The 47,380-nt window shown below is 46.4% G+C and carries 49 protein-coding genes, 2 tRNA genes and 1 other RNA gene (1 of these 52 running past the window's edge); 17 read left to right on the forward strand and 35 right to left on the reverse strand.

Annotation, left to right across the window (positions count from 1 at the left end; genetic code table 11):
* The 12 genes from VJB08_02910 to VJB08_02965 form a co-directional block, all read left to right on the forward strand.
* Positions 1–1,955, forward strand: partial view of an N-6 DNA methylase gene (locus VJB08_02910; protein HLD42914.1) — the 3' portion only. The gene continues 748 nt to the left of window position 1, outside the view; only the last 1,955 of its 2,703 coding nucleotides appear in the window; its start codon lies beyond the left edge, outside the window; its stop codon occupies positions 1,953–1,955.
* Positions 1,952–2,812 carry a Bro-N domain-containing protein gene (locus tag VJB08_02915; protein HLD42915.1) on the forward strand — a complete coding sequence of 287 codons (861 nt, stop codon included), beginning with the start codon at positions 1,952–1,954 and terminating at the stop codon, positions 2,810–2,812. Before VJB08_02910 ends, VJB08_02915 begins: the two co-directional genes overlap by 4 nt.
* A 78-nt stretch (positions 2,813–2,890) precedes the next feature.
* On the forward strand, positions 2,891–3,136 hold the full coding sequence (locus VJB08_02920) for a hypothetical protein (GenBank protein HLD42916.1): 246 nt from the start codon (positions 2,891–2,893) through the stop codon (positions 3,134–3,136).
* Between the two features lie 2 nt (positions 3,137–3,138).
* Positions 3,139–3,990 carry a BRO family protein gene (locus VJB08_02925; GenBank protein HLD42917.1) on the forward strand — a complete coding sequence of 284 codons (852 nt, stop codon included), beginning with the start codon at positions 3,139–3,141 and terminating at the stop codon, positions 3,988–3,990.
* Between the two features lie 110 nt (positions 3,991–4,100).
* Positions 4,101–4,484, forward strand: coding sequence for a hypothetical protein (locus VJB08_02930; protein HLD42918.1), 384 nt, complete (start codon positions 4,101–4,103; stop codon positions 4,482–4,484).
* A 2-nt stretch (positions 4,485–4,486) separates the two neighbouring features.
* The gene (gene sufB, locus VJB08_02935; GenBank protein HLD42919.1) at positions 4,487–5,908 is read left to right on the forward strand and encodes a Fe-S cluster assembly protein SufB; all 1,422 of its coding nucleotides are present in this window, start codon (positions 4,487–4,489) and stop codon (positions 5,906–5,908) included.
* A gap of 18 nt (positions 5,909–5,926) precedes the next feature.
* Positions 5,927–7,075 carry a Fe-S cluster assembly protein SufD gene (gene sufD, locus VJB08_02940; protein HLD42920.1) on the forward strand — a complete coding sequence of 383 codons (1,149 nt, stop codon included), beginning with the start codon at positions 5,927–5,929 and terminating at the stop codon, positions 7,073–7,075.
* Between the two features lie 31 nt (positions 7,076–7,106).
* Entirely contained in the window at positions 7,107–8,330 is a 1,224-nt protein-coding gene (locus VJB08_02945) for a cysteine desulfurase (protein ID HLD42921.1), read from the forward strand.
* Positions 8,327–8,749, forward strand: a complete 423-nt coding sequence (locus tag VJB08_02950; protein ID HLD42922.1) for an SUF system NifU family Fe-S cluster assembly protein — start codon at positions 8,327–8,329, stop codon at positions 8,747–8,749. Before VJB08_02945 ends, VJB08_02950 begins: the two co-directional genes overlap by 4 nt.
* A gap of 71 nt (positions 8,750–8,820) precedes the next feature.
* Positions 8,821–9,543 (forward strand): Fe-S cluster assembly ATPase SufC, encoded by a 723-nt coding sequence (sufC, locus tag VJB08_02955; protein ID HLD42923.1) that lies wholly within the window; start codon positions 8,821–8,823, stop codon positions 9,541–9,543.
* Positions 9,543–9,965: a metal-sulfur cluster assembly factor gene (locus tag VJB08_02960; protein HLD42924.1), complete on the forward strand. Its 423-nt coding sequence runs from the start codon at positions 9,543–9,545 to the stop codon at positions 9,963–9,965. Before sufC ends, VJB08_02960 begins: the two co-directional genes overlap by 1 nt.
* Before the next feature lie 105 nt (positions 9,966–10,070).
* Positions 10,071–10,487 carry a vitamin K epoxide reductase family protein gene (locus VJB08_02965; protein HLD42925.1) on the forward strand — a complete coding sequence of 139 codons (417 nt, stop codon included), beginning with the start codon at positions 10,071–10,073 and terminating at the stop codon, positions 10,485–10,487.
* Here the strand turns inward: VJB08_02965 and VJB08_02970 are convergent.
* From VJB08_02970 to VJB08_03070, 21 genes are all read right to left on the reverse strand, one after another.
* Entirely contained in the window at positions 10,479–10,889 is a 411-nt protein-coding gene (locus VJB08_02970; GenBank protein HLD42926.1) for a hypothetical protein, read from the reverse strand. The two genes, VJB08_02965 and VJB08_02970, sit on opposite strands and share 9 nt — an antisense overlap.
* 91 nt (positions 10,890–10,980) lie before the next feature.
* Positions 10,981–11,053: transfer RNA gene (locus VJB08_02975), tRNA-His, on the reverse strand.
* A gap of 45 nt (positions 11,054–11,098) precedes the next feature.
* Positions 11,099–11,551, reverse strand: a complete 453-nt coding sequence (locus VJB08_02980; GenBank protein HLD42927.1) for a hypothetical protein — start codon at positions 11,549–11,551, stop codon at positions 11,099–11,101.
* Positions 11,552–11,561: 10 nt separating this feature from the next.
* Positions 11,562–11,888 carry a nascent polypeptide-associated complex protein gene (locus VJB08_02985; protein ID HLD42928.1) on the reverse strand — a complete coding sequence of 109 codons (327 nt, stop codon included), beginning with the start codon at positions 11,886–11,888 and terminating at the stop codon, positions 11,562–11,564.
* A 4-nt stretch (positions 11,889–11,892) separates the two neighbouring features.
* The gene (locus tag VJB08_02990) at positions 11,893–12,069 is read right to left on the reverse strand and encodes a preprotein translocase subunit Sec61beta (GenBank protein ID HLD42929.1); all 177 of its coding nucleotides are present in this window, start codon (positions 12,067–12,069) and stop codon (positions 11,893–11,895) included.
* A gap of 322 nt (positions 12,070–12,391) precedes the next feature.
* An RNA gene (gene rnpB, locus VJB08_02995) (RNase P RNA component) lies at positions 12,392–12,782 on the reverse strand.
* 24 nt (positions 12,783–12,806) lie between these two features.
* Positions 12,807–13,937: a THUMP domain-containing protein gene (locus VJB08_03000; protein HLD42930.1), complete on the reverse strand. Its 1,131-nt coding sequence runs from the start codon at positions 13,935–13,937 to the stop codon at positions 12,807–12,809.
* A complete protein-coding gene (gene gyrA / locus VJB08_03005; protein ID HLD42931.1) occupies positions 13,934–16,378 on the reverse strand; it encodes a DNA gyrase subunit A in 2,445 nt (814 codons plus the stop codon). The genes VJB08_03000 and gyrA overlap by 4 nt, the downstream gene beginning before the upstream one ends.
* Before the next feature lie 256 nt (positions 16,379–16,634).
* Complete coding sequence (locus tag VJB08_03010; protein ID HLD42932.1) at positions 16,635–16,790, reverse strand: hypothetical protein; 156 nt, start codon at positions 16,788–16,790, stop codon at positions 16,635–16,637.
* A complete protein-coding gene (locus VJB08_03015; GenBank protein HLD42933.1) occupies positions 16,787–17,704 on the reverse strand; it encodes an SMC-Scp complex subunit ScpB in 918 nt (305 codons plus the stop codon). The genes VJB08_03010 and VJB08_03015 overlap by 4 nt, the downstream gene beginning before the upstream one ends.
* Entirely contained in the window at positions 17,701–18,339 is a 639-nt protein-coding gene (locus tag VJB08_03020; protein HLD42934.1) for a hypothetical protein, read from the reverse strand. The genes VJB08_03015 and VJB08_03020 overlap by 4 nt, the downstream gene beginning before the upstream one ends.
* 475 nt (positions 18,340–18,814) lie before the next feature.
* The gene (locus VJB08_03025; protein HLD42935.1) at positions 18,815–19,132 is read right to left on the reverse strand and encodes a hypothetical protein; all 318 of its coding nucleotides are present in this window, start codon (positions 19,130–19,132) and stop codon (positions 18,815–18,817) included.
* 47 nt (positions 19,133–19,179) lie between these two features.
* On the reverse strand, positions 19,180–20,835 hold the full coding sequence (locus VJB08_03030) for an AarF/ABC1/UbiB kinase family protein (protein HLD42936.1): 1,656 nt from the start codon (positions 20,833–20,835) through the stop codon (positions 19,180–19,182).
* A gap of 226 nt (positions 20,836–21,061) precedes the next feature.
* On the reverse strand, positions 21,062–21,757 hold the full coding sequence (gene pyrH / locus VJB08_03035; GenBank protein HLD42937.1) for a UMP kinase: 696 nt from the start codon (positions 21,755–21,757) through the stop codon (positions 21,062–21,064).
* Position 21,758: 1 nt separating this feature from the next.
* Positions 21,759–22,109 (reverse strand): EamA family transporter, encoded by a 351-nt coding sequence (locus tag VJB08_03040; GenBank protein HLD42938.1) that lies wholly within the window; start codon positions 22,107–22,109, stop codon positions 21,759–21,761.
* Positions 22,106–22,459, reverse strand: a complete 354-nt coding sequence (locus VJB08_03045) for a hypothetical protein (protein HLD42939.1) — start codon at positions 22,457–22,459, stop codon at positions 22,106–22,108. The genes VJB08_03040 and VJB08_03045 overlap by 4 nt, the downstream gene beginning before the upstream one ends.
* 37 nt (positions 22,460–22,496) lie before the next feature.
* A complete protein-coding gene (locus tag VJB08_03050; GenBank protein ID HLD42940.1) occupies positions 22,497–24,221 on the reverse strand; it encodes a hypothetical protein in 1,725 nt (574 codons plus the stop codon).
* Entirely contained in the window at positions 24,221–25,126 is a 906-nt protein-coding gene (locus VJB08_03055) for a hypothetical protein (protein HLD42941.1), read from the reverse strand. Before VJB08_03055 ends, VJB08_03050 begins: the two co-directional genes overlap by 1 nt.
* 221 nt (positions 25,127–25,347) lie before the next feature.
* Positions 25,348–27,045, reverse strand: a complete 1,698-nt coding sequence (locus tag VJB08_03060) for a CTP synthase (GenBank protein HLD42942.1) — start codon at positions 27,043–27,045, stop codon at positions 25,348–25,350.
* The gene (locus tag VJB08_03065; GenBank protein HLD42943.1) at positions 27,042–27,182 is read right to left on the reverse strand and encodes a hypothetical protein; all 141 of its coding nucleotides are present in this window, start codon (positions 27,180–27,182) and stop codon (positions 27,042–27,044) included. The genes VJB08_03060 and VJB08_03065 overlap by 4 nt, the downstream gene beginning before the upstream one ends.
* Before the next feature lie 130 nt (positions 27,183–27,312).
* A complete protein-coding gene (locus tag VJB08_03070) occupies positions 27,313–28,578 on the reverse strand; it encodes a winged helix-turn-helix transcriptional regulator (protein HLD42944.1) in 1,266 nt (421 codons plus the stop codon).
* A gap of 227 nt (positions 28,579–28,805) precedes the next feature.
* Between VJB08_03070 and VJB08_03075 the strand changes: the two genes are divergently transcribed.
* From VJB08_03075 to VJB08_03085, 3 genes are all read left to right on the forward strand, one after another.
* Positions 28,806–30,014 carry a hypothetical protein gene (locus tag VJB08_03075; protein HLD42945.1) on the forward strand — a complete coding sequence of 403 codons (1,209 nt, stop codon included), beginning with the start codon at positions 28,806–28,808 and terminating at the stop codon, positions 30,012–30,014.
* A gap of 308 nt (positions 30,015–30,322) precedes the next feature.
* The gene (locus VJB08_03080) at positions 30,323–32,110 is read left to right on the forward strand and encodes a sigma-70 family RNA polymerase sigma factor (protein HLD42946.1); all 1,788 of its coding nucleotides are present in this window, start codon (positions 30,323–30,325) and stop codon (positions 32,108–32,110) included.
* A 95-nt stretch (positions 32,111–32,205) separates the two neighbouring features.
* Complete coding sequence (locus VJB08_03085) at positions 32,206–33,972, forward strand: alanine--tRNA ligase (GenBank protein HLD42947.1); 1,767 nt, start codon at positions 32,206–32,208, stop codon at positions 33,970–33,972.
* Here the strand turns inward: VJB08_03085 and VJB08_03090 are convergent.
* From VJB08_03090 to VJB08_03110, 5 genes are all read right to left on the reverse strand, one after another.
* Positions 33,953–34,594, reverse strand: a complete 642-nt coding sequence (locus VJB08_03090; GenBank protein ID HLD42948.1) for a hypothetical protein — start codon at positions 34,592–34,594, stop codon at positions 33,953–33,955. The genes VJB08_03085 and VJB08_03090 overlap by 20 nt on opposite strands.
* On the reverse strand, positions 34,573–34,881 hold the full coding sequence (locus VJB08_03095; protein HLD42949.1) for a hypothetical protein: 309 nt from the start codon (positions 34,879–34,881) through the stop codon (positions 34,573–34,575). Before VJB08_03095 ends, VJB08_03090 begins: the two co-directional genes overlap by 22 nt.
* Before the next feature lie 219 nt (positions 34,882–35,100).
* Positions 35,101–35,173 (reverse strand) — tRNA-Val (locus VJB08_03100).
* 132 nt (positions 35,174–35,305) lie between these two features.
* Complete coding sequence (locus VJB08_03105) at positions 35,306–35,722, reverse strand: hypothetical protein (protein ID HLD42950.1); 417 nt, start codon at positions 35,720–35,722, stop codon at positions 35,306–35,308.
* A gap of 108 nt (positions 35,723–35,830) precedes the next feature.
* Entirely contained in the window at positions 35,831–36,892 is a 1,062-nt protein-coding gene (locus VJB08_03110; protein ID HLD42951.1) for a hypothetical protein, read from the reverse strand.
* Between the two features lie 138 nt (positions 36,893–37,030).
* On the opposite strand from VJB08_03110, the gene VJB08_03115 reads away from it, so the two are divergent.
* Complete coding sequence (locus VJB08_03115; GenBank protein HLD42952.1) at positions 37,031–37,309, forward strand: hypothetical protein; 279 nt, start codon at positions 37,031–37,033, stop codon at positions 37,307–37,309.
* Here VJB08_03115 and VJB08_03120 read toward each other — a convergent pair.
* The 8 genes from VJB08_03120 to VJB08_03155 form a co-directional block, all read right to left on the reverse strand.
* Positions 37,280–38,701 (reverse strand): DHH family phosphoesterase, encoded by a 1,422-nt coding sequence (locus VJB08_03120; protein ID HLD42953.1) that lies wholly within the window; start codon positions 38,699–38,701, stop codon positions 37,280–37,282. The two genes, VJB08_03115 and VJB08_03120, sit on opposite strands and share 30 nt — an antisense overlap.
* A gap of 277 nt (positions 38,702–38,978) precedes the next feature.
* Positions 38,979–39,431 carry a 30S ribosomal protein S15 gene (locus VJB08_03125; protein HLD42954.1) on the reverse strand — a complete coding sequence of 151 codons (453 nt, stop codon included), beginning with the start codon at positions 39,429–39,431 and terminating at the stop codon, positions 38,979–38,981.
* 160 nt (positions 39,432–39,591) lie between these two features.
* Entirely contained in the window at positions 39,592–40,044 is a 453-nt protein-coding gene (locus tag VJB08_03130; protein ID HLD42955.1) for a DUF371 domain-containing protein, read from the reverse strand.
* A 4-nt stretch (positions 40,045–40,048) separates the two neighbouring features.
* Positions 40,049–41,743, reverse strand: coding sequence for a hypothetical protein (locus VJB08_03135; protein HLD42956.1), 1,695 nt, complete (start codon positions 41,741–41,743; stop codon positions 40,049–40,051).
* Between the two features lie 4 nt (positions 41,744–41,747).
* Entirely contained in the window at positions 41,748–43,106 is a 1,359-nt protein-coding gene (locus VJB08_03140; protein HLD42957.1) for a hypothetical protein, read from the reverse strand.
* On the reverse strand, positions 43,103–44,248 hold the full coding sequence (locus tag VJB08_03145; GenBank protein ID HLD42958.1) for a hypothetical protein: 1,146 nt from the start codon (positions 44,246–44,248) through the stop codon (positions 43,103–43,105). The genes VJB08_03140 and VJB08_03145 overlap by 4 nt, the downstream gene beginning before the upstream one ends.
* A 333-nt stretch (positions 44,249–44,581) precedes the next feature.
* A complete protein-coding gene (locus tag VJB08_03150) occupies positions 44,582–45,103 on the reverse strand; it encodes a PIN domain-containing protein (protein HLD42959.1) in 522 nt (173 codons plus the stop codon).
* A 495-nt stretch (positions 45,104–45,598) separates the two neighbouring features.
* A complete protein-coding gene (locus VJB08_03155; protein HLD42960.1) occupies positions 45,599–46,081 on the reverse strand; it encodes a hypothetical protein in 483 nt (160 codons plus the stop codon).
* Positions 46,082–46,371: 290 nt separating this feature from the next.
* Here VJB08_03155 and VJB08_03160 point away from each other — a divergent pair, with 290 nt between their 5' ends.
* The gene (locus VJB08_03160) at positions 46,372–46,503 is read left to right on the forward strand and encodes a hypothetical protein (protein HLD42961.1); all 132 of its coding nucleotides are present in this window, start codon (positions 46,372–46,374) and stop codon (positions 46,501–46,503) included.
* Here VJB08_03160 and VJB08_03165 read toward each other — a convergent pair.
* On the reverse strand, positions 46,477–46,950 hold the full coding sequence (locus VJB08_03165) for a hypothetical protein (GenBank protein HLD42962.1): 474 nt from the start codon (positions 46,948–46,950) through the stop codon (positions 46,477–46,479). The genes VJB08_03160 and VJB08_03165 overlap by 27 nt on opposite strands.
* Between the last annotated feature and the right edge of the window lie 430 nt (positions 46,951–47,380).

Below are 47,380 nucleotides of genomic sequence, written 5' to 3' on the forward strand. Positions count from 1 at the left end.
AGTCAGTCATCAGGGAGGATTTAAACAAAAGAATCTACAAAAAATTAAACCTCATTTTCAGAAAAATCGATGACATTTACAACAGCAAACTATTTACTCCTCACTTATGCGAAGATTTGGACGTAGATGATGAGGTTTTATCAAAGATAATTGGTGGATTGTTTGCTACAACCGATAATACTGTGCGTTATGACTTTTCTGCTATTGACGCTGATGTTTTAGGCAACATTTACGAGCAATATTTAGGGCATATTCTAAAGAAAACTGATAAAAGAGCCAAATTAGCAGAGGGGAAAGCACACAGAAAAGAACAGGGAATATATTATACTCCCACTTATGTAGTAGACTACATTGTTAAAAATACAGTTGGTGAATTAGCTAAAGACAAAAAATTTGATTTAAAGAATGTCAAGATTTTAGACCCTGCCTGCGGCTCTGGCTCATTCTTAATGAAAGCATTTGATTATCTTGTCACTCTTGACAAAAAGAAGAATGGGGAAGTCGACCAGACAAAGCTTGATTTAACTGGGGCTGGCGCTTCATACGGGAGGAAAGTGGAGATATTGAAAAATAATATTTTTGGCGTCGATTTAGACCCTAAGGCTGTAGAGATAGCTCAGTTGAACTTACTATTGAAAGCAGCAGAGAAAAAACACAGACTGCCAACACTACAAGAGAATATTAAGGTAGGAAATTCATTAATTGATGATTCTGCTATTGCAGGGAATAGGGCTTTCAAATGGGAAGAACAATTTAAGGATATTATAGCTGATGGTGGGTTTGATGTGGTGATTGGGAATCCGCCTTATGTCGAAGCAAGGCAAATAGGACAAAAGTATGTTGATTTTTATAGGGGAAATTTTAAAACCGCCGGTAATAGAATTAATACATTCTCTCTATTTATTGAAAAATCAATTAGTTTGTTAAGTGAACATGGCTTATTCGGGATGATAGTGCATAAAAATAGCATACGTTCAAATGATTACATAAAATTAAGACAATTTGTTTTGGATAATTGTAAAATATTAAAGATACTTCCAATAGGCGCAGGTGTTTTTGAAGGAGTAACTGGAGAAATGGTTATTCTAATATTTCAGAAAGATAGCAATATGAAAGAAAGATTGAAGAATATTGTTTTTCACGGTGGAAAAGATTCAATGTCAAACAAGACTTCTTACCAAAAATTATCTCAAAGAATCTTTTATGAAATTCCTGGTAATAGATTTAATGTTTATCTAAATGAAACGAAAATAAAAATATTAGAAAAAATAAAAAGCGAGAGTATTGAGCTTAAAGAAATTGCTTATACTAAACAAGGGATAATTGTTGGAGACGAAGAAAAATATGTCAAAAAAACGAAAGAATCTGAAAAATATAAACCTGTTTTGCGTGGTAGGAATATATCTAGATATAATATAACCTTTGGCAATGAATATTTATTTTACGTACCAGGTACAGCAGTACTAAAAAGAGGAAAAACACCAGACTTATTTGAGAAACCAGAGAAAATTTTGACACAACATGTTTCCGGGAGAATTATAGCCGCTCTGGATTGTGATGAGTATTATGCTTTGCAAACAATTAATCTTATTTTCTCAAAGGGTAAAATTTCAAATAAATATCTCTTGGCACTACTCAACAGCAAATTAATTAATTTTTATTACGATAGCTATTTTAATATGGGTTCTGAGTTTACTACGGCAGTTGCAACAGAAAATTTAGATTTATTACCTATAAAACAAATTCCGGAAAAACAACAGCCCATTATTAAACTAGCAGATAAAATGATTTCTCTTAACAAAAATCTTAATGGATTAAAAGACAAGCAAACCGACGAAAAAGCCCGTCTTGAGAAAGAAATCCAGAAACTAGATTCTGAAATTGACGAAGAAGTTTACAAATTGTACGGCATAACAGAAGAAGAAAAGAAGATAATTGAGGAGAGCTTGAAATGACTGAAAAAGATAAAGCTCTCGTTGTCTTCCAAGACAGGAAAATAAGGAGAGTATGGCATCAAAACCTGTGGTTTTTTTCAGTAATTGATATTGTAGCTATTTTGACGGAACAAGAAGACCCGTATACTGCAAGAAAATACTGGAATAAGCTGAGCCAACGGCTAAGAGAAGAGGGAAGCGAAGTGGTGACAAATTGTCACCGGTTGAAACTTCCGGCAGAAGATGGAAAGCTAAGAGAAACCGATTGCGCTAATACTGAAAGCATATTTAGGATTATCCAATCAATTCCATCAAGGAACGCAGAACCATTCAAAAGATGGCTTGCTAAAGTTGGGTATGAGCGTGTGCAGGAAATAGAAAACCCTGAACTAGCGCAGGAGCGCATGAAAGAGCTTTATGAGCAGAAAGGATATTCAAAATCATGGATTGACAAACGGCTGAGAGGAGTAGCAGTAAGACAAGATCTCACTGATGAATGGAAGAAGAGAGGAATTGAAAGCCAAGACGATTTTTCAATACTCACTGCGGAAATATCAAAAGCCACTTTCGGCATGACTCCAAGTGAATACAAAAAATTCAAAGGGCTTACAAAGGAAAACCTAAGAGACCATATGAGGGATTTAGAACTCATATTTACCATGCTAGGAGAAGCATCAACTGCGGAGATTGAACGCATAAAAGACCCTGTTAAGTTCGCTGAGCACAAAAAAGCATCTAAGGAAGGTGGGAATGTAGCGAAAAAAGCAAGACTCGAGCTAGAAAAAAAGACGAAAAGCCCGGTTGCGAGCAGAGAAAATTACCTTGAAGAGCCTGAAAAAGAAAAGCGAAAAAGGCTACCTGAACCTGAAAAGGATTGATGATAAGATAGGTGAGAAAGTCCACAAGCTCTACGGCATAACTGATGAAGAAAAGAAGCTTATTGAGGATTCATTAAAATGACTCAAAAAACACTTGACGGAAAAGACGTTGAAGAGCCAAGTATTTGGTCAGATGGCTCTTTTGCTGAAACTCTTGGTCCGTCAGATATGAAAGTAAAGATGCGTACTTTTCATATGAAACACGATGAGGAAATGGATTTCAACTGCTCAAATTGCAAGGTTAAAATTTCAGCTCATAACAAGGACTGGCACAATGGAATGTGTGATAAGTGTTTCAATAAGGAGTTTTTCCCAGAGGATTAAAAATGGACAAAGACAAGGCTCTCGTAGCATTTCAGGATAAGAAAATCAGGAGGATTTGGTACAATCAGGAATGGTTTTACTCGGTTATTGGCATCGTTGAAGTTCTTACAGACAGCCCAACTCCTAGGCAGTATTGGGGAAAAGTCAAAGACAGAGAATTCATAGCTCTTGAACTGTCCCCAATTTGGGTACAGTTGAAATTGGCAGCAGAAGATGGCAAATTGCGGTTTACGGACTGTGTTAACACCAAAAATGCCTTTAGGCTAATTCAATCCATTCCTTCAAAGAAAGCAGAGCCTTTCAAACAATGGCTTGCGCAATTGGCTCAAGAGCGCATTGAGGAGATAGAAAATCCTGAATTAGCCCAAGATAGGGTGAAAGAATACTATGAACTCAAAGGTTATCCGAAGGATTGGATAGACAAGCGTCTGAGAGGCATTGCCATACGGCAGGAATTGACTGATGAATGGAAAGATCGAGGCGTCACAGAAGAAACAAATTTTGCAATCCTCACAAACGAGATAAGCAAAGCAACTTTTGGAAAGACTGTTCAGGAATACAAGGAACTCAAAGGCCTTAAGAAAAAGAATCAAAACCTCAGAGACCACATGACAGATTGGGAACTCATATTCAATATGCTGGGAGAAAAGGCCACAACCGACATCACAAGGACAAGAGACGCACAAGGATTTGAGGAAAATAAGCAAGCTGCGAGAAGAGGAGGCCAAATAGCCCATAATGCGAGAAAAGAACTGGAACAAGAAACAGGCAAATCCGTGATCTCAAAAGATAATTTTCTAAGCCTTACTGAACAGAAAAAGCTCGAAAACAAGAAGAAAAACGACAAGAAATAGTATTTATAAAGAAAACCGCCGATTTTTTAACATCCGCTACTTCACATCTACAGGTTGAACAATAGATTTTTCCCACAATCTTTATAAATACTTAACAATTGTTAACCTTTATGAAACAACGCCTCCTGATGCCGGAAGATATTGAAGTGTTTTACATTATTCCAACCCTAAAAAAGCAGCTCGCAGTCTGCTGGAAATCGCAGGGAAAGAGCCAGGCAGAGATTGCAAGGCTCCTTGGGCTGAAAAGCGCAGCAGTCTCGCAGTACATCAACAACAAGAGAGGGAACCAGATCGTCTTTGAAGAAGGCCTGCTGGAGGAGATCCGTAAATCCTCAGCCCTGATCAAGGACAGAATCACCCTATTTCGGGAGATGCAGAGACTCCTCAATACAATCCGCACCTCAAAATATCTCTGCCAGATCCACAGGCAGTTCTCTGACATACCGGAGCACTGCAATCCAAAAGACGCAGGATGTGCACTTTACCTCAGGTAACCATGGAAGCAACTATCCCTCCGGAGCCGATGCAGACATTTGCCATAGATCGATCCCTGTATGACAATGCGAATGAAGGCACGACAGAGTTCCAGGCAGAGCCTGGGCTTTCGGAATCGGTTGTCCGGAAGATATCGAAGGAAAAAAATGAGCCGGAATGGATGCTCAAGCTGCGGTTGCAGGCTTTAAAGTCCTTCAATGCCACTCCTATCCCGGCCTGGGGGCCTGATCTCAGCAAACTTGACCTGAGCAAGATCATCTACTATGTTAAGCCTGGAGCCAAAAAGAATTCAAGGTCATGGGAAGAGGTTCCTGAGAAGATTAGGAGAACATTTGAGAAGATCGGAATTCCAGAGGCTGAGCGCAGGGCGCTTTCGGGAGCAGGAGCGCAATATGATTCAGAGATCATCTATCACAACCTCAAGAAGGAGTGGGAGGAGAAGGGCGTTATTTTCGAGAATATGGATGTTGCTGTGCATACACACCCTGACCTTGTGAGGAAGTACTTCATGAAATGCATCCCTCCGGATGACCATAAGTTCATTATGCTCCATGCAGCGGTATGGAGCGGAGGCACATTCATCTATGTTCCCCCTCATGTCAAGGTAGATGTTCCGCTCCAGGCGTATTTCCGGATGAATGCAGAGGCCGGCGGGCAGTTTGAGCATACGCTGATCATCGCTGATACCGGGGCTGAGGTCCATTATATCGAGGGCTGCAGTGCACCTCAATTTGATGCGAAAGCACTTCATGCAGGCTGCGTTGAGCTCTTTGTGATGGAAGGGGCCAGAATCAGGTATTCCAGCGTTGAGAATTGGAGCAAGAATACCTATAACCTCAATACCAAACGCGCGATTGTTGAGAGCAACGGCATTGTTGAATGGATCAATGGGAATTTAGGATCGGGGTGTACGATGCTCTATCCCTGTTCTATCCTGAAGGGCGATGGAGCGGCCTCAGACTCCCTTGGCATAGCGTTTGCAGGCCCGGGGCAGAACCAGGATACCGGGTCGAAGGTGATTCATCTCGGAAGGAACACCCATTCCACCATTAGGGCAAAATCAATCTCCAAAGGCGGCGGCATTTCAAGCTACAGGGGATATCTGAGGGTTGCAAAGACAGCCGAGAATTCAAAGTCCAGTGTTGTGTGTGATGCTCTGCTGATTGACAAGGAATCAACTTCAAATACCTACCCTTTCATGAAAATTGATACCAACAAGGTAGACATCGCCCATGAGGCAACTGTTGGGAAGATTGGAGAGGACGAGATCTTCTACCTCATGAGCAGAGGGTTGTCTGAAGAGCAGGCAATGCAGATGATAGTTTCCGGATTTATCGAGCCAATTGTCAAGCAGCTGCCTCTTGAATACGCAGTTGAGCTGAACAAGCTGATTGCATTGGAGATGGAAGGGTCTGTAGGGTAGATGGGGGTCTTGGCTGGCATGAAAGATATAGTGAGAAACATCGCAAAAAATGAACCTGAATGGCTTGTTGCAAAGAGGCTCCAGGCTCTTGAACTCTATCAAAAGCAGGAGATGCCTCGCTTCGTCTACGGCATCGGGATTTTTGCTTCTGCGATTGATTTCTCCTCAGCCCTCAGCAGTATCCACCCTGCTCCCGATGACGAGATCATGCATGATCCTTCCATCAAGGTCCTGTCTCTTGCTGAGGCTTCACGAACGTATCCTGAGGCCAAGGGCATGCTTGCAGATCCAACAACTGGCAAGTTCGCAAGCCTTCACCAGGCATTCTTCAATAACTCTTTGGTCATTATTGCTCCAAAACATGTATGCGGGACGGTCAAGATACACACCATCTTACGCCAGACCCGGGTTGATAATATCCTTGTCATTGCTGAAGAAGGGAGCACACTTGTTATCACGATGACAGAAACTGCGGACTCGATTCAAGGGAAGATGTTCCAGTCGCAGCAAGTCCAGATTTTGGCAAAAGAAAAATCAACAGTCACCTTTATCTCAAGCCAGGACCACAACGAGGAGACCTATCATTTCTCCAACCGATACGCATCTCTTGGCAAAGATGCAGCCCTGACCTGGGTTGACCTTACCCTTGGATCACGCTTTTCCCAAGTGAATACCACAACGACTCTCGATGCAGAGGGCGCTTCCTGCAAGAACTGGGGGGCTTGCTTTGGCTCCAATATGCAGCAATTTGATATTCATGCTTCGGCAATCCATAACGCTTCGCATTCTTCCTCAGACATGCTCCTCAAGGCGGTACTGGACAAGCAAGCAAAGACAATCTATCGGGGCCTGATCAGGATTCCTCTTGGCTCTTCTGGCTGCAACGGTTATCAGAAAGATGATACCTTGCTCCTCTCGGACAAGGCAGAAGCGGACACTCTACCCGACCTTGAGATCAGCAACAATGAAGTGAGATGCTCTCATGGAGCAACAATCAGCAATCTCAACCCTGAGCAGCTTTTCTACATGACCAGCAGAGGCATGGATGAGGCAGCAGCAAAACAGATGCTGATCGAGGGCTTTCTTGAGCCCATCATCTCCAAGCTTAAGGATGAGCGAATGGAGAATCAGCTGAGGCAGGCAATTATCCAGAAGATGGCAACATAACCCCAAAACATACTCAAAACATACATCAACTATGGAAGCATTCAATGCAGAAAAAATAAGGAAGGATTTCCCGCTTCTTCGCAAGGGAATTGTCTATTTAGACAATGCCGCAACCACACAAAAGCCCCTTCAGGTGATCAATGCGATCAGCGAGTACTATACCGAGTATAATGCGAACATCCACAGGGGCGTCTATGCAATCAGCGTGAGGAGCACTACAGCTTACGAAGAAGCACATCAAAAAGCTGCAAACTTCATCAATGCTTCTATCGAGGAGGTTATCTTCACACCGGGAACAACCGGATCCTTAAACATGCTTGCATATACTCTAGTTCCGACCCTGAAGCCTGGGGATGAGATCGTTTTGACAGAGATGGAGCACCACAGCAATCTTGTCCCTTGGCAGCAGCTTGCAAAAGAAAGAGGGCTTGCTGTCAGATTTATCCCTCTTGCAAAGGATATGACCCTTGACATGGCCAAGGCAGAGAAGCTCATCACCGATAAAACAAGGATTGTTTCTGTGACGCATATGTCCAATGCTCTTGGAACCATTACGCCTATTCAGGAAATTGCAGAGCTCTGCCGCCGGCATGGCGCATTGCTTGTTGTAGACGGAGCCCAGAGCATCCCTCACATGAAGATTGATGTGAAAGCACTCAACTGCGATTTTTTTGCTTTTTCAGCCCATAAGCTCTTTGGGCCAACAGGCCTTGGCGTGCTCTATGGAAAGAAAGAGCATCTCAAGAACATGAAGCCGTTCCTGTATGGAGGGGATATGATCCGGGAAGTGAGATTTGAGGATTCCACATGGAATGATCTGCCCTGGAAGTTTGAGGCCGGAACTCCGGATATTTCCGGAGCAATCGGGTTTGCTGCTAGCCTGGACTACATCTCCAGAATAGGGATGGAGCACATTCATTCCTATGAAAGCGAACTGCTGGACTACTGCCTTACTGAGCTTCGGAAGATTGAGGGAATCACCCTCTATGGCCCAGGATCTTATGGCCCAGGATCTGGAAAGCAGGGCCCCATTATCTCCTTCAACCTTGACGGCATTCATGCCCATGATGTTGCGACAATCCTTGATCGGGAACATATTGCAATCCGGGGCGGCCACCACTGCGCGATGCCACTGATGAAAAAGCTTGGAATTTCCGGAACTTCCAGGATAAGCCTTGCGTTCTACAACACCAAGGAAGACATCGATAGGGCAGTTCGTGCATTGCGAAGAGCGAGAGAGGTCTTTTCCCGATGAACCGCCAGCTTGAAGATACTCGAGAAGACGAAATTAAGCAAGAAGACGAGATCTACCGGGAGAACATCCTTGATCACTACCGGAATCCCCATAACAGCAGGATCTTGAAGGATCCGGACATCAGCCGCATTGAATTCAATCCCTTATGCGGAGACCAGATCCACTTATTCCTGAAGATCCAAAACGGCTCTATCCGTGATGCAGCGTTCCAGGGTATTGGCTGTGCGATAAGCCAGGCATCAGCGTCGATGCTTACTGACAGAGTCAAGGGCATGCCTTTGGACCAGGCAAAACGCATGGGAAGGGAGGATATTGTGAGTATGCTGGCGATACCCATCAGCGCTGTCAGGATGAAGTGCGCATCGCTCTCGTTAAAGGCGCTTCACAACGGGATTGAGGAATGGGAGAACAAGAAATAGAAGATTAAGAAATTGGATAATAAACAACGGGAGAATAACCATGGAGCTTGAAATTAAACAACGGGAGAATCATCATGGAACTTGAAATCAAAGACCTTTATGTAAGCATCGGCGGGAAGGATATTGTGAAGGGGCTCAGCCTCACCCTCGCTCAAGGAGAGGTCATTGCACTCATGGGTCCGAATGGGTCTGGAAAGTCAACTCTTGCTTCAGCGATTATGGGAGACCCCCACTGCGATGTGCAGTCAGGAAAGATACTCGTGAACGGAGAAGATATCACTGGCCTCTCTCCAGATAAACGCGCACAGAAAGGGATTTTCCTCAGCTTCCAGTACCCAAAAGAGATCACTGGGGTGACGCTTGCCAACTTCCTCAGGACAAGCTACAACTCGCTGCGAGAGAACCCTCTCGGAGTGATGGACTTTCAGAAACTGCTCAAGGAAAAGATGCACGATCTCCAGATGGACTCACAGTTTACGAAGAGGTATCTCAATGAAGGATTCTCAGGAGGAGAGAAGAAGAGGACTGAGATCCTGCAGATGATGGTGCTTGAGCCTACGTTCGCTATTCTGGACGAGACTGACTCTGGATTAGATGTTGACGCACTGCGAATTGTCGCCCATGGGATTAATGCCATGAAGGGGCCTAAGCGAGGCATCCTGATCATCACTCATTACCACAGAATCCTTGATTACATCTCTCCAGACAAGGTCTTCATTATGAAGGACGGGAAGATTGTGAAGTCCGGGGGGCATGACCTGGCCATTGAGGTCGAAAAGAAGGGGTATCAATGATGGGATTTATAGGAGTTTTTGGCAAGAGCAAAAGCGACAAGGAACCCGCTCTTTCAGAGCCCGCTCTTTCAGCAAAGGGGCATGAGAAGGAGCAGCCATACGCAGGCCTGGCGGTTAAAGATCAGGAAACGTTGCAGAAGGACGCCAGGAATCTGGAGATCATTGAACAGATAAAACAGGTTGTTGATCCAGAAATCAATATGGACATCTGGACCCTGGGTCTGATTTATGATATCCAGCAGACTGGGGATATCGTGAAGATAATTCTCACCCTGACAAGCCCGATGTGCCCGTTTGGCCCCCAGATCATGGAAGAGCTGAAATCAAGGATAGAAAAGCTTGGGAAAAAACCTGAACTGGAGCTTGTCTTCTCACCTGCATGGAAACCTTCTGAAGATCTGCGGGAACTGCTGGGGGTGTAAAGTGCTCTGAGTTGGTTGCCCCAAAAACAGCCGCAATCTTTCAACTGCCGTGCTCACCAAACTCCAACAACAAACCTTATAAACTTAAACTTCTTCAAGGATGTCATGCCGTTGTATGCTATAACGCAGGTCTTGGCTCTGATAGGGTTTGCTATAAGCCTTTATTTCATTATGGTTTATAGGGGCATACTCAGCCAGAACACACGAATGCTTCCAAAAGACATCTGTTCTCCGCACACCTGCGGGAATATCATTGCTACGCAATACTCCTATTTGTTTGGCGTCCCAAATTTTGTGTGGGGGCTGCTTTTCTATACATCGATCTTTCTGGCAGGATTTTTTCAGTTTGAGCATCCCTATCTTTTGCTCATTATGCTGGCGACATGGGTGTCAGTTGCCTATGCGGCATACCTGCTCCATGCAATGGTGTATAGAATCCATATCATCTGCAAACTCTGCGTAGCAACCCATATCATAAACCTGCTCATTGCAATCCTCTACACGAGCCTTGCTTTAACTTAGGACTTTCCTCATCATCTTTACCCTGGACTGCACTTTCTTGAGAAGCTGGGTCTTTGAGTAGGCTTTCTTAATATCCCGGGCAAGGGTCTTATCTTCAATGACCTCCTGGATCCATTTTGCGAAGTCGTTCTTCTTTCTATTGACGTGGTAGATGAACGTGTGGTTGCTCATGATCTTTAGCTCTCTGACCAGCTCGCTCAAATTCTTGATGATTGGTCCTTCCATGATCCAGAAGCTTTTTTCAGGACTTACGTTCCGAAGGTATTTCCGCGCAGTATCCCTTGTTACCTTTGGCTTCTTTCGCCTCGTAGCCTTTGCTGCGCTCTTTCCTTGCTCTTTTTTGACCTTATGGCCTGTTTTAGAATGAGACCTGAGATTTCCTCTTTTACCTCTTTTTGGCATTTCCACCCCTCCAATCAGCATTCCAGAGAACACTTCCTTTTAAATCTTTTGGTACAAACTTACTACTACTCTAGAAAAGTGAGATAGGCAGAGTGGCCATCGGGATTTGAACCCGAGCCGAGAGATCCACAGTCTCTAATGCTGCCAGACTACACCATGGCCACCACTTTACGAAGAAACTGCTTCAGAGTTTATAAGTTTTTGTAGCCTTACTTGGAGACAAAGCCCCGAACATAAGCGAGGTATTCCTTCGCTTTCTCATAATACTGGGTGACCACGTCAATGTTAATCTCAACTGGCTTCCCATCAACCTTGGCCAGCATCGCAACATGCCGTCGGTATTCCCGCGTCTTTGTGTATTCAACCAACATGAGCTTCCTCAGGTCGCTGTAAAGGGAGATAAACTCTATCAGCTTGCTGTCCTTGCTATACAGCTTGCGTATCAGCTCTGCCCGGGTCCCTGGATTTGAAGGGATCTCATCGATCTTCTTCCTGCTTTTTGCGTATTTGAGGAGGGATTCTATCAGAAAGTCAAAGCAGGCGATACATCTCTCTATTCCGTGGCGGATCATGTCAACTGTCCGCGTATACTTGAGGCTCACAAAAATCAGGTGATCCACACGCTTTAGCTCTTCTGCTGCTTCGTCTAACGCTTCCTGCATTCTAGAATACTCAACTCCTTAAGCTCAGGATCGCCTCTGCGAGATCTCCGGATGATTCTTTCAAAGCTCTCTCGGCCTCTGCTTTCGTTACTTTTGCCTGTTCCATAACTGTCTCTATATCCTCTTCTGAAACCTCAGAATCCCGTTCCACCGCATGGCCAACCACTTGGTAGGTCTCCTGGCCGCCAATATCTATCTTTGAAACACTCGGGTTCTGAATAACGATCTCTTTCTCGGGAGTCCGGATGATTACTTCCCGGGCCTCTATCTCAGTCTGCTGGAGGCCCATCCTCTTCATCATCATCTTTACCTGCCTGCTGTTGATTCCGGGGATCATCAGCTCACCCAATTCCAAGAAGCGCGTTTCCCTGAATGTGCAGGGAGATTATTATAAGGATGATAATCACTGCAATAATGATAATGTGGCCGGGCTTAAGCGTGATCTTTGATTTATACTCATCGAAATACCTTGTCAAGCCACCCATGCCTGAGGGAAGATGGATCCTGTCCTGCGCCATACCCCTTATAAGTCTGTGTTTGTTTAAATAGTTTTGCTATCGTTTTGACCTGGCCCGATTGGAGGTTGCCGCCTCTTTCGCGAGGCACAATAACTCCTATCAGCACAAGCGGAGGGGGTCGTCCCATACGGGGCGGTGCCGCTCTTCGCTGGAAACAGCAAGAGCCGAGCTGGCGGCAACCCGAACCATGCAAGATTTGGGGTAGTGCCCTATCGTTTTGACCTGGCTGGTTCTGAAGAAGTCCTTATAATCTCATCCGGAAATCCGTACTCGAACGGAAATCCGTACTCGAAGTATACCTTACTAGAAGTATAGAATTATGGGCAGAAATAAGCCGCCTTTTGTGGGGCCCTCCCCTTTTGGAAAGGTTCATCGAAGGCCCTGCCAGCATTTGACTTAGCGTTCTGTGAACTTGCACAAGCCGGGGCTCGCCTTTCATCCATTCACAGGAAAATCCATTGGATTTTCCTGTCCCGGAAAATCTCTGATTTTCTCGGGCCTCAAAATCGTCTGCAGGTTATCTCAGTTTTGTCGCCAAAACCTTCTCATGCGTCTTCCTCTTTGAGGGGGGTCTTGTTTCTGCGCGGTTGCCATCCCTTTCGAGATGTGCCTCTCGGCACCGGCTGCTCCATCCTAAATAAGGGAATTTAACCCTTATCTTCGGACTTCAGTGGGCGGACTTTCCTCAGTTTCCCGAAAGCCAGCTTTCTGCCCGCTTTCTGAAAAGCTCCGCTCATTTATAAACCTTTATCCTCCATTTTCTGCTCTTTTCTGAACAGCAGGATCCTAAACTCTTTTTTCCCCTGCCAGATAGATCTCCTCTCTTTGATGATGAACTGGCGCTTTTTTGCGGCCTCTTCAACCTTCTCCGGCTTGGGGGTCAGCAGTGCGATAACTCCCTCTTTTCTTAAGATGTATTCTGCAGCGTAAAAGAATTCATTGAGCAGCTTTTCTCCTCCCTTGTCATCCAAACCTTCCGGCAGCCTTGTGATAATCTTGTCTACGCTTTCTTTCTCAAAGCGCGTATCCAGCCATTCTGTCTCAATCTTTGAGAAGCGAATTGCTGAGCAGCCTGCAATCTTTGCGTTCTTCTCAGCAGCACGAACATTCCTCATCTCGGGGTCGGCGGCGGTGATGCCGAGTTGCGGCTTCTTGTACTCTCTATCGATATTCTCAAACCATTTTAGGATTCTTGGCTGGCTTGTTAGCTTTTGCTTCTCGAAAAAACGAACAGGCCGCTCTCTTGCGAGGCATGCCTCAATGGCGATTTCTCCGCTTCTGCAAAATGGATCAAGGATGGTTTCGTCCTTTTTTATCTCTGCTATCCTGCAGAGGGCAAATGCTGTTGTGCCGGTAATGCCTTGAGGGTGTGTGAAAATCCTGTAGGTGCGTTTTCCCAGATCCAGCTTTGTTATGTCCCTGCTTATGCTGATACCCTTGTTGGTGGCTGAAACGAGGATGGTCTGCTCTGGGTTCTCAAGATCCACTTCCAGGATATTCCTGCTTTTGGCCTTGATGCATTCCCCACAACCAGCCTCTATCTCTTTAGCAGTATGCTCAGGATCCTCTCTGGTTAGCGATTCCACCTTAAAGCTTCCCTTGAGCCAGCCCCACCTGCATTTGTTGATCATGCCTCTGGCTTGGTCCAGGATATCGTCGCTCTTTTCTTCCCTAATCAGAAGTTCTCCAATCCGGTGAATACTCTGGGCGCAGTACGCGACCTTCCACACGGCATCTTCGGAGGCGTCAAACACCACCTCTTTCTCATTGATTGTTGCGTGCGCAGAGATTAATTCGCTGATCTCTTTCTCTGCAGCCTCTTCAGCTCCCCTTTGGGTATAGGCAACCGCCTTCAGAACCTTCCTCATTCTGCCTTGACAAGAGCAGCGGAAACCACTTTGTCGCCCTCCTCCAGCTTCATGATCCTGACGCCCTGGGTGTTCCTCCCGATTACTCCTACTCCTGAAATCGGTATGCGGATGATCGATCCTTGCTGCGAGACCACCATCACTTCTTCTTTATCGGATACGCATTTGATGGCTACAACTGCGCCGTTCCTCTCATTTGAAACGATGTCTATAACCCCCGAACCCCCCCGGGAAATGAGCCGATACTCAGAGACAGGCGTCCTCTTTCCGTATCCCTTCTCTGTTATCGTGAGCAGAAACTTGTCGGGGTCTGCCTTGACCATACCAATAACACGATCTTTTGCCTTCAACCTTATGCCTCTGACCCCTTTTCCTGACCTTCCGACAGTCCTAATATCCTCCTCATGAAACCGCACTGCTTTGCCTGCTGCAGTTGCCAGGATCAGCTCAGATTCCTGATCCGTAAGCTGAACGTTCTCGAGCTCATCCTCACTTTCAAGTGTGATTCCGATGATGCCTCCCTGGCGCGGCCTGCTGTACTCTTCAAGCCTCGTCTTTTTTATGATGCCCTTCATTGTTGCCATGACCAGGCAATGCCTGTCGTCGAATTCCTTCACAGGGATGCATGCCGAGAGCCGTTCTCCTTCCTGCAGCTTCAAGAGGTTCGTTATGGCTTTTCCCCGCGCTTGCCTCCCCTCTTCAGGTATTTCCCATACTTTCAGCCAATGCACCCTCCCTTTATTTGTAAAGAACAGGAGATAGCTCCTGCTTGAGCCTACAAAGAGATCTTCAATGAAGTCCTCTTCTCGTGCTGTCGCAGCTATGACTCCCTTACCCCCCCGCTTTTGCTGCCTGTACGCCTCCAACCCCAACCTTTTGATATAGCCTGCGTGAGTAATCGTGATCACATTCTCTTTATCCTCGATGAGGTCCTCTTCGTCAACATCCTTCGCTTCCTCGATAATCTGCGTCCGTCTTGCGTCGCCATACTTTTCCTGGATGTCCCTCAGCTCTTCCTTTATGATTTCGAGGATTCTCTGCTCGCTTGCCAAGATATCTTTCAGATTCTTAATCAGGGTCGTCACCTCTTCCTGCTCCTGCACGACCTTGCCGCTCTCTAGGCTTGTGAGGCGAGACAGGCGCATGTCAAGAATTGCCTGGGCCTGCTTTTCAGAAAGCACAAATCTTTCCATAAGGGTTGCTCTTGCATGATCGGCGTCTTCAGACTTCCTTATTGCCTCAACTACATCATCGATGTTCTGCAGGGCAATGATCAGGCCTGCGAGGATATGGCTTCGCTCTTCGGCTTGCCTGAGATCATACTCTGTGCGCTTCCGCACAATCTCTCTCCGGTGCGCCGCATACTGCTGCATCATCTCTTTGAGGTTCAGGATTTTCGGCTGGTTGCCGACAAGCGCGAGCATAATCACCCCAAATGCAACCTGCAGCCTGCTCCTTGCATAAAGCTGATTCAGCAGGATTTCCGGATCTACCCCCGCCTTCAGCTGAAGAACAATGCGGATACCCTCCCGATCGGATTCGTCGCGTATATCCGAGATTCCCTGGACTCGTTTGTCTTTTACGAGCTCAGCAATCTCCTCAACGAGCTGGGATTTGTTTACCATGTACGGTATCTCCTTTATGACTATTGCGTCCCTGTTCTTGGCTTGCCCGATCTCGGCCTTTGCACGGATGACAATCTTGCCTTTTCCGGTCTGGAACGTCTGATGGATGCCTCGCCTGCCACGAATCAATCCCGCTGTTGGAAAGTCCGGCCCTTTTACGAATTGCATCAGCCCTTCAATGCTAATCTCCGGGTTGTCAATGAGCGCAATCACGCCCTGGCAGATCTCCCTGAGATTGTGGGGGGGAATGTTTGTTGCCATCCCAACAGCAATTCCGCTGCTTCCGTTGATGAGCAGGTTTGGGAGCTTTGCAGGAAGCACTGCAGGCTCAGTCATGGAATCGTCAAAATTTGGGACAAACTCAACCGTCTCCTTTTCGATGTCTGCCAGCATCTCTTCTGCAATGCGGTTCAGCCTGGCTTCTGTATAGCGCATCGCAGCAGGGCGGTCTCCATCAACTGATCCAAAATTTCCCTGGCCATCAATGAGCGGATAGCGCAATGAAAAGGTCTGGACCATCCGGACCATGGCATCATACACCGCAGTATCGCCATGCGGATGGTATTTACCCAATGTTTCCCCGACAATCCTCGCAGACTTCTTATAGGGCCTGTTATGGAGCATCCCCATACTGTGCATTGCAACGAGAATCCTGCGGTGCACGGGCTTTAATCCGTCACGGGCATCTGGCAGCGCCCTTCCCACAATCACTGACATAGAATATGCGAGGTAGGACTTTTTCATCTCCTCTTCAATCAATGTGCTTACGATTCGCTGCTTGGTTGATGCGGATTTTTCTTCAGATTTTTCTTCCATTGTCCTGAGAATTCTCCCTGAATTTCAGTATCAAAGAATGGACAGCCGTATATAAGCCTTTTGGTGGAAAATTGCCTTTATAGGCCGTATATCAAAGAAATTTACGTATTGAGTTGCGTATTGAGGGCTCAGTAGAAAGTCAATTGGCATCAGACTCGCTTGCGCTCGTATTCGTGTATGCTGCCCCCCGAAGTTGGCAACTCTGTCAGCAGTGGTTATGACTGCAAAGAAGCTCGCAAAAATGATGCCGGACTTTCTACTGAGCCGTATTGAGGCTGCTATGCGGCGGGTCCCGGATCAAGGCGCTGCGGCAATCAAAGATCTTCCCGCAATACACACATGCCTTCTTTTTTGGCGCAACTCTTGGCTCGTAGAGCATGGAATTGCTGCATTTCGGGCATCTTACCTTCATTTGCCTTCTCCCCGTGCTGCTTCAAGAATATCTTCTGGCTCCTCGTCTGTCTGCTTTTTGACCTCTTTCCCCTTTCCAACAAGATTCGCCGCACCATCCTCTTCATCCTCGGCTTCAGCATCCTCTTTGCCTGGCTGCTCACCACCTCCAAGCATGTCCTCCACTTTCTTATCGACCTCGTTGCTATCCTCTGCCAGACCTGGCGTTGCGGCCTCAGAATCTTCGTATACTTCCAATCCGCCCAAAGCCTTCTCTGAAAAAATCTCAACTTTCTGGTCCGCTTTCTGATCCGGAGGCGTTGCATCCACAACCTCAACCTTAGGCTGTTCGGGCTGTTCCTGTTTCAGCCTCTGGCTGTGCTCTTTCTTGATATCTTCAATCTCTTTTTCCTTGATCTCAATAAGCCTTGCAAGAGACTCCTGGCTCTTGAATGCCTCCTGCATGTTCTTTTCAGGAATATCAAAGTATTCGTAAAACTTCTCTGAAAGCCTAATCAGTTTTGTCCTGCCGAGCTTCTGCCTGCCGATATATCCGAGCTTCTCCAGTTCATCAAGATGGTTATAGGCCTTGTTCGTCCGCAGACCGATTACCTCTGATTGCTTTACCGGAGCGCGCCAGGCAATCACTGCTAATGTCTCAATTACCGATTTTGGAAGCTCAGTCTCAACACCGAGCTTTCTGGCAATATCGAGAAACTTGTCTTTTACGGTAAGCTTCCAGAATCTCCCCTCCTGGAAAAAGGCGAGCGAGGATTCTTTTTTCCTATACTCTTCCTGAAGCTCCTTCAGCAACGCTTCTGCTTCTTCCGGGCTGAGTTTGCAGATCTTTGCTATCTGTTCAAGCCCCATCCTTTTGCCTGCAGTGAAGAGCGCAGCTTCCAACTCTTTCTTCAGGTCCTCTTTCCTGTCGCTCATACCCCTGCCTCTTTCCTGATTTGCTCTACTTGCATATGATCCTTCTTTATTCTGATTTTGTCTCCTGTACTCTCGAAAAAGCCGGTCTTGACGAGCTTGGCTACGAAGGGGCTGAGCTGATTTTCCGGAATTCCCACTATCTTTGATATCTCCGCCAGTGAGCGCTCTTTTCCCCCAACTGCTATGATAAGGAGGTTCCTCAGCATCGCAAGCCCATTCTCCCTCACCAGGCGGTTTTCAGCGCTGAGGTTTTTCAGCACCATATCCATCTGGTGGATCCTCTCAAGGAGGCTTGCCATAATCTCATTGTAATCCCGTATCTTAAATGAAAGATTTTCCGGCCTGAGCACATCCAATGATGCAGGCATATAATCAAAGCAGAAATGCGTAAGCGCTGCCTTGTCAGAGAAAAGAATTTCGAGCTCGGCAAACGTGCTCCATAGCTGCTCCTGCTGCACTGGCTTGAACAGATCTCCCTTGAATACCTTCATTTTCGGGTCGTCCTTGATCTGCTTGATAACCTGCTTCATGGTATCTATGATATGTTCCTTCGGCTTTCCGACAATCTGGAGGGTAGCCCTGGCAAGGATGCAGCCTTTTTCGAGCTGCTCGTTGAGAATCTGTTTGTTCTCCATGACCTTTTGGTATACCCTTGCTTATAAAAATCTTTCCAGCCAATGGTGGCATTGAAAAGTCATGCAATGCCCTTTGTGAGCCTTCTATTCAAAGTACAGAACAGCGACAAAGGGGTTGCTCCATACGGAAAATGTCGATTCCCATGAGAGTATGCGCAAGGCGAAGTCGGCATTGCCGAACGAAGTGAGCAACTTTTCAATGCGACCCAGCCAACGGCTCTACTGAAACCCCCGGCAGTGCCCATTTGCGAGGCTTCTCCATGACTAACGGCGCATCGACAAGAAGGCTGTCTCATCCGGAGAATGTCGATTTAAATCCAAGGCATTCCGAGCCGAGCCTGGCACTGCCTGCGAAGCGTTTCAGCAGAGCCCAGCCCAGAGCGCTATTGAAAAGCCATGCAACGCCAACTTGCGAGGCTTAAGAGCAACCGCTTCCCTCGAGCAACGAATTACTCAACCCAGCATCACACAGAAATTATCTCTTTTTCTTTCTTCGTATCTTTCTTTGCCTGCGTTTTGGCTTTCTCCGAGCCTCAGCCAATGCGCGTTTCCAAACAGCTTTCGCAGCCGGAACAGCACGCGATGCCATCTGTCTTGCTTTTTTCCGAAGAACACGCTTTGCAAGCTTGCCTTCTTTCCTTGCGACACTCTTTACAATGCTTATTGCTCTCCTTTCCTTTTTGCCGATTCCTGTGAAGCGCAATGTTTGCCCTATCCCTTTAGCCACCTTGTGCTTTGCTGCTGCGGCAAGCCGCCTGCCAAATCTGATTCCCCTTCGAATATGCTTGAGCACGGCATTCACCTCTTTTTTACTCTTTTTTGGAATTATCTTTTATAAACCTATCGATTTTCCCTCAAGATTGATGTGATCAGCATGAAGCCGAGTATTCCCGCGGCTGAAAAGCTCACGAAGGAAATTGCAGAAATTCCTGCAATCTGCACCTGATCAAAGCTGAAGGTCAGCGCCCCTGTAATCAGGAACCCCGTTATCAGCAGTCCATAGCTCACCCGGTTGCTCGAGCGATCAATCTCCACAGTCAGTGTTCTGAGGTCCTTGTCAATTGTCTGGAGCCTTACATCAGCTTCTCTGAAGTTTCTTACGAATTCACTTGCCCGCTCTGGAATATTCACAATGAATTCCCTGAAGTTGTAGGCCTGCCGGCGGATGTTCTTTATGATTGCCTGCGGGCTTGTTCTCCTCTCAATTGCCTTTTTGACATAGGGCCTTGCCTCTTTCACAAGGTTGAACTTTTTGTCCAGGGTGAGGGCGACTCCTTCGAGCGTAATAATGGCTTTGCCCAGGAGCACAAAATCCTTTGGCAGCCGGACATTGTCCTTTCTTGTAAGATCGACCAGCTTGTGGAATACTTCCCCTAATCTTATCTTGGACAATTCTGTGTTATAGTATTCGCCCAATGAATCAAAAAGATCCTGTTTCACAACCTCTTTGTCAATGGACCCTTCCATCATATTCAGGTCCATAATCGCATCAGCGATTCCATCCAGGTCTCCCTCAATCACGTTAATGAACAGCCAGGACATTTTTTCACGCATTTTTGGATGCATGACTCCAACGATCCCAAAATCCAGAAACGCAATCCTGCAGCTGTCGATGACAAATATATTGCCAGGATGCGGGTCTCCATGGAAGAATCCATACTCAAATATCTGCCTGAAAACGGCATTGACCAGGTTCCGCAGAACCTTCTTGCGGATATCCGGGTCAGCCCTCTTTATGAGTGCGCTGAGGCGCGTGCCTTCGATGCGCTCCATCATGATGACGTCTGCCGTCGTTCCGCTCCAATAGACCCGGGGGATTTTTACATTCGGATCGTGCAGGAAATTGGTGTAGAACCTCTGGATGTTGTGCGCCTCTCTGGCATAGTCCAGCTCTTCTTCAGTGTACCGCTCAAATTCTTTGACTATCCCGGCCATCTCTATAGTCCCAACCGGATAATGCTTGTCGATAAGCTCGGCAAAGTGGAACATGATATCGATATCGGTACGGAACGTCTTTTCGATTCCGGGTCTCTTTACCTTTACCACCACCTTCTCGCCTGTCTTCAATGTAGCCTCGTGCACCTGGCCGATGGATGCTGCTGCAACAGGCTCCTGCGAAATGCTCCTGAAGACCTGCGAAAGCGGCTTTTTGTACTCTCTCTCAATAATCTCCTGCACCTTTTTGAACGGGAACGGCCGGACATTGTCCTGAAGATTCCTGAACTCGTCGCAGAACTCCTTTGGGATCAAATCCTGGCGAATGCTGAGCAGCTGGCCAAGCTTGATGAATGCCCCCCCGAGGTCTTCGAACACCATTCGAATCCGCTCTGGTTGCGTGTCTTTTTCTATGAATCTCTCAGCCTGGAACCTCCGGGATGCAGGAAGGTACTCCTTTAACCGCAGCCTTTCAAGAAGGTAGCCGAATTCATGCTTAAAGAGGACATTAAGAATCTCTTCAAACCGAGCCAAATCCCTGATATCCTGCGTTACACCCATGATGTTTTTGCAGGGGAAGATTGTTTATAAAGATTGTTATTACCCTTTCGGTTCCCTCACTGACACTTTTCTGCGAGCTGTTGGGACAAAAGAAACCCCCTAATCCAAAAATTCTTATTGAAAATTCGCCGGGTGGAAAACCCAGCCCTTCAGGGCGAATTTTCAATCCCGAAAACCGCACGATCAAAAACCCCGACCTTTAGGCCGGGGATTAGTGCGGTTTTCGTTATTCTATCACGGTTCCTTTGAACGGCGCGCCTTTGAGGTAATCCTTCAGGTTTTCAAGATCCGTTCCATTCATGATCACTACCCGGATATTTGCTGCCTGGGCCTCCTTGCATGCTTCGGGATCAAAGGGCAGGTTCATGCCAGCAACCCATTTATCCCCAACAATCTTCCTCATCTGATCCCAGCTCAGGCGTTCAAGCTTTTTTGCATCGTGGTATCTCTTGGGGTCTTTGTCATATACATACTCTATGTCAGAGAGATTCACTACTGCGCCAGCCCCAAGATTCTTTGCAAGCAGCACTGCATCCTTATCTGTGCTTGATCCTGGAAGCCAACCTCCTGCTATGATGATCTTTCTGTCGGTGTCGATAGGCTTTGTTGGATTGTAGATGACCCTTTCATACGCCTTATCCCCGAAGATTGCCCTGAGCATCTCTGCATTCAGCCAGGTCGAGACAATCCCCACCCAGTCGAGATCAACCTGTTTAGCTTTTGCAACCCTTTTTGTTGCATTGATGTAGTCCCTGCAGGTTTTGCCGCCGCCGCAGACGATTGCAACTTTGGATTCCTGGCTAAGCTCCAGAACAAGATTTCCGAAACCTCTCAGGAAGGCAACATTCACTCTCTCGGGAACAATGATAGACCCTCCAAGCGAAAACACCATCACTCTTTTCTCATTCCCATTCTCTGCCATGTTACTTCCCCATACCAATCAGTGCAACTCCAACCACAATCAAGCCCACTCCAATCCATTTTCTCCGGTTCATCGATTCATTTAAATATTTAATGGAGAAGAGCTCAACCCACACATAGGTTGTCGCAACAAGCGGATACAACACTGAAAGCTCGCCGTATTTCAGGCTCGCAATAAATACGACGGTCGTGAGGACGTAGATCGTTCCCCCCATAAGCAAGGGGATATTCGCCACCTGGTCAGCGATCCTGAAATTAAACTTTGCTGATCCTTTCTTGATCAGCAGCGCAGCCAGGGCTCCGAAGACTGATGCAACCAGCACCGCAATGACTGACCCGATTGACGTTGTCATGCTCTCCCAAGGCTTATAAGCGTAATCCCGGCGATGATGGAAGCCACTCCTCCTATCTTGAAGATGCCCAGGGTCTCGTTAAAAAAAACGACCGAGAACAGGCTCACCCAAACAAATCCTGTTGCAATAATAGGGTATATCACGCTGAGCTCCCCCCTCTGAAGGCTGAGCAGCAGCAGCAGGGATGCAAGGAGATACACTGCAAGCCCGGATATAAGAGTTCCATTGCCAATGGTCCCTGCGACGGAAAATCCGAATTTCTCAGACGCCATCTTGAATAATATCTGGCCCGTAGAGGTGAGGGCTGTAGCCAGCACAATCAACACGATAGCAATTGGTTCTGTCTTCATCCTTTGTGCTCTTTTTTAACTCCTTAATCCGTTCCTCTCACTCCCTGAGAAGAATCTCCAACACCTTAGCATACGCTGGCCGGGAGATAAAGACACCGATGCTTACCCCGATAATCGTGGTGATCGCAAATCCCCTCAGGAGGCCGGCGCCAGCGAACATCAATGGGACCATGGCAACGACCACTGTAAAGTACGCTCCCATAATGATGAAGAACGCGTTCTTGAGGCGGCGCTTCCAGTCGTAGATCTCCTGGGATTCCCCAAGCAATATCTCATCTGCTATCATGATAAGCTGATCGACTCCGGTTCCCACAGAGACGATAATCCCGGCTATTGAAGCCAAATCGATATTCCAGCCAATCAAGGCAGCGACTCCCAGCATAATCACGACCTCAACAATGATATTCACCGCCATCGGAATCAGGAGCGACATCCTCCGGTATCTTGCATAGATGACTGCGCTCACTGCCAGCAGGGCGGCAATTCCCATCCAGAGGGTGCTCTTCAGGAACTCTTCACCAAGCAAGGGGCTGATAGTATCGGCTTTTACAACATTCAGCTTTACAGGAAGGCTTCCTGTGATGAGGAGCGTCTGGAGCTTCTTCATGCCCTGCAGAGCATTCGTCGTTGCTTCCTGCTTGGATGCTCCGCCAGCAGAGCCGCTGATCTGGATGTCTGTCACTTCCCTTCCCTTAAGGTCTGCAGCGATGCTCAATGAGTCAACCTGGCTGTTGTCAAGGAAGAGAAGCAATTCTTCGCTCAGGTATCTCTGGCTTCCTTCAGTCACAATGCTGAGTTTTTCTGTAGCCTGGGCCTGCTTCTTTGCAGCATCAGGGCTCAGGGTTATCGAGAACCGATAGCTGCACGCCCACAGGCCGCTTTCTGTAATCCCGCAGCCCCTGGCTGGGTCTATGCCTGCGCATTCTGCGCTCCTGCATACATACGTAATGTCCTCTCCTCCTTTGAAGACGGTCTCATTGCTGATCTTTGCCTCAAATTTCCCCTGCTTTCCAATAAGATCCCTTACCTCCTCTTCGTTTGCTCCGGGGATTTCCACTATTGCAAGCAGATTTCCATCAAGATCGCTTGCTGAGCGGAGCACCACGTCACTCAGCCCGAAAACATTGAGGCGCTGCTCCATTGTTGCGATGACATCAAGCATATACGCTTCGCTCACGGCCTCTTCAGGCTGGAGTATGACGCGAACGCCTCCCTGAAGATCAAGGCCTTTCCTAATGTTCGTGACCGGCGCATCAAATATCCTCAATCCAATATCTTCTGCGCCAAGGACCTCCCGTTTTATCTTTGGAACTCTGATCACTCTTTTGATGGTCCTATTAATCTCCTGCACTGTTCCGTCTATTGTCTCATTTACTGCGATGCTCTCTTCAATCACCCGATCCTCGCTTTCGTTCAGCTCTGTGGTGTTCACCTTTTCCTTGACCCTGAGCTTGTACAGCTTTTTGCCTGTCTTGATGTTAAGGGTCTGGTTTGGCTCTAATCCACTGATGAGGCTATAGTACTCAGCTTCCGATCTTATGGGATTATTGTCTATTGACACAATCCGCTCCCTTCCCATCGGCCAGATACTGCTGGGTGGGTTTTCGATACCAGCAATTGCGGCTGAGCTGTTCGGGGTTACGCTTCGTATGGCAACGCCCTGGCTGAAGGGATTCGGAGATATAGCTACGATCGCGAGGATCAAAACAATCCCCATGATAATAACGCGTATATTCTGGAAGATCTGCTTTATCTTTCCCATTAGGCCCTCTTTTTCATATACATGCTGATGATTGCCGCATTTTGCAGCCAGGTGGCAATAAAATCGACAACAAGACCAATGATGATAATCACCATGATCTGGCGAATGACCTCAGATTGCGAGAAGGCAAGGCCTGCAATGGCGGCAGCCAGTGTTGTGAGGCTGAGCGTCGAGCCGGTCTTCATAGCTCCCAGTATCCTGTCCATGACGCTTCCCTGCTGCCTCCGCATGACGCGCGTTGTAAGGAGAATATCTGTGTCTACGCTGTATCCTATGAGCATGAGAAATGCCGCAATTCCGGCTGTTCCGATCTTCATGCCGAGGATGTTGGTTATTGACATGGTGATGACAATGTCGGAAAACGCCGCGAGAATAACAGCAAGGCTGGGAACAAATGTTCTGAAATAGATGGCAACCACAATGGACATGAGGACAAAGGCGATGAGCATCGCCTTGAGGGCCTGCTTAAAGAATGCAGAACCTAACGAACTTCCGATGATTTCAACAGAGAATGCATCCCTGTTCATATTCAGATTCCGTTCTATCGCGGCGAGCAGGAGTTCCAGATTCCCCTCCTTTTCCGGGTCCACAGAGCTCTCGATGATATATCCAAGCTGCGCTCCTGCAGCAGAGAGCCTCCGCACTGAAACCTCATAGGCAATGGCTCTGCTGATTGAATCTTGAATCTCGTCAATGCTAAATTCCTGATTTGTGGGAACAGTGACTGTAAACCCACCGCGCAAGGAAACCCCCCTGTGCAGAATCTCTCCGGTCTGGCTGAACTGGAGCCCTATCTGGATCAATGCAATAAGAAGAAGGATGTTCGGGATGAGCCACAGGATATGGAGCTTTTCCTCGTATACTCTCCTCAGCTTCTGCAGCATCCCTTTCTGCCCTTCTGCCATGCAAGAGTCAAGAAAAAAGGTGTGTTTAAAAAGTTATTGGGCTGGTGCCATTGAAAAGTTGCTAGCTTCGCTCGGCAGCGCCAAGTTCGCCATGCGCAGATGCTAAGGAAAAACGACATTCTCCGAAGGCGCCAACCCTCTTGTCGTTGCACAGTCTTTTGTTCCAATGGCTCACAGGAGGGCGCTGCATAACTTTTCAATGGCGCTTGGGCTTGGAAATGCTATCCTGGCTTATACTTTGCTGCAGCCTCTACAAAGCCCACAAATAATGGATGGGGGCTCAGAGGCTTTGATGACAGCTCAGGATGGAACTGGACTCCTATGTGGAAGGTATTTTTTGGGAGTTCGAGAATCTGCATAATAGGGTATTTGGGGGATTTTCCTGAGAATACCATCCCATGCTTTTCCAGAGTCTTGATGTATTCGGGATTGCATTCATAGCGATGGCGAAAGCGCTCCCTTGCAGTATCCTTTTTGTAAATCCTGTATGCCTGAGTCCCTTTTTTGATGCTGACATCCTGGCCACCCAAGCGCATGTTGCCTCCTAAGCCTTCGATCTTCTTTTGTTCAGGCAGGACATCAATGACTGGATCTTTGCATTTTGGGTCAATCTCTGTGGAATTGGCATCCAGCTTGCATACATTCCTGGCGAACTCGACCACTGCCATCTGGAAGCCGTAGCAGAGCCCGAGATAGGGAAGATTGTGCTCTCTGGCGTATTGTATGCATGCGATCTTCCCTTCTGTGCCCCTTTTCCCAAACCCTCCCGGCACAATGATGCCGGAAACCCCTTTGAGGGAGCCTGGAATGTCTTTAATGCCGGATGATTCGACCCATTTCACAATCGGCTTGATCCTGAGCTTTGACCCGCAATGCTCCAATGCCTTGAGGATGCTTAGGTAAGAGTCCTGCACAGTTGTATATTTGCCGATAATCCCAATGGTGACCTCTTTCTTTGCACCGGCAAGACCCTCTGCTATCTCTCTCCAGTTTTCAGATGTCAGCTCCTTGTCCCCATTTGTTCGCGGTTTGAGGCCAAGTATTTTGAATATCTCTTTGTGCAGACCTTTTGTCTCAAGATCAATAGGAACTTGGTAGATATTGCTTACGTTTGGGACGCTGAAAACATGGGACACAGGAACGTTGGCGTAGATCGATATCTTTTCCCTGATCTTCTCTGTCACCTCATTCCTTGCCCTGCAGAGGATGATATGGGGCTGGATTCCAAGGGAAAGCAAAATCCTCAAGCCAAGCTGGGCAGGCTTTGATTTCTGTTCCTGAAGGGAGCTCGGATCTATGATATAGGTCACGTTTACGAAGCAGACATTCTCCCTGCCTTCCTCATAGGAAAGCTCCCGCATTGCCTCCAGAAAGTAGGAGTTCTCCAAATCTCCTGCGGTTCCTCCGACTTCTACAAGGACCACATCAGCGCTTGTTCTCACTGCCAATGTCCTTACAAAGTTCTTAATCTCTCCGGTAACATGGGGGATAAACTGGACGTCCCTGCCAAGGTAATCCCCTTTTCGCTCCTTGTCAATGATCGTCTTGAAAATCTTGCCGGCAGTGAGGTAATTATCCTTGCTCAGGTTCTGGTTGAGGAAGCGCTCATAGGTTCCTAAGTCCAGGTCGCATTCTGTTCCGTCATCCAGGACAAAGACCTCTCCATGGCGAAAGGGATTGAGCGTGCCTGCATCGTAATTGAGGTAGCCGTCAAATTTAATCGGAGCAACTGCAAGGCCATGGCATTTCAGGAGATTGCCAATCGAAGAGCTCAGGGTTCCTTTTCCTACGCCAGACATGACTGAGCCTGTTATGATGACATACTTTGCCTTTCCTGCCTTGTAGCCTTTTGGAAAAGGAGTGTAAAACTCATGCTCATCTGATCTTTCTGCAAGGCTGTCAAGGATATCGCTGCTCATGTGAACTCCCTGCTTACTGGTTTGTTAAATACTTTGCTGTTCTGCAATAGCTTTATTGGAGTATCCTTAGACTTCTTAGACTTCGATTGAGATGGGTATGAAAGGATTTCAGAACCTGGATGTCTTGGCGAGTGCATTTCTAAAGGGGTTTTATATAGTTTATAAAGGTAACGAAAAACGTCTTTGAGTCCCGAAAGTGTGGCATTACCACGAAAACGGGGGCTGCTGCATTGGTGGGACGCACGTAAGGGTGCCGCATGAGGCACTTTAGGTTGGTAAGGTCTGTTGAGAATCTTCTTTAAGCAATAACCACTTTATCTTAGGGTCAGCTTTCCAAAATTTATCTTTTCCATTCTTTCTTCTTAAAAATACGCAACCTGAATTTTCCAAGTCCTTAATATAATTCGAAATATTAGAGCGAGGAATCTTTAGTTTATCAGATAATGCTTTATTGGTTATCTCTTTGTGCTTTATAATTTCACCTAAAACTTCTCGTTCTCTTGGAGTTAATCTATTAAGGTATCTTTTTTCTAAGACTTCATTCAAAACTCTTGCTAACTTATTTTTATCCAGCTTAACCGGACTTTCCGTCGTAGCATGAAATACAGCTGTTGATAAACTATTTAATATATCCCTAATATTCCCATCCATTAATTCATAAAGAATTTTCAAACAATGTTCATTATAGGGGTAAATCAAATTGAGTTTTTCTGAAATGCGTAAACCTTCAAATCTTTTTCTTATTACCTCAATAACCTCATTATAAATCAATGTTTCAATATGAAACGGGGTATCTGACAGTATTGACGAGAATCTTGGGACACTCTGAAGTATGGAAAAAGCAGTGAGATTTCCGATAAAAATAAAATGAACCCCTTTTGTTTGGAAATAATCCCTTAATGTGCCAAATAAACTTCTGATTTTCTTTTCAGACATTAATTCCAAATTATTGTAGTGGATGATAACCTCTTTTTTTGTATTATTGTTTATCTCCTCTATTAACTCAGCAAAAAAACTTTGCAGACTGACAGAGGGCAATACATCGGGTGATTTTTTCTGCGATGCATAATTCCCGCCAAAACCAGCGACCGAAATTCCTGCACTAATACTTGTCTTGCCAATTTCGAATAGACTTTCTAATCTATCATATGTATCCTTACTCACAGGTTTTTCTTTAAGAAGTTTTAAAGTCGAATAAATGGCGGATAATGTATTTAAAACAAATTCATCGGGCGTCCATTTATCTTGCGTTGTTATCTCTTTAAAATGCGTGAAAAATCCCTTTTGAACAGCAGAACTCCTTACCACATTCACAAATGATGTCTTTCCAATTCCGATATCTCCATAAACAAAGACCCTTGACCCACCTTTTGAACCAATTATCCGACTTAACCTTTTTATGAATTCTCCTCTCCCAACAAAGGAATCAATAGGTATTGCGCCACCCATAACCATAATGGGAGAAATGGAGAAAGGATTTTCTTTAACCCCATATAACTCCCAAATGTCTTGTATATCATTATTCTCCTGCATACGAGTTAGTTATAACTTTATATTTATAAATCTTTCTATAATTATGATAATTCATATATCAACCGAAAGATGTATATAGTTATAGATATTTCAATAACTATCGCATTATAACTATGCGGAGATGTTCAAACGAACCCGACGGAGGGAGCAAAAAGGGGGGAGTTCCGTAGATTAGACCGTCCCCGTTTCAATAACCTTTTTAACTCTTGGAAGGCTCTGTTTTTACTATGCTGCCAAAGCCTTCAAAACATCCTCTGTTCAACTGCGGGAAGCTGGACTGCCCTGTGTGCATGAAGGCGTATTCTGTCATACAACTGAAGAAGCGGTTCAGCAAAGAGCATTATTCCACGCAAGGGGTTGCGCCTTTCATCGGAAGGTTTGGGTATCCGGCTGTGCAGGCAGGCGTGTTTGCGCCTCCTGAGAGTTTTGATGAAAGCTGGAAGCTGGATGCTCCGAGGCAGTGGGCTGCTGACAGCCTGGCTTTAGGGAAGATTGTTGAGTATCGAAGCTCTCTTATGAATTCCAGGAGCGCTGTCCACGTCAGGGAGACGGGCGCCCGAGCAAGGTCTATCATGGATCTGCAGGAGATCTCTATGGCCAGCAAGCCTGTTGATGTGGAGATCGAGCTGAAGAAGAGGCCTTTCTTTCGAATCAATACTGATTCGTATATCGCCCCTTCAGGTCCAGTGGCGCAGCTGAAGGAGATGGATATAACTTCCAACCCTAAGATTCCGGTTCATATTGAGAAGGTATACAACGATATTGACCTGAAGGCTGCTGATGCTTTAGGGTATCTGCAAAAGCACGGCTATGATGAGACTTACCTTATGAGGGTGTTTTCTACTGGAGTTATGGGCATGAAGAAGGATAGGAAGATGGTGCCTACCCGATGGTCTATTACAGCAACAGACAGCACTCTTGGCAATCATATTGTCAAGCAGATCAAGGATTGTCCTGTTGGGGGCTACCAGGCGTATTTTGGGGGGTATCTGGGGAATTATTTCTTGGTGTTGGTGTTTCCTGATGTGTGGCAGTATGAGCTGTTTGAGATGCTTGCGGGGTCTTCTCACTATACTACTGACTTTGAGCCTTATGATGGAAGGAAGAGCTATGTTGAGGAAACTGCTGGCGGATTCTATGCTTCGCGTTTGGCTGTGCTGGAGAAGCTGAAGGATATGAAGAGGCAGGGAAGCTGCCTTGTTTTAAGATTTATCACAGGAGACTACCTTGTCCCTTTAGGGGTATGGGTTGTGAGGGAGGCGGTCCGGAAGACGATGATGGGGGGGCCGCTCACGTTTTCAAGCAAGGAGCTTTTGATGAGCTATGCCAAGGCTGTTGCGAAGAGGAAATTTAATTATGATATTGAGCCGATATTGGGGAGGAGCAGGCTATTGGCAGATGTGAGCAACCAAGCAAAGCTTGGAAGGTATCTTTGAAATGTTTATTGAAAATTCGGGGTTTAAGACGCGGGCTTTAGCCCGAATTTTCAATCCACAAAAATCCGAGGATTTTTGGGACGGAAAATTGCTTTTCAATTTTCCTGTCCCGAAAACCGCGCGATCAAAAACCCCGACCTTTAGGTCGGGGATTAGTGCGGTTTTCGTTATCTGGAAATTCATAATTCGCTATTTTGTGGAGCAGGACTATCATTTCGGTGTTGCAGGCAACTCCTAACTCTATGAAAAAAACTCATAAATAGCTTATGGAAATAGTTTTAAATAATGCGTTACCTCTGCCTTCATCTATGGAAAAAGTAAGCCTAAATAAGGCAACTCTGGGCAATCTTGCAATCCTGCGTGCGAATTCAGACAAGCCTGTGAACGATCTTGCAGAGATGATTGACGCGGATCCTGATGTTGTTGTTGTGATGTTGAATTTATTAGGCGTCTCACCCGTCTATGGCCCAGAAGGCAGTATTGTTCCTAAAAAAAGGGTGAGGGGGACTAGTATCACAATCCCCGAGGCAATGAAACAGTTTGGGCTTTCTTATAATCAAGTCTATGATGCAATTCTTGCAGGAGAACTGCCTGTTCAAAGGCCTGAAACGATGACAGATTCTTATCATCTATCTCCTGAAGATGCTAAGGGTGTGCTTGCAAGCATTAAAAATGGAGGCATAAAGCCAAGAAGGGAGCTAAGGTCGGAGAGGATACGGAGAGAGCGAGAGCTTTCTTTCCCTGAACGCGGCTCAAGCCCTGAGAGGCGCTTTCTTAACTACTTCTGCCAGGTGCCCCTGCTTACGGCAAAGGAAGAGCATGAGCTGCTTATGCCGGTTAGGGCAGGGGATGAGGCGGCTGTGGATGATTTGGGTGAAGCCAATATCAGGCTGGTTTATTCAAAAGTGAAGGCCAATAGGAAGAACTGCATTCTCCTTGACCCAATGGACCTTTTACAAGAAGGGTATATTGGATTACACCGCGCCATCTTAAAATTTGATCCTGATAGAATCAACCCACGAACGGGAATGCCTAATCGGCTTTCCACGTATGCTTCCTATTGGGTCGATTACTCAATAGACCTAGCGATTAGTACTCAGGACAGGCCAATCAGAATTCCTAGAAAGATCTACGGGCGCAGGTCCAAGCTTGCGGGTTGGATAATCCACTACATTGATCAGCATGGTAAAGAGCCAAGTTTTCAGAAAGTCATTGAAGCATTCCCTAAATACCCTTCTGGAGCTCTTAAAGGGGATTTGCAGTTTCTTACATTTACGCCTGCAGGCCCCGCATTCAATTTTGAATCCCTTCTCAATCTTGATGTCGTTGTCAACGAAGAAGGAACACTCAAGCTTGAAGACGTTCTTGCGGATATGAAAACGCCATGGCCTTCTGAGGAAGCCATGAATGCTGAGGAACTAGCCAAGGCACGTAGGCTTGTGAGCAGGCTTAATGTTCCTGAGCAATCAAAAAATATATTCCGTATGCTTACCGGCTTGGAGGATGGGTGTGATTATACCCTGAAAGAAGTGGGGGAAATGTTTGGAGTACCGGAAGCTCGCGTTATCAAACTCCATCGGCAACTACTGGATATGATTGATGATTTGCAAAAGCCAGGCGATTCCCTTATAAGCACATACCGCGCCCAGATGTTGCATCAAATCTCTGAAATATTTTATCAAGCTAAAAATCTTGGTCCTAAGTACAACAGAATTTACCTCATTAAATGCGGGTATCTTGACGGCGATACTTATTCCAACCGAACCTTAGCAAATTCTCACTCCGTTACTATAAACTGCATTAAGAGTCAAATGACCAGGCGGTCTATCTTTCTTAGGAAAAATGGCATCTACTATGATGGAAGAATCCATTTTTCAACGCCACAACTCGAACATGCACTCGATAAGGTGGCAATACCTGATATCCATAAACAATGGTACAGGCAGCATTGTGGACTTAATGGGCGGGGCATCTGCTATTCAGCTGACGCTCTCGCACGGGAAGACAACGCCTCAAAAGGTATTGTCCACCATGCACTCTGCGAAGCCAGGCAGGCGGTTCGCCAGCAGATGATAAATGATTTGGTCAAAGGATGAGCAATTGAGAATACTGGTCTCGCCTCTGGTTATGTATCTAGGCTCTCTGTTCTCCCCATTAAACATTTAAATACCAGCAGCAACTCTTTCCTTCCATGAATGCTGACGAACTGAGGAAGAAATACTTTACTTTTTTCAGGGGAAAGAATCACGCATTGATCCCTTCTTCGTCGCTTGTGCCTGAGCACGATCCAACCGTATTGTTCACAACAGCAGGGATGCAGCCTCTGGTTCCTTATCTGACGGGGCAGAAGCACCCTTTGGGAAGGCGGCTTGTTAATGTGCAGAAATGCATACGGACAGGAGATATTGACGAGGTTGGAGACAATTTCCACCTGACTTTTTTTGAGATGCTCGGGAACTGGTCATTGGGAGATTATTTCAAGCAAGAGGCGATCAGCTGGAGCTGGGAGTTTCTGAGAGGCAAGGAGTGGCTTGGCCTGCCAAAAGAGAAGATTGCGGTCTCTGTGTTTAAAGGAGACAAGGATGCTCCGTTTGACAAGGAATCTTATGAAATCTGGAGATCACTTGGTGTTCCTGAAGAGAGGATAGCAAAGCTTGGAAAGGAAGACAACTGGTGGGGGCCTGTGGGAGAGGCAGGGCCCTGCGGGCCTGATACTGAGATGTTCTTCTGGACAGGAAGCGGAAAGGCTCCTTTGAAATTTGATCCCAGAGACAAGAGATGGGCTGAGATATGGAATGATGTCTTCATGGAGTATGAGAAGAAGAAGGATGGAAGCGTTGTTCCTCTTGCCCAGAGGAATGTTGACACAGGAATGGGTGTTGAGAGGGTTGTTACGAGCCTGAACGGAAAGCAATCCGTTTTTGAAACCGAGCTTTTTATCCCCCTGATTGACAACCTCAAGCTGCTCTCAGGGATTGCAGATCCTGATGAATTCCAGGAAAGATCCTTCCGCATTATTGCTGATCATCTCAGGGCAGCAGTGTTTATCTTGGGAGATGAACGGGGGGTTGTTCCAAGCAATGTGGATCAGGGCTACATCCTCAGACGCTTTATCAGAAGGGCTGTCAGGCATGGAAATCTCCTTGGAATATCCCGGGGATTCACCAAAGAGGCAGGGGCGCTGGTTGTTGATATGTTTTCGAATACTTATCCTGAATTAAAAAAGAAAAAACAATCCATCCTGAATGAGCTGATGAAGGAAGAGAGACAGTTCAGGCAGACTCTTGAGAAAGGGCTCCGTCAGTTTGGGAGGTTTGTCAAGGACAAGAAGGAACTTATTTCAGGGCGTGAAGCATTCCTGCTTTTTCAAAGCTATGGATTTCCGATTGAGATGACTGTTGAGCTTGCAAAAGAAAAAGGGCTGAAGGTGGACGAGAATGGCTTTTCTGAGGACTTTGAGAAGCATAAGGACCTCTCCAGGCGGGGAGCTGAGCAGAAGTTCAAGGGAGGGCTGGCTGACACTTCAGCGAATACTGTCAAATTGCATACTGCGACCCATCTCCTGAATGAGGCGTTACGGATGGTTGTTGATGAGGGTATTGTGCAGAAAGGGTCGAACATCACTCCTGAACGGTTGCGTTTTGACTTCAACCTTGGGCGGAAGCTCACCAAGGATGAGATTAAGAAAGTTGAAGAGCTTGTGAACAGGAAAATACAAGAGGCAATCCCTGTTGAACGCAAGGAGATGCCTTTTGAGAAGGCAAAAAAATTAGGCTGCCAGATGCAATTTGGGGAGAGTTATGGGGATCGGGTCTCGGTCTATTTTATTGGTGACTTCTCTAAGGAGTTTTGCGGCGGGCCTCATGTGACCAATACGTCAGAGCTCGGAAGCTTCAAGATTGTCAGCGAAGAAGGGATTGGAAAGGGTGTGCGCAGGATTAAGGCAACTGTTCGCTGATGGTGAAAATCTTCTGGATCGTGTCTGCCTGAGCATCGTACACCACGAGGTGCTGGGGATACTTCACCAGCAGTTGGCCTGGCGTTACATCATTGAAGTATGAGGGGTATTGCGCCTTCAAACCGATCAGAGACTCGTTGCTTATCACACCGATGGCAGGAGTGATCTGCCTTAAGTCCCCAAGCTCAGCGTGGCTGTTGAGCCTTTGAAGGATCGCATTCGCTGCAGCTTCCTGCGTGCTTATAATTCTTGCAACTGATCCTGTCCGGGCATCATAGATAAAGATGGCATTCGGATACTCGATGATAATCTCTCCAAGATGGGCATTTGTGACTCCAGCAATCTGCTGCTGGAGTTCTGCGATGTTTTGCTCATTGATTTGGATAATCGCCAGGGGATTCACATTCCTGTACTGCTCCAATCCTTGGATAGAAGTGACCTGATTGAGGAATTCCTGCACTTCCTGCGCTTGCTGGCTGGTTGCTGCGCCAGTGATGCTGTTCTGCGGAGCGGCTTTGATACTCACAAGGTTATAGACAGAAATCCCCAGGCTTGCAATGACGAGTATGCCGAGGATTAAGGCTGTATTTTGCGACACTATTATCTGCCTTTCTTTTGCCATTTGCCTTTCCTGCGCTGTTCAAAGGACTCGGAGCAGTGGTCTGAGCAGAACTTCATATCTTCATCGTCAATCTCCTTCTCCACCACAGAATCTGCATCTATAAGTATCTTCCCGCAGTTTCTGCATTTTGCGCCAGAGCCGGCGTTTGCCGCGCCTTCCATAAACCCTTCTTCCAAATCAGATATTTCTGAATCTTCAACAAGCTTTTCCCTGCCTTCTTTAGTGTAGACGTCCTCTTCTCTCTGATTGTCTTCCATCTCGAATTCCTTCCTGTCGGATGATTTCATGTTTCCCCCTCCTGTTCAGCAAAGAACTCTCCTTTTTATACTTTTGTATGGGCCGGCTCATTGAAATGTGATGCAATGCCCTTTGTGAGCCATTTGAACAGAGAGCAGAGCAACGACAAGGGGGTCGTCCCATACGGGGAATGCCGTTCAACAGCCGAAACAGTACATGGTGAACTTGGCATTGCCGAACGAAGTGAGAAACTTTTCAATGAGCCAGTATGGGTCCACCCGGATTCGAACCGGGGACCTTCACCTTGTGAAGGTGATGTCATAACCGCTAGACCATGGACCCTTGCATGCCTGTGTTTTATGATATGTTTTTAATGTTTTTGTAAAGATCAGACACGAGAAATGAACATCAGAAATCAGAAGGAGGGCCCGGCAATGTTGGGGGGTTGGGTAAGAATCAGGCGCCAGGCCCTTCTTATGAGAGTTTCTTTTTCATGAGTTGAGGAGGTTTTCGCAGCTCTTGGAGCCACATTAATCCTATACGGATCATCTCTTTATTGAACCTATCCGAAATCTTGTATGTCTTTTTGTAAAGGTCATAGTCAATGATGCCCATGCTTTTCATGGGAGTCAGGATGCGATCATAAAACTGCCTTTTGTTGTAGGAAATCCTGACTTTCTTTCCCCAGTATTCGGGCTCGTCTATTGTTGTTATCAGAGTGCCGTCGTGAAGCCTGGTAGCAAAGAGAGACATCTCTGTCTTTGTCATCTCCCCTTTATTCTCTTTTATGTTTTCTATCAGTAACTTTCCCACAATCTTCTGCTGCTTTGTGGCGAAAATCACTTCATAGATATTGTCGGGGAGGTTGAACCTGTCAAACAACAATACCATGTACCTTAGGGTTAGGTTGAACTAATATATAAATGTTTCTATAATAGATACTAGTATAGAGAAATGTATATTATTGATTCGTATGATTCGTATATATCCTTGGTACCCTTATTGGGATTCCTTCTGCCTGAAAAGATACGCAGAGCATCTCATCCTGTCTTTCCAGGTGTCAATGTCAAGGCTGCAGTGAGGCGGGACCAGAACCATCCTCCCGTGAATCCCTTTCTCCTCCCTGAACATCTGCTCTGCTTCAAGAACAGACCATTTTCCTGTTCCCAGATCCAGCAATCCCCTGAAACCCTTGCTTTGATACGCCTCTCCCATAATCCTTCTTTTTGAGTACAGCATCGGTATCATGCTGCTTTTCTCGTCCACTGCATTTACTTGGGCTAGGAACATGTTTCCAGACATGTACATGTCGATATCCCTGCCTGTCAGGATAGTTTCTTTGTCATTCAATGGAATTCCAAACTTCCTTAGGTTGCCAGGGAGTAAACTTAATGGAAGGAGCAGGGGATGGTCGTTGAACCTCGGAATGCCATACGCTGCAAGGTCTTTCTTGGTAATAAATGCCGCAAGATCTTTTCTTGACACAACTGCAGCATACATCTCAACACCTTCTATGCCCCTCTTCTGGGAATTCTCGACAAATATATCAATGTCATCTCCTGTAACCAAAGGGACATCCCCACTGATAATCAGAAGGTACTCCTGGCTATAGAAAGCCCCATTATGCAGAGCGCTCATTCCCAATTCGATATTCTCCTGAAGATCAGAGCCTTGCTGCTGGATGTGGATTCCCTTATCTTTCACTGTTCTCTGGATGCGCAGCTTTGGGCCTATGGGATAAATCTCCTCCTTGTTGATATACCTGCTCTGTTGGCATGCCTCAATAACCCTTTCAAGGCTTGTCCCAAGATTCTCCTGAGCTGCCTGCTTTCTCTCTTCCCTGTCCTTCCAAACTGAATGAAGCATGCTTACTATGCCAAAATGCCTGCTTTCCGGAGGCTTGTCTATTGTCAGCAGTGATTTGTTCCTTCCAATGATGAACTGCTCCCTATAGATCCTGCCAACCCATTCTTTTTCCTCCTGCTCCTGAGCTTTGGCCGTTCTTCCCTGATTATGGCCTGCGAGGATCAGCGCAGCTAATGACCCCGGTTGGATACCCATCTCTCCCTCTGGAATCTTTCTCCCCTTTTAACTTTTTTCCCTCCTTAAAAACCCCCACCACAAACTTTATATAACAACTGTGCTTTGCAGCCTATAGGTCATTACCTGTATATTCGAGGACACACATGAGGGGGATGTATGAAGAATACCAAGATATTCAACGTTTTCTTTCGAGAGAAGCCGGCGATGATGCTGATTAATCTCAGGAACTCAAAAAGCAACGTCTACGCATCTTCCCTCGCAAAGTCGATCGATTGCACGTATTCCCATGTGGTGAAGATTCTTCAGCAGATGGAGAGAAATGATCTTATCAGCTTCAACAAAAAGGGCAGATTAAAGCTTCTTACGCTGACAAAGAGGGGAAGCGACATCGCAGATTCAATCGATTCAGTCAGGAACTCTCTTTTGACCCGCTAGCTTGCCCAGCACGTCTCTGGCAGCTTCAAGAAATTCTTTCTCTTTGCCCTGCGGGATGACAGACCCTGCTGCGTAGATATGGCCGCCAGTGCTGCTGCCATCAACTCTTGATGTGATCTCTTCCATGATGCTCCTGAGGTCGATGGAGCCGTCGCTCTGAAAGCCGGCCCGCCTGATGCTTGCCTTCAGGGTCTTGTCCGGAGCCTCTGCCATAGAAATAATAATAGTGCCGGGCCTGGTGGTGTTTGATTTTGCGATCATAGATGCTATCGTGCCGATCATGGTGCTGAGTATCTCTGTTCCTGCGCTGATGATCATATAGCCCGGATGCTCCTGGACAGCCGCAGTTCCGCGATGCGCCTCAAACCATTGCATGGCAGCAATGATCTCCCTTCGGTATTCCAGCAGGTGGCTGATTGCCTGCCTCTTCATCTTCGGATCGCCGAGGCACGCTCCGATTCCCAATGAGGCTTTTCCCATCCTGCCGCAGGAGTTGAGCAGTGTTGCAAATTCCTTTGCGTCTCTGAGAGGAGATTCTTCTTCCTCCTGCTCGAGGATGTAGATATTGCCAAGGACATCTTCGGGCTTGGCTTCGCCCCGCCTGGCCAGTACCACGCCTGCTACAAGTGCCTGCATCTCCTCCTGGCTGAGATCAGCCATCTTCTTCCATCCCTTTCCCTTCTTTGGGCTGATTCCGAGATTATGGAGGAACTGAATTGCGCCTGATTCAGATCCAGAGACACCAGGGATGTAGGGGTCTGTGCTGTACCCAAGGATTTTATGGATCGGCCGGGTCTGCATCCCAAACAGCCGAAGACCTTTCTGGACACTTATCTTACCCTGGTTTCTTGCGGTCTCAAGGATGCTGGCGTTGAGCCTTTCAAAACCGCTATTCTCCTGAGCGTCGCCAATCGCTCCAACAATGGCAAGGTGAGCACATGCCTCGTTCTTCCTGTCCAGAGCCTCAGCAAACATATAAGCAACTCCGGCTCCGCTGACTTCCCTTGATCCCTCAATGCCAAACATGTGCGGGTTGATGTGGAGAACCCTGTCGTTGCCGACGCCGGACACTTCATGATGGTCAAGGATCACAACATCTTTGCTCTTAAGATGCTCCTTCACCTGTTCTATCATCCCTGAGCCAAGGTCTGTAAACGCGATGATTTTGTACTCCTCTTTTGCGAGCTCTTTGATGAACGTCTCAGTAAGCTGAGGCACGATAGAAATGGCAAAGCCCCTATTTTGGCTCTTCAGCGCATGGATGAGGATTGAGGCTGCGCAGATCCCATCGCAGTCAAGGTGCGATATTATCCTGACTGTTTCATTTTTCAGCTCCTGAAATTTTTTTGCAGAATCAGCAATATGCTTGCGAAATGCATCATATTTATCCATCAGCACCATGCACTTTCAGTTATTATATAAAGATATCTTAACCTGCGGCTGCGGTGAAAATCTCGCTTCGCGGCTACCGCCAAGTTCGCAATTTGCGTCCCTTACTCCTATAATCGACATTCGTCCCCGACGGGGCATCCCCCGACAGCGGAAATCAAAGATTTCCTGGGTTTGCTAACGCAAACAGTCGATGCTCTGATCCCAATAATGTTGCTCACAAAGGGCGGCAGCACTGATTTTCACCGAAGCCTTAACCTGCCAGAATCCACAGAATGCGCTACGTGGTGTACTGTATCCGCTTGGCGTCAATCTTCCATCCAACCGGAAGCTTTCGGATTTTTTTATAATACTTTATGAGACGCTTTATTTTTGCGTCTGTCAGCTGCAGGCCCCGCTTGGCAACCATGTCCTTCTTGTTGACTTCAAAATGCTTTCGCAGGGCGTTGCTCCTCTTCATCAGGGCAAAGAGGTCTTCAGGAATCTCCGGAAGGATCTTCTTTTCCTGGAGTATCCCCGTGATCTTCTTTTTGAGAATTGGGCGGACATCGGGGATTCCGTAGGTGTCTCTCAGGATGAGCCCAATCTGGGAAGCGGATTTTCCCTCCTTCGCCAGTTTTGCAATAATAATCTCAATCTCTTTTGGCTTATAGCCAAGCCAGGCAGGCTTGGTCCTTTTGACAGGCCTTTTTGAGCCTGACTTTCCCCGTTTTCTTGAATACATCCTTGCCATAGAATACGCATCTCCGGCATATATTCGCTTTCGCCAATATACCCCTTGCGTGCTATTGAGGAACTTTGGATTGTTTATAAATGTTTCGAGATGGGCTGGTTGCCGCCTTTTTTTGCGAGGCTCAACCAACCGAGGCGTCAGCAGCGGAGGGGGTTGTCCCTTACGGGCGAGGTGCCGCTCTTTGCTGAAAAGATGAAGAGCCGAGCTGGCGGCAACCCTCAGCTGATATACTTACTGTGATGCTGTGTGTCTTCATCATCCTCTTGAGATTGGTGTTAAGCCCGGCTGCAGATTTGGAGGCTTTGGTGGCAAATGTCCTTGAAGAGAGAAATTCTGTTGTCCTTATCACCATTTCATCTGCGTCTGAAAAATCCCTGTTCGGGACAGCAATCAATGAATCTTGCGCATCTCCGGATTGTATCGCAATCTTCAGCTTGTCCTCCTTTCTCAAGGCTGCCAGGAATCTCTTCATCTGCTGCAGCTTGAAGTCTGCCTGGATGCCAACTATACAGGTTCCCCTCGGAGTAAGGTGAGAGTCCCGCGTAAACTCCAGCGTTGTTTTATGGCTTGCCCTGATATTTGGGTGGCCTTGGCAGGTAAATCGGATTTCCATCGAATCATTTAGCCAGCTGCTTTACTTCTTCGTATGCTTGCCTCATCTTCCTGTAGAAAATGGCTTTCGCCTTGCTTGTGAAGTCCATCTCAAGAAGCTCTGCGTATGCCTTCTTTGCTTTTGGGTAGGATGCTGCGATGGCTTTTTTGTCTCGCCTCTGTATGGAATGCTCCAGCTTACGGAGCCATTCATTGAACTCAGCGACTTTGCCCCTCTTTGGGTCTAATGAAGCTGCAGCCTGGCGCTCTCCAATCCCCTGGCCCTTGATTTCCTGATCCTTTATCTCCTGGCGCAGGAGGCTTTTTGACAGGATGTCGCGGTGTTTCTTAACCAGCTCAACTTTCTTTCTAATGACTGCTTTTCCTGCCTGCCTGCTTAATGACTCTATACTTCTCGCTGCTGCTTCAAGCGAAGGCATGAGCCTGTCTACCTGCCTGATATCTGCCTGGCTGATTGCGTGCTCGCTTTGGCTCAGGTACTGATTAAAGGCCTTGAGGTACTTGTTAAACCTCTGCCGTTGCCGTTCCTCGGGGGACTTCAGGATGCGGAGCTTTCCAAGCCATCCAATGGCTGTCCGCATGATCCAGACAGCAATAATGAAGAGAACTACAACGCTTGCGATCAGTGGAAGGAGAGGAACAGCTTGCCTGGCTGCTGCTGCAATCTGCACTAAAGGCAATACTCCGCTGTAGGGGAATACAGCAACCACAGCGATGAAGAGCCATAGCGTAATGATCCATATCCAGAGCCATTCCTTCTGGATATCCTCTTTGGCTTGCTTTGAGGATACTCTGTACTGGTTTATAGAGGTATATGCCCATAACCCGACGAAGAAATAAATGTATGCTGCCACAGCAAAGAGGGCGATTGCCGCAACAAATGCAGTAAGCCAGCACCAGGAGGATTCCACGCATATCTGCTTGAGTGTTGAGAGCTGGGATGCAGCTCCTACGTCAAGGAGAGCGCTTGCTGTTCCAACTGAGCTGCCATAGGTTGCGATGGCGGAAAAGACATACTCTCCTCTGGCGAGATTATCGGGGATATGGACTCTCTTGAAGAAAGATGCCTGTGTCTTGACAACGACGCTTTCACTTTCTGTGATAATTGTGTTGCTTGCGGTGTCTTTGAGCTGGTACTCCATCTGGACATTTGCCTGGGAGAGGCCTAGGAGATTAAAGAGGCGGACCTCAATGGTGAAGTCTCCGCCCTGAGGGACTTCTCTGCCGGCAGAAACCGGGTTGAGGTTCATGTCAAAGAGGACGTCTTTGCTCTCAACCTCTATAACTACAGGAATGGACTTGGGCTGATTGCCTGAGATGATAAGCTTGCCCACATACACTCCTGGGGAGAACGATGTTCCAGCTTCCTCATCCTGCGGAGAGAACCGAAGGAAAAGGATTTTCGTCTGGCCGGGCTGCAGGAGGAATTGCTGCTCAGGGATTTTTATCAGGCCTTCAGCCCCTGCTGCCTGTATGCTTATGTGTTCAGCATTCAGGCCCCGGTTACTAATCCTGACAGGCCTGGAAATAAACTCACCCTGTTTTACCACTACTTTGATAAGAATCTGATCAACATCAATTGATGCCCCTGATGCTCCTGCCGCAGCTTCTTGCTTTGGAATCTGCTGCTGCAGAAGGATGCCGCTTGAGAGAAGGATAGCTACCAGCACTACAATCCCTATATGCTTAAGGGGATTCATTGTATCATTTTAGGAATCTTCTTTTATATAGCTTTGCATGGCTGCGGCTCAGTAGAACGTCTGCGTTGCCGCCTTTTTTGCGAGGCTCAACCAACCGAGGCGTCAGCAGCGGAGGGGGTTGTCCCTTACGGGCGAGGTGCCGCTCTTTGCTGAAAAGATGAAGAGCCAAGCTGGCGGCAACCGGCGGCTTGTGAGCGAGTGAGAAGGGGCTTACTCGCAAGCCACGCCGAGACTTTCTACTGAGCCCATGGCTGCGTTTTGCAGGCGGTGCAGCTGGCATTTTCCTGAAGCGGCTTCTCAACAGGAGCAGCAGCAGGATGAGCGCCACAACTACGCCAATTACATTTGCAAATGAAAATGGCTGCGGCTCTGTGATTGTGAACGTCTGGCTGGAAACTGCAAACCCGTTCTTGTAGAGGATCTCGACGATTGCAACATAAGCTCCTTTCTCCAGGTTTTGTGTGTTGTACTCTTTTCTGTACGAGAGCTGATTCTGAACCTTGAGGCTTTCGTTTGATTGGAAGAGGACATTTCCATCAAGGTCTTTGATGATGTAAGTTGCCTGAACATCTGTGCCTCTCTCTTTGAGGTTGAAGAGGGTAATCTGCGCATAGAGACTCCTGCCCTGAGGTATCTCATGGTTGGGAATGTCAAGGCTGACGTCGAAGATAATATCGGCTGTTTTTACTTCAATGGTCACTGGAATCTCTTTTGATATCCCTTCTGATGAGAGCGTGAGCTTTCCAACATAGACTCCTGGCTGTTGGCCTGATGAGGCCTGCAGTGTAATTTGGGCAGAACTTCCCTCTGCAATAGAGAGGCTTGAATCTGATGAGAGCAGGGAGGCCGCTTCTCCTGATATATCGATGCTGAGATCAAGGTCAGTGTTGCCGGTGTTTGTGACTGAAATTTGCTTTTCATCTTCTGCTCCAAGAACAAGAGTGAAGGTAATGCTTCCTGGAGAGGCTGAGAACCCCGGGTGGGGCCATTCTATGGTTGCGTTGCTCCCTCCTCCACCTCCTCCACCACCGCCTCCTCCTGCTGATGCTGCGGCTCCTGCAGGGCAGGATGCCAGGCATGTTCCTGAGCAGCAGGCTCCTGACATGCAGTCCCTGTTCGCTTCGCATGGGTCTCCGTTTGCGTACTGCAGGCGGAAGAAGAAGCCGAAGAAGCTTCTGAAGTTTGCTGAAGACGCGTTTCCTGAGACCGGCGTTACAGCAAATGAGGATTGGTAATTGCTGCTTGAGGAGTTTGTTGAGCCAGGTGAAGGGTCTGCATCGAAGACAAAGTTTGAGTTGCTCATTGTCTGTGCAGCAGCTAATGGGAACAGCAATGCTGCGATGATATAATAGAGGGTTCTCATGCCTGAGCACCTTCACCAAGCCTACTACCAGAGCCCTCGTAGCCTGTTCTATTCTTATATGTTCTATTCTTATATATTGCGTGCAGTGGAAAAAATTCATAATAGCTATTTTCGTCGAACCACGCGCATTTGAATGATTTGATGTCGAGTTTTGTCCTTGACGCTAGGCTGAGTGCGTAGAGCGTGAGCTGTTCAATTGGGTTGCAGCTTTTTGCTTCGGGCTTGTAATCTAAGATGTGGATAAGGCTGTTTCTTACCTGGAGGATGTCGATATGGCCTGTGATGGGGGTTTTTGCATTGCTGAGGTTTAGGGTGAATCCTCTTTTCTGGAAGTATATGATATCATCTTTTGTGAGATAGACCGGGATTTCTGTTGCAATGGTTGTTGAGTCGTTGGTTATGAAGAAGCCCTGGAGCGCTTTATGGCGCTGAGCGTTGCTCCTTGCGAGGTTGAGGGCCAGCTTTGCCAGCTTGTTTGCTGCGTTGGCCTTTGAGATGTGAATGATATTTAGGTGCGAGAACTTGATTTGAGATGCCCTTTTTTGGCTGCTTAATTGCGGCGTGTCCAGCCTAGAATGTCTTCTGTATTCTTTAAAGATATGATGAGGGAACTTGTTTGTTGGGATTTTGCTGAGGTATGATTTGAGAGGGTCGTAGAATCTGCTGGTATTGGTGAATTGGTTGTTGTATTTGGGGTGGTGGAAGAGGACTTCGAGCTTTGCCTTGTGGATTTGGAATGTGTACGGCAGGTTGTTGTGGAGAAGGGGGTATGACTCTATAATCTGGCCTGGGGAGAAGATCTTTTTTGCTTGGCCTCTTAGTTTGCTGAATGCGCAGATATTCTTGTATTCGCTTAGCCATTTGGCGATGGTTGACGGGGGGAGCTTTGTTGCGGCCTGCTTTTCTATGATGTTTGATGTATCTTTCAGGCTGTGGCCAAGGTTGTAGGTAGAGATTGACTTTAGGATGATGCCTATGGGATAGGTTTTGTTTTTTGATTGGCTCTGTGTGAAGACGGATTTGCAGACTTTGCATTGATATTTTTGGATGGCCTGGAATTTGTTTTTTGCGAAGCCTCTTTTGACGGTTTGAGTGGAGCTACAGTTTTGGCAGGTGATTGTTTCTTTTGTTTTCTTTTGCATTTTTTATGCACCTGATTTGAGGCGGGTTTTCATTGGGTTATGCGCTGGATTTTGGAAGTTTGTGCGCACCTGATTTGGGCAGGCTTCATGCACCTGATTTGGGATGGGGTTTTCATTGGGCTGGGTTGGTGGGAACGTTTTGCGCAGGGGGCTGGTAACGAGATTGCTTGCACTCCATAATCTTTATATACCTCAATTGATTATTGCGCGTATAATGAAATCGTTGGCTGATACTAAGGAGTGGAAAAAATTGAGGAAAAAGATAGAGGAAGCTCGGAAGGATCCTAAATTCAGAGCTTTTATAAGGAAGTTTATTGAAGCAACGTCTCATACTCATAGATAAGCCTCCTTGAATTTTTGGTAGGGGATAAATTCTGGAGTTCTCATCTGATAATCCTTATCGACCCTTTCATATGCTTTAATGGCTTTTATGCCCAGCATACTCTTTGTGTCGTGAGAGACAACAATATCCAGCTTATGAAGGGAAGCGCAGGCGATTATTTTAAAGTCATTTATTATATCATCATAACCGCAACCTCCTTTTAACTTATTATATTCTCCATAATACCTATTGGCGATCAGTTCTACCAAATCTGTAATCTTTAAAATGTGATTGTCTTTTCTAACAAATAGGTCATAGATACTCAAGACCAGTTTTCGCTTACTTTCTGCGCCAATCCTCTCTTTTTTAGCAACCGCCCTCAGCTCATTCCTTATCAGCCTGTTGCCGTAAATCACAAATCTTTCCGGGATGCCTTTAACTATTTTAGGGACCACATCAATATCCTCTATCAATCTTCCATAAACGCTCGTATCCAGGATGATCCTTTTTTGTTGTTTATTTTGGATTTTCATAGGCTGCCCTCGTTGAAAATGCAATTAACTGCAAAAAATACATTTGATCATCGATTTTCAGTTCGTCAGAGTTTTTATTGAAAATTCGGGGTTTAATACCCCGGGCTTTAGCCCGAATTTTCAATCCCGAAAACCGCACGATCAAAAACCCCGACCTTTAGGTCGGGGATTAGTGCGGTTTTCGTTATCATACTCTTTAGGGTTATGCATTGGATGTTTTCTTCGATTGTGCACCTGATTTGGGATGGGGTTTTCATTGGGCTGGGTTGGTGGGAACGTTTTGCGCAGGGGGGGGGCTTAGCCCAAGCGGGCAATTACCTTGCCTCCTGCCGGTGTGTTGAGTCAAACATAATCTTTATATATTCAGATGGTTTATTAGTTCTCTTATGAAGAACCCTAAAACTATGACTTTTGCTGAGTTGATTAAACTTGCAGATGATATCAAGAGAGGCATCACTAAGAGATTCCTGAAATCTGCAAAAAAAATCGATATTTCTAATTAGGGAACTCAATCTTTATCACCTCCATGTTATTTCTTGTTAGGATCTGGTTTATCATTTCTTGGTTGTTTTTGAGATGGACTCTGTTGAATGTGATGAGTGCGTCAAGCTGGAATATGCTTGTTATAAGTACAAGGATAGTGTCTTCTTCCTTTACCCCGGTTTTGATGAGCGCATTGATAACCTGACTATAATCGATATTCTTTGCTTTTGCGTTTTCGAGAATCTCTTTAGTAGAATAAATCCTTGCTGCCCACAGTTCAAAAAATTCACTTATCTGGTCTTTAAGCCTCTCATGTTTCCATTGGTTGACTAATTCCAGAAGATGGTACGATGTGCAAAGTATGATATCCCCTCTCCTTATTTTCTCCATATATACCCTGGCCGCATCTCCTCTCTCCCCTTTGTCCCATAGCCCAACTGTAACCACATCTAAATCTAGGAGGATTCTTTTTTTCGGTTTATTTTGGATTTTCATATGAGTTTTCCTTTGCTGAAAATGTAATAAACTGTAAAAAAATACATTCGATCATTGATTTTCGATGAGTCAGAGTTTTTACCATGCTCTTTAGGGTGGGTTATGCATTGGGTGTTTTCTTCGATTATGCGCCGGATCTGGAGAGGTTTTTTTGGTCATAGGGGCTGGCTTTATGCGCCGGATTTGGAGAGGGTTTTTGGGTCATAGGGGATGGATTGGGGGATTTTTTTGGGGCCCGGCTTCGCATCTTATGCGAAATGTTTAAATATTGATTTAACCTTCTGTTTATTATGAAATGCCAAAAACCCGATTGGGATACATTGATAAGGGAGATTGAAGAGGCTAACAAAGATCCCAAGTTTGTGAAGGCTGTTAAGGAATTCATAAATATCACGTCAAACAGGAGGGTCTATAAGGTCTAATCTTCTTTTGTATTCTTGATATGGGATAAAATCAGGATTTTCCAATCCGTTTTCAGAATTTATTTTTTTGTACGCTTTCATTGCCAACTCTGAAAGCATCGTTTTTGTGTCATGGGACACTACGATGTTCAATTCCTTTATCGAGGCTGAAGCGACGATTAAAAAGTCATTTTTCAGGCTATCATAAGGATATTTTCCATCGAATCTCCTGTATTTCTCATAATACTTTTTTGCTAATATCCTGATTAAGTCACCCATTATTATCTCATGGCCTGCGGTTAACCTGTCATAGAGGTTTAAGAGCAGGATCCTTTTGCTCTGCTTACCTAATCTTGCCTGTGCTGATGTCTCTCTTAGCTCATTTCTAATAATCCTATTGCCATAAACCAATGTTTGGTTCCTTTCGATTCGTTTTTCTATCTTGGTTACTGTTTGAGGATCGAGCATCAATTCCCCATAAACGCTCGTGTCTAAAAGCGTTCTTTTTGGTGTTTTATTTTGGCTTTTCATATCAGGATCTTCCTCTTGTGTGGAAAGGCAATCATATAAACCACAAAAGCGGGATGCATTCGAGCATTGTTTGCGGGGATTGTTTGAGGCAACTGATTCATGCAGTGTGTTTTATGCATTTGTGCACCTGATTCGAGGCAAGTTTTCATTGAACTATGGACAGGATTTAGGGTTCTCATGCACTTGATTTGGTGCGGGGTTTTCATTTGGTCATGCACCGATTTTGGGCAGGCTTCATGCACGTGATTTGGGGTGGGGTTTTCATTTGGTTATGCACCTGATTTGGTGCGGTTTTTTAGGGTTGCCATGCACTTGATTTGGAGTGGGGTTTTCATTTGGTTATGCACCCGATTTGGTGCGGGGTTTT

This window comes from Candidatus Nanoarchaeia archaeon (genome assembly GCA_035290625.1).
Lineage (GTDB): Archaea > Nanobdellota > Nanobdellia > Woesearchaeales > DATDTY01 > DATDTY01.

What these genes read in the sequence shown, in the direction of transcription:
- VJB08_02915 (HLD42915.1), top strand. Translation starts at nt 1,952, where the DNA reads ATGACTGAAAAAGATAAAGCTCTCGTTGTCTTCCAAGACAGGAAAATA.
- VJB08_02920 (HLD42916.1), top strand. Translation starts at nt 2,891, where the DNA reads ATGACTCAAAAAACACTTGACGGAAAAGACGTTGAAGAGCCAAGTATT.
- VJB08_02925 (HLD42917.1), top strand. Translation starts at nt 3,139, where the DNA reads ATGGACAAAGACAAGGCTCTCGTAGCATTTCAGGATAAGAAAATCAGG.
- VJB08_02930 (HLD42918.1), top strand. Translation starts at nt 4,101, where the DNA reads ATGAAACAACGCCTCCTGATGCCGGAAGATATTGAAGTGTTTTACATT.
- sufB (HLD42919.1), top strand. Translation starts at nt 4,487, where the DNA reads ATGGAAGCAACTATCCCTCCGGAGCCGATGCAGACATTTGCCATAGAT.
- sufD (HLD42920.1), top strand. Translation starts at nt 5,927, where the DNA reads ATGAAAGATATAGTGAGAAACATCGCAAAAAATGAACCTGAATGGCTT.
- VJB08_02945 (HLD42921.1), top strand. Translation starts at nt 7,107, where the DNA reads ATGGAAGCATTCAATGCAGAAAAAATAAGGAAGGATTTCCCGCTTCTT.
- VJB08_02950 (HLD42922.1), top strand. Translation starts at nt 8,327, where the DNA reads ATGAACCGCCAGCTTGAAGATACTCGAGAAGACGAAATTAAGCAAGAA.
- VJB08_02960 (HLD42924.1), top strand. Translation starts at nt 9,543, where the DNA reads ATGGGATTTATAGGAGTTTTTGGCAAGAGCAAAAGCGACAAGGAACCC.
- VJB08_02965 (HLD42925.1), top strand. Translation starts at nt 10,071, where the DNA reads ATGCCGTTGTATGCTATAACGCAGGTCTTGGCTCTGATAGGGTTTGCT.
- VJB08_02970 (HLD42926.1), bottom strand. Translation starts at nt 10,889, where the DNA reads ATGCCAAAAAGAGGTAAAAGAGGAAATCTCAGGTCTCATTCTAAAACA.
- VJB08_02980 (HLD42927.1), bottom strand. Translation starts at nt 11,551, where the DNA reads ATGCAGGAAGCGTTAGACGAAGCAGCAGAAGAGCTAAAGCGTGTGGAT.
- VJB08_02985 (HLD42928.1), bottom strand. Translation starts at nt 11,888, where the DNA reads ATGATCCCCGGAATCAACAGCAGGCAGGTAAAGATGATGATGAAGAGG.
- VJB08_02990 (HLD42929.1), bottom strand. Translation starts at nt 12,069, where the DNA reads ATGGCGCAGGACAGGATCCATCTTCCCTCAGGCATGGGTGGCTTGACA.
- VJB08_03000 (HLD42930.1), bottom strand. Translation starts at nt 13,937, where the DNA reads ATGAGGAAGGTTCTGAAGGCGGTTGCCTATACCCAAAGGGGAGCTGAA.
- gyrA (HLD42931.1), bottom strand. Translation starts at nt 16,378, where the DNA reads ATGGAAGAAAAATCTGAAGAAAAATCCGCATCAACCAAGCAGCGAATC.
- VJB08_03010 (HLD42932.1), bottom strand. Translation starts at nt 16,790, where the DNA reads ATGAAGGTAAGATGCCCGAAATGCAGCAATTCCATGCTCTACGAGCCA.
- VJB08_03015 (HLD42933.1), bottom strand. Translation starts at nt 17,704, where the DNA reads ATGAGCGACAGGAAAGAGGACCTGAAGAAAGAGTTGGAAGCTGCGCTC.
- VJB08_03020 (HLD42934.1), bottom strand. Translation starts at nt 18,339, where the DNA reads ATGGAGAACAAACAGATTCTCAACGAGCAGCTCGAAAAAGGCTGCATC.
- VJB08_03030 (HLD42936.1), bottom strand. Translation starts at nt 20,835, where the DNA reads ATGGGTGTAACGCAGGATATCAGGGATTTGGCTCGGTTTGAAGAGATT.
- pyrH (HLD42937.1), bottom strand. Translation starts at nt 21,757, where the DNA reads ATGGCAGAGAATGGGAATGAGAAAAGAGTGATGGTGTTTTCGCTTGGA.
- VJB08_03040 (HLD42938.1), bottom strand. Translation starts at nt 22,109, where the DNA reads ATGACAACGTCAATCGGGTCAGTCATTGCGGTGCTGGTTGCATCAGTC.
- VJB08_03045 (HLD42939.1), bottom strand. Translation starts at nt 22,459, where the DNA reads ATGAAGACAGAACCAATTGCTATCGTGTTGATTGTGCTGGCTACAGCC.
- VJB08_03050 (HLD42940.1), bottom strand. Translation starts at nt 24,221, where the DNA reads ATGGGAAAGATAAAGCAGATCTTCCAGAATATACGCGTTATTATCATG.
- VJB08_03055 (HLD42941.1), bottom strand. Translation starts at nt 25,126, where the DNA reads ATGGCAGAAGGGCAGAAAGGGATGCTGCAGAAGCTGAGGAGAGTATAC.
- VJB08_03060 (HLD42942.1), bottom strand. Translation starts at nt 27,045, where the DNA reads ATGAGCAGCGATATCCTTGACAGCCTTGCAGAAAGATCAGATGAGCAT.
- VJB08_03065 (HLD42943.1), bottom strand. Translation starts at nt 27,182, where the DNA reads ATGCACTCGCCAAGACATCCAGGTTCTGAAATCCTTTCATACCCATCT.
- VJB08_03070 (HLD42944.1), bottom strand. Translation starts at nt 28,578, where the DNA reads ATGCAGGAGAATAATGATATACAAGACATTTGGGAGTTATATGGGGTT.
- VJB08_03075 (HLD42945.1), top strand. Translation starts at nt 28,806, where the DNA reads ATGCTGCCAAAGCCTTCAAAACATCCTCTGTTCAACTGCGGGAAGCTG.
- VJB08_03080 (HLD42946.1), top strand. Translation starts at nt 30,323, where the DNA reads ATGGAAAAAGTAAGCCTAAATAAGGCAACTCTGGGCAATCTTGCAATC.
- VJB08_03085 (HLD42947.1), top strand. Translation starts at nt 32,206, where the DNA reads ATGAATGCTGACGAACTGAGGAAGAAATACTTTACTTTTTTCAGGGGA.
- VJB08_03090 (HLD42948.1), bottom strand. Translation starts at nt 34,594, where the DNA reads ATGGCAAAAGAAAGGCAGATAATAGTGTCGCAAAATACAGCCTTAATC.
- VJB08_03095 (HLD42949.1), bottom strand. Translation starts at nt 34,881, where the DNA reads ATGAAATCATCCGACAGGAAGGAATTCGAGATGGAAGACAATCAGAGA.
- VJB08_03105 (HLD42950.1), bottom strand. Translation starts at nt 35,722, where the DNA reads ATGGTATTGTTGTTTGACAGGTTCAACCTCCCCGACAATATCTATGAA.
- VJB08_03110 (HLD42951.1), bottom strand. Translation starts at nt 36,892, where the DNA reads ATGGGTATCCAACCGGGGTCATTAGCTGCGCTGATCCTCGCAGGCCAT.
- VJB08_03115 (HLD42952.1), top strand. Translation starts at nt 37,031, where the DNA reads ATGAAGAATACCAAGATATTCAACGTTTTCTTTCGAGAGAAGCCGGCG.
- VJB08_03120 (HLD42953.1), bottom strand. Translation starts at nt 38,701, where the DNA reads ATGGATAAATATGATGCATTTCGCAAGCATATTGCTGATTCTGCAAAA.
- VJB08_03125 (HLD42954.1), bottom strand. Translation starts at nt 39,431, where the DNA reads ATGGCAAGGATGTATTCAAGAAAACGGGGAAAGTCAGGCTCAAAAAGG.
- VJB08_03130 (HLD42955.1), bottom strand. Translation starts at nt 40,044, where the DNA reads ATGGAAATCCGATTTACCTGCCAAGGCCACCCAAATATCAGGGCAAGC.
- VJB08_03135 (HLD42956.1), bottom strand. Translation starts at nt 41,743, where the DNA reads ATGAATCCCCTTAAGCATATAGGGATTGTAGTGCTGGTAGCTATCCTT.
- VJB08_03140 (HLD42957.1), bottom strand. Translation starts at nt 43,106, where the DNA reads ATGAGAACCCTCTATTATATCATCGCAGCATTGCTGTTCCCATTAGCT.
- VJB08_03145 (HLD42958.1), bottom strand. Translation starts at nt 44,248, where the DNA reads ATGCAAAAGAAAACAAAAGAAACAATCACCTGCCAAAACTGTAGCTCC.
- VJB08_03150 (HLD42959.1), bottom strand. Translation starts at nt 45,103, where the DNA reads ATGAAAATCCAAAATAAACAACAAAAAAGGATCATCCTGGATACGAGC.
- VJB08_03155 (HLD42960.1), bottom strand. Translation starts at nt 46,081, where the DNA reads ATGAAAATCCAAAATAAACCGAAAAAAAGAATCCTCCTAGATTTAGAT.
- VJB08_03160 (HLD42961.1), top strand. Translation starts at nt 46,372, where the DNA reads ATGAAATGCCAAAAACCCGATTGGGATACATTGATAAGGGAGATTGAA.
- VJB08_03165 (HLD42962.1), bottom strand. Translation starts at nt 46,950, where the DNA reads ATGCTCGATCCTCAAACAGTAACCAAGATAGAAAAACGAATCGAAAGG.